The sequence below is a fragment of the Paenibacillus eucommiae genome (assembly GCF_017874215.1).
GTDB classification, from domain to species: domain Bacteria; phylum Bacillota; class Bacilli; order Paenibacillales; family NBRC-103111; genus Paenibacillus_AI; species Paenibacillus_AI eucommiae.
This window is the reverse complement of sequence record NZ_JAGGLB010000010.1, coordinates 230,685-274,532: the sequence shown is the minus strand read 5'-3', so window position 1 is coordinate 274,532 and position 43,848 is coordinate 230,685. Positions and strand designations below refer to the sequence as shown.

40 protein-coding genes and 1 pseudogene (1 of these 41 cut by a window edge) are annotated in these 43,848 nt (G+C 44.9%); 30 read left to right on the top strand and 11 right to left on the bottom strand.

The features are described 5' to 3' along the window. Nucleotides 1–174 precede the first annotated feature (174 nt). Entirely contained in the window at nt 175–1,659 is a 1,485-nt protein-coding gene (locus tag J2Z66_RS16775; protein WP_209972584.1) for a HAMP domain-containing sensor histidine kinase, read from the bottom strand. Further along, complete coding sequence (locus J2Z66_RS16770) at nt 1,640–2,329, bottom strand: response regulator transcription factor (protein ID WP_209972583.1); 690 nt, start codon at nt 2,327–2,329, stop codon at nt 1,640–1,642. Before J2Z66_RS16770 ends, J2Z66_RS16775 begins: the two co-directional genes overlap by 20 nt. Nucleotides 2,330–2,578: 249 nt before the next feature. Between J2Z66_RS16770 and J2Z66_RS16765 the strand changes: the two genes are divergently transcribed. The 5 genes from J2Z66_RS16765 (at nt 2,579) to J2Z66_RS16745 (ending at nt 10,826) form a co-directional block, all read left to right on the top strand. Further along, nucleotides 2,579–3,919, top strand: coding sequence for a DEAD/DEAH box helicase (locus J2Z66_RS16765; RefSeq protein WP_209972582.1), 1,341 nt, complete (start codon nt 2,579–2,581; stop codon nt 3,917–3,919). Between the two features lie 718 nt (nt 3,920–4,637). Then, nucleotides 4,638–5,441 (top strand): nucleotidyltransferase domain-containing protein, encoded by an 804-nt coding sequence (locus tag J2Z66_RS16760; RefSeq protein WP_209972581.1) that lies wholly within the window; start codon nt 4,638–4,640, stop codon nt 5,439–5,441. Continuing rightward, on the top strand, nt 5,432–6,958 hold the full coding sequence (locus J2Z66_RS16755) for a methyltransferase domain-containing protein (RefSeq protein WP_209972580.1): 1,527 nt from the start codon (nt 5,432–5,434) through the stop codon (nt 6,956–6,958). The genes J2Z66_RS16760 and J2Z66_RS16755 overlap by 10 nt, the downstream gene beginning before the upstream one ends. Next, nucleotides 6,955–9,570, top strand: a complete 2,616-nt coding sequence (locus J2Z66_RS16750) for a polynucleotide kinase-phosphatase (RefSeq protein WP_376774422.1) — start codon at nt 6,955–6,957, stop codon at nt 9,568–9,570. Before J2Z66_RS16755 ends, J2Z66_RS16750 begins: the two co-directional genes overlap by 4 nt. A 29-nt stretch (nt 9,571–9,599) precedes the next feature. Further along, entirely contained in the window at nt 9,600–10,826 is a 1,227-nt protein-coding gene (locus J2Z66_RS16745) for an RtcB family protein (RefSeq protein WP_209972579.1), read from the top strand. Nucleotides 10,827–10,897: 71 nt separating this feature from the next. Here J2Z66_RS16745 and J2Z66_RS16740 read toward each other — a convergent pair whose 3' ends face one another. Both J2Z66_RS16740 and J2Z66_RS16735 read right to left on the bottom strand, forming a co-directional pair. Then, the gene (locus tag J2Z66_RS16740; RefSeq protein ID WP_209972578.1) at nt 10,898–12,235 is read right to left on the bottom strand and encodes an ABC transporter substrate-binding protein; all 1,338 of its coding nucleotides are present in this window, start codon (nt 12,233–12,235) and stop codon (nt 10,898–10,900) included. Nucleotides 12,236–12,280: 45 nt separating this feature from the next. Beyond that, nucleotides 12,281–13,639: an ABC transporter substrate-binding protein gene (locus J2Z66_RS16735; protein WP_209972577.1), complete on the bottom strand. Its 1,359-nt coding sequence runs from the start codon at nt 13,637–13,639 to the stop codon at nt 12,281–12,283. A gap of 417 nt (nt 13,640–14,056) precedes the next feature. Between J2Z66_RS16735 and J2Z66_RS16730 the strand changes: the two genes are divergently transcribed. Both J2Z66_RS16730 and J2Z66_RS16725 read left to right on the top strand, forming a co-directional pair. Next, nucleotides 14,057–14,455: a hypothetical protein gene (locus tag J2Z66_RS16730; protein ID WP_209972576.1), complete on the top strand. Its 399-nt coding sequence runs from the start codon at nt 14,057–14,059 to the stop codon at nt 14,453–14,455. Between the two features lie 122 nt (nt 14,456–14,577). After that, entirely contained in the window at nt 14,578–15,090 is a 513-nt protein-coding gene (locus J2Z66_RS16725; RefSeq protein ID WP_209972604.1) for a hypothetical protein, read from the top strand. Between the two features lie 296 nt (nt 15,091–15,386). On the opposite strand, the gene J2Z66_RS16720 is transcribed toward J2Z66_RS16725, so the two are convergent. After that, nucleotides 15,387–16,595 (bottom strand): Gfo/Idh/MocA family protein, encoded by a 1,209-nt coding sequence (locus J2Z66_RS16720; RefSeq protein WP_209972575.1) that lies wholly within the window; start codon nt 16,593–16,595, stop codon nt 15,387–15,389. Nucleotides 16,596–16,778: 183 nt separating this feature from the next. Between J2Z66_RS16720 and J2Z66_RS16715 the strand changes: the two genes are divergently transcribed. Beyond that, on the top strand, nt 16,779–17,672 hold the full coding sequence (locus tag J2Z66_RS16715) for an AraC family transcriptional regulator (RefSeq protein WP_209972574.1): 894 nt from the start codon (nt 16,779–16,781) through the stop codon (nt 17,670–17,672). Between the two features lie 118 nt (nt 17,673–17,790). Here J2Z66_RS16715 and J2Z66_RS16710 read toward each other — a convergent pair whose 3' ends face one another. Continuing rightward, complete coding sequence (locus J2Z66_RS16710; RefSeq protein WP_209972573.1) at nt 17,791–18,441, bottom strand: TetR/AcrR family transcriptional regulator; 651 nt, start codon at nt 18,439–18,441, stop codon at nt 17,791–17,793. A 183-nt stretch (nt 18,442–18,624) separates the two neighbouring features. On the opposite strand from J2Z66_RS16710, the gene J2Z66_RS16705 reads away from it, so the two are divergent. Both J2Z66_RS16705 and J2Z66_RS16700 read left to right on the top strand, forming a co-directional pair. Next, complete coding sequence (locus tag J2Z66_RS16705; RefSeq protein WP_209972572.1) at nt 18,625–20,190, top strand: MDR family MFS transporter; 1,566 nt, start codon at nt 18,625–18,627, stop codon at nt 20,188–20,190. 125 nt (nt 20,191–20,315) lie between these two features. Next, a complete protein-coding gene (locus J2Z66_RS16700) occupies nt 20,316–20,627 on the top strand; it encodes a hypothetical protein (RefSeq protein ID WP_312894607.1) in 312 nt (103 codons plus the stop codon). 777 nt (nt 20,628–21,404) lie between these two features. On the opposite strand, the gene J2Z66_RS16695 is transcribed toward J2Z66_RS16700, so the two are convergent. The 3 genes from J2Z66_RS16695 to J2Z66_RS16685 are packed head-to-tail and all read right to left on the bottom strand — an operon-like array spanning nt 21,405 to nt 24,764. Further along, nucleotides 21,405–22,484 carry a mannose-1-phosphate guanylyltransferase gene (locus J2Z66_RS16695; RefSeq protein ID WP_209972571.1) on the bottom strand — a complete coding sequence of 360 codons (1,080 nt, stop codon included), beginning with the start codon at nt 22,482–22,484 and terminating at the stop codon, nt 21,405–21,407. Then, nucleotides 22,477–23,583, bottom strand: a complete 1,107-nt coding sequence (locus tag J2Z66_RS16690) for a glycosyltransferase (RefSeq protein WP_209972570.1) — start codon at nt 23,581–23,583, stop codon at nt 22,477–22,479. Before J2Z66_RS16690 ends, J2Z66_RS16695 begins: the two co-directional genes overlap by 8 nt. Continuing rightward, nucleotides 23,583–24,764 (bottom strand): glycosyltransferase family 4 protein, encoded by a 1,182-nt coding sequence (locus tag J2Z66_RS16685; protein ID WP_209972569.1) that lies wholly within the window; start codon nt 24,762–24,764, stop codon nt 23,583–23,585. Before J2Z66_RS16685 ends, J2Z66_RS16690 begins: the two co-directional genes overlap by 1 nt. 205 nt (nt 24,765–24,969) lie before the next feature. Here J2Z66_RS16685 and J2Z66_RS16680 point away from each other — a divergent pair, with 205 nt between their 5' ends. The 14 genes and pseudogenes from J2Z66_RS16680 to J2Z66_RS16625 all read left to right on the top strand — a co-directional run bounded on the left by J2Z66_RS16680 (nt 24,970) and on the right by J2Z66_RS16625 (nt 35,643). Then, entirely contained in the window at nt 24,970–25,320 is a 351-nt protein-coding gene (locus tag J2Z66_RS16680) for a helix-turn-helix domain-containing protein (RefSeq protein WP_209972568.1), read from the top strand. Further along, a complete protein-coding gene (locus tag J2Z66_RS16675; protein WP_209972567.1) occupies nt 25,286–26,239 on the top strand; it encodes a DUF1861 family protein in 954 nt (317 codons plus the stop codon). Before J2Z66_RS16680 ends, J2Z66_RS16675 begins: the two co-directional genes overlap by 35 nt. A 66-nt stretch (nt 26,240–26,305) precedes the next feature. Next, on the top strand, nt 26,306–26,881 hold the full coding sequence (locus J2Z66_RS16670; protein WP_209972566.1) for a 50S ribosomal protein L25: 576 nt from the start codon (nt 26,306–26,308) through the stop codon (nt 26,879–26,881). 876 nt (nt 26,882–27,757) lie between these two features. After that, nucleotides 27,758–27,946, top strand: a pseudogene (locus tag J2Z66_RS16665) (transposase); the annotation flags it as partial. A 5-nt stretch (nt 27,947–27,951) separates the two neighbouring features. Then, the gene (locus J2Z66_RS16660) at nt 27,952–29,007 is read left to right on the top strand and encodes an RNA-guided endonuclease InsQ/TnpB family protein (protein ID WP_209972565.1); all 1,056 of its coding nucleotides are present in this window, start codon (nt 27,952–27,954) and stop codon (nt 29,005–29,007) included. 150 nt (nt 29,008–29,157) lie between these two features. Continuing rightward, nucleotides 29,158–29,940, top strand: coding sequence for an ABC transporter substrate-binding protein (locus tag J2Z66_RS16655; RefSeq protein WP_312894606.1), 783 nt, complete (start codon nt 29,158–29,160; stop codon nt 29,938–29,940). Between the two features lie 84 nt (nt 29,941–30,024). After that, a complete protein-coding gene (locus J2Z66_RS44095) occupies nt 30,025–30,360 on the top strand; it encodes an iron chelate uptake ABC transporter family permease subunit (RefSeq protein WP_376774418.1) in 336 nt (111 codons plus the stop codon). Further along, nucleotides 30,357–30,923 (top strand): FecCD family ABC transporter permease, encoded by a 567-nt coding sequence (locus J2Z66_RS44090; protein WP_376774416.1) that lies wholly within the window; start codon nt 30,357–30,359, stop codon nt 30,921–30,923. The genes J2Z66_RS44095 and J2Z66_RS44090 overlap by 4 nt, the downstream gene beginning before the upstream one ends. 8 nt (nt 30,924–30,931) lie before the next feature. Beyond that, on the top strand, nt 30,932–31,135 hold the full coding sequence (locus J2Z66_RS44085) for an iron chelate uptake ABC transporter family permease subunit (protein WP_376774415.1): 204 nt from the start codon (nt 30,932–30,934) through the stop codon (nt 31,133–31,135). Between the two features lie 87 nt (nt 31,136–31,222). Then, nucleotides 31,223–31,585 (top strand): DUF1304 domain-containing protein, encoded by a 363-nt coding sequence (locus J2Z66_RS16645; RefSeq protein WP_209972564.1) that lies wholly within the window; start codon nt 31,223–31,225, stop codon nt 31,583–31,585. Between the two features lie 213 nt (nt 31,586–31,798). Continuing rightward, nucleotides 31,799–32,980 (top strand): MGDG synthase family glycosyltransferase, encoded by a 1,182-nt coding sequence (locus J2Z66_RS16640; protein WP_209972563.1) that lies wholly within the window; start codon nt 31,799–31,801, stop codon nt 32,978–32,980. A gap of 659 nt (nt 32,981–33,639) precedes the next feature. Beyond that, the gene (locus tag J2Z66_RS16635) at nt 33,640–33,915 is read left to right on the top strand and encodes a hypothetical protein (RefSeq protein WP_209972562.1); all 276 of its coding nucleotides are present in this window, start codon (nt 33,640–33,642) and stop codon (nt 33,913–33,915) included. A gap of 202 nt (nt 33,916–34,117) precedes the next feature. Next, entirely contained in the window at nt 34,118–34,309 is a 192-nt protein-coding gene (locus J2Z66_RS16630) for a transcription initiation factor TFIIIB (RefSeq protein WP_209972561.1), read from the top strand. A gap of 272 nt (nt 34,310–34,581) precedes the next feature. Beyond that, on the top strand, nt 34,582–35,643 hold the full coding sequence (locus J2Z66_RS16625; RefSeq protein ID WP_209972560.1) for a rod shape-determining protein: 1,062 nt from the start codon (nt 34,582–34,584) through the stop codon (nt 35,641–35,643). Nucleotides 35,644–35,709: 66 nt separating this feature from the next. On the opposite strand, the gene J2Z66_RS16620 is transcribed toward J2Z66_RS16625, so the two are convergent. Beyond that, entirely contained in the window at nt 35,710–35,961 is a 252-nt protein-coding gene (locus tag J2Z66_RS16620; protein ID WP_209972559.1) for a hypothetical protein, read from the bottom strand. Nucleotides 35,962–35,993: 32 nt separating this feature from the next. Further along, nucleotides 35,994–36,245: a hypothetical protein gene (locus tag J2Z66_RS16615; RefSeq protein WP_209972558.1), complete on the bottom strand. Its 252-nt coding sequence runs from the start codon at nt 36,243–36,245 to the stop codon at nt 35,994–35,996. 395 nt (nt 36,246–36,640) lie between these two features. On the opposite strand from J2Z66_RS16615, the gene hisD reads away from it, so the two are divergent. From hisD to J2Z66_RS16585, 6 genes are all read left to right on the top strand, one after another. After that, nucleotides 36,641–37,984 carry a histidinol dehydrogenase gene (gene hisD / locus J2Z66_RS16610; protein ID WP_209972557.1) on the top strand — a complete coding sequence of 448 codons (1,344 nt, stop codon included), beginning with the start codon at nt 36,641–36,643 and terminating at the stop codon, nt 37,982–37,984. A 79-nt stretch (nt 37,985–38,063) separates the two neighbouring features. Next, nucleotides 38,064–38,294 (top strand): helix-turn-helix domain-containing protein, encoded by a 231-nt coding sequence (locus tag J2Z66_RS16605; RefSeq protein WP_209972556.1) that lies wholly within the window; start codon nt 38,064–38,066, stop codon nt 38,292–38,294. Between the two features lie 425 nt (nt 38,295–38,719). Then, nucleotides 38,720–40,069, top strand: coding sequence for a neutral/alkaline non-lysosomal ceramidase N-terminal domain-containing protein (locus J2Z66_RS16600; RefSeq protein ID WP_209972555.1), 1,350 nt, complete (start codon nt 38,720–38,722; stop codon nt 40,067–40,069). A 244-nt stretch (nt 40,070–40,313) separates the two neighbouring features. Then, a complete protein-coding gene (locus tag J2Z66_RS16595; RefSeq protein WP_209972554.1) occupies nt 40,314–41,303 on the top strand; it encodes a helix-turn-helix transcriptional regulator in 990 nt (329 codons plus the stop codon). Further along, the gene (locus J2Z66_RS16590; protein WP_312894604.1) at nt 41,300–41,704 is read left to right on the top strand and encodes a DUF6157 family protein; all 405 of its coding nucleotides are present in this window, start codon (nt 41,300–41,302) and stop codon (nt 41,702–41,704) included. Before J2Z66_RS16595 ends, J2Z66_RS16590 begins: the two co-directional genes overlap by 4 nt. 1,924 nt (nt 41,705–43,628) lie before the next feature. Beyond that, nucleotides 43,629–43,848, top strand: the start of a protein-coding gene (locus tag J2Z66_RS16585) for a hypothetical protein (RefSeq protein WP_245375600.1). The gene runs 854 nt beyond the window's last position; only the first 220 of its 1,074 coding nucleotides appear in the window; the start codon lies at nt 43,629–43,631; its stop codon lies beyond the right edge, outside the window.

The window sequence follows — 43,848 nt, the reverse complement described above, 5'->3', positions numbered from 1 at the left end:
AGGTGCTGTGGAGGGGGCTCCAAGTGTTTCGCAACGTCTTGGATACGTATCGATTCTTACTGTAAATTTCCGGAAACGTTGTGGGGCAAGCTTAGGCAACCATGTCCGTTAGAAATCCGTCCGCTCTCCGCGTACCGTTGCTCGGGTTGCTCGGCGTATCGCCTGAGAAGTTGCTTAACCTGACAACGTTGTTCCTATCCCTTCCCTCCCCTTTTGCTGCGACGAAGCCTTGGGGAGCATAAGCTGGAATGTCGTTCCAGTGGCTGAGCTTTCCTTGAGGTTCAGCATACCGTTCATCATGTTCGCGAGCATCCGGCTGTACGTTAGTCCTAGTCCCAGACCGCGTACTGAATGTTTTTTGTTCGTACCCCGGTAATATCTTTCGAAGATGTTGATTTGCTCATCAGGGGGTATGCCTGAGCCATTATCCTTGACTTGAACCTCGTAAAGCGTACTCGAATACTCCGTTAAAGTGACTGTAATGATGCCGTGCCCACTGATGGCTTGCCAGCTGTTATTCAAAAGATTGACGATAATTTGTTGAATCCGGCTGGCATCTCCAATGGCAATTAGTTGATGATCCGGTATAACCGTCGCCATTTCCAGATCGTCGTCCTGGTAGATCAGGTTCCATTGGTACACGATTTCGGCTAACAGCTTGCCGAGGTCGACCGCTTCTGATTGAAAGCTTATTTTGCCGGACGCAAAAGCATTGAAATCTAGCAGATCCGATACCATCTGTTCCAATCTTTGAGTTTCTTTGAGTGAAATATCGAGGAATTCATCGGCTTCATTTGAGGTCACGACTTTGTCTCTGACTGTGCGAATAAGACCACGTATCGAAGTGACCGGTGTCTTTAACTCATGTGTCACTCCGGCAAGCAGCTCTGTGCGCAATTGTTCCAGCTGCTCCAGCCTTGCTGCCATTGCGTTGAAATAAACCAGGAGGTCGTAAATCTCCTGTTCTTTGACGTTATCCTGCAGCAGCAGTCCGTAATTTCCTGACTCGACTCGTTTAAGAGCGTGCACAACGTCATCAATTGGCTTCGACAGTTTGCGCAGCAGTAAATAAAGGATAAGCCAACCAAGCAGTCCAGATAAAAGAAGCAGTACGGAGATCAATCCGTATTGCTGACCAATGTCCGTCAGCTCTTTTTTGGCATAAGAAATGGCGATCGTTCCGATGAGCGAGTTTTGGCCGCGGATTGGGGAGATGATCGTATAATAGCTGCCGATCTTGTTCACGATGACATCGGGTACAAGCGGCGGTGGTGCCGGAAATGCCTGGTCGGATCCGAAAGTTACGTCTGATGCAATTGGTGAATTTGATGAAGGTGGGGCTTTATAGAACATGGGTCTGTCCGATTGATTGAATACCGTTAAACCAAACTGTCCGGGAAGCTTGTATGTTCTTTGGTTAAGATCAATCCACTCGTAGAATTGATTGGGTATCACAATTTGCCCAGTGTCGCTTGTGACGTAGTCTGCTGCTTCCAACGAGAAGCTTTTGATATTGTCTAATCGCTCGTTTAAAGCAGTATGCTTAAGCCATAGCACTGATGCGGCCCCGATTATGAGCAAGCCAACACTTAAAGTAAGCACATACCGCAAGGTCCAGTATCGGAGAAGTGTGCTTCGCTTAGGCGTTTGATTTGGCATAGAACTGATACCCCGTTCCCCGCAAAGTGCGAATTTCGGCCTCTTCAGGCGGCAAATGAAGCAGCGTTTTGCGCAGACGTTTGATGGCCAAATCCACTGCGCGGTCACTTCCATCGTAGTCCATGCCCCAAACCCGCTCGATCAACTGCTCGCGATCAAAGATCTGGTTCGGATTTTCCGCCAGAAAAAGCAGCAGAGCCAAGTCCCTTGGCGTAATAGACAAGCTTGCTCCATTCAAGTAAACGGTTCTGGACTTGAAGTCGATCCGCATGCTGCCGAAATGTTTCTGATTTTCTGTGACCAACGCCTGTGAAGGCCTGCGCAGCACGGCATGGATTCTGGCAACGACCTCTTCCGGCTCAAACGGCTTCGTAATGTAATCGTCAGCGCCATCGTTCAGGCCCATAAGGCGATCACTAATGTCACCTCTAGCTGTGAGCATAATTACTGGACAAGTATTTCTACTGCGAATCTCACGCAGCACCTCCCATCCATTCATCCCCGGCAGCATCACATCAAGCAAAACAAGGGAGGGCTGAAGCGTTCCGAACTGTTCCATGGCCTCATTGCCGGATGTACAAACTACGCTTTCATAGCCTGCTTTTTTTATATAGGCTGTCAGAACGCGGGATATGGCCGGCTCATCTTCCACAATCATAATGGTTTTCATGTCCATGTCTCCTAACGGAATGGATTAATAATGAAGCAGCGCACACCTTGCATTAATATTATCATAGCAGGGCTAAGTGTCAGCAAGAAGTCTAACTTTATACTCGGATAAAAATATCGCTTCTTTTTTGCACTCATTTGTGGTATCCTTATGCGTTATGACATAAAGGGACGGTTTATGGAAACGCTACATGAGAAGTGAAAGTTACGTGATTAAGAATACATGAATAGTTGAAGCTAAGGAGACAAAATGACATTTAATGATTTGAACATTATACCCGCGATTTTAAAAGCTTTAAGCAAAGAGAACTATACGGCCCCAACACCCATACAGGAGCAGGCGATCCCGGCTGTACTGGCAGGTAGAGATTTACTTGGCTGCGCTCAAACTGGAACAGGGAAGACGGCCGCATTTGCAGTGCCAATTATCCAGCTTTTAAGCGAAAAACAAGGTAAACCTAGTACGCAGCGCCGTATTCGCTCATTGATTTTAACACCTACAAGAGAACTGGCTCTTCAAATTTCTGAAAACATTCAAGCGTATAGTCAATATACTCATTTGCGTTGCTCTGCTATCGTTGGCGGCGTTTCACAAAAAGCCCAAGAGCGGGCGCTGAATCAAGGTGCCGATATTATTATAGCGACTCCGGGCAGACTCATTGATTTAATGAATCAAAAGCATGTTGATTTGCAGCATGTCCAAATATTAGTGCTGGATGAAGCCGACAGAATGCTGGATATGGGCTTTATTCATGATGTGAAGAAAATTATCACCAAAATGCCTAGCAAAAGACAAACGCTATTCTTCTCAGCAACAATGCCGCCAGAAATATCCCAAATGGTCAAAGCCATATTGGTTAACCCGGTAAAGGTTGAAATCACGCCGGTTTCTTCCACAGTGGACAGGATACAGCAATCGATCTATTTGGTAGATAAGGTCAATAAGCAAAAACAGTTGAATCTACTTTTACAGGATAAATCGATTATTTCTGCGCTGGTGTTTACCCGTACCAAGCATGGAGCTGACCGCGTTGTGAAAGAACTGACTAAAGTAGGCATTTCCGCACAGGCCATTCATGGGAACAAGTCTCAAAATGCCCGCCAGAATGCGCTAAGCAATTTCAGGAGCGGGGTAACGCGTGTACTGGTAGCGACGGACATTGCAGCAAGAGGCATCGATATTGAGGAGCTTTCCCATGTCATTAACTTCGACCTGCCTAACATTCCGGAAACCTACGTTCATCGCATAGGCCGCACCGGTAGAGCGGGAATGAGCGGAATCGCGATCTCATTTTGTGACATAGAAGAGCTGCCGTATCGCAAGGATATTGAGAAATTGATCAAAAAAACTATTCCCGAAGTGAAAGACCATCCCTATCCGATGGTGGGTACAGCCCAGCCTTTACTAGCTGAGAAATCTACGGCAACAGTAGTCTCAAAGCCTGCTAAATCGAAAGCTAACCCTGCGCTCAAGCCAAAGTCGGAGTGGTTTAAAAAAAGAAATACAACAAACAGTAAATCAAATTTTAATCCAAATGGTAAAACGAATGGTAAAACAAATGTTAAAACAAACAGTAAAATAAGTCATTAAGCGTTTAAATAGGACTGAAAGCATAGCTGCTTTTGGTGCTATTTTTTTTTATTTTTTCCTTATCGCCACTATCCCTTTCACTCAGGAAAGCAGCGACTGTAGGCAGTCCGATTGTCGTGGTGTTGAACGGTGTGCTTCACTTAACGATGTTTTTCATCGTTAAAGTAAGTGTTCCAGGTGAAACTGTCACGTTAATGATGATTTTCATCGCTAAAAGAGGTCGAACGGCACATTTAGGTGGTAAAATGGGATTTTAACGATGTTTTTCATTGTTAAAGTAGGGTTGTGAAGACGAGCAAGTGCTTTTAGTGATGAAAAACATCGTTAAAGAGGGAGGAGAGTATCGGGGAGGAGAGTATCCCCTCATAGCAGCTCTTCAACTCCAGCGCCTTTGCGCGCAGGATATAGCACCCTAAATGTTGTCAGGTTAAGCCGGTCCAATGTGTGCGTTTTTCCGCCTACATGTTCGGTATGATGTTAGCCTGACAATATTAGGCGAAATCCTTCCCCTCCCCCTAGAACCCTCATCGTAATGAGCACGCACTTCAAAAGACGCAACAAGGTTTTTCTCAAGTGGACTATCCCGTAGGCTCAAGTCCTGTTCGACTGCTTGTTTTGGATTTTTTTTCCTAGTCGTAATACTTTGACCATGTTCATATCCCTGAAAATAGGCGATGATAATAGCAGAAGACCGAACGAAGTAGAAAGGAAGAGCGACATGTCCGATTATCCGTATCAAATTGTTGAAGAGTTGAAAAAAATCGAACAAGAAGAACAGGTTCGGATTTTGTATGCTTGTGAATCAGGCAGTCGTGCATGGGGGTTTCCTTCAAAGGATAGCGATTATGACGTGCGATTTATTTACATCAGGCCTGTGGAGTGGTATTTGTCGATTTTCAATAAGCGGGATGTGATTGAGCGTCCGATCAGTAATATGCTGGATATTAATGGGTGGGATTTGAAGAAGGCCTTGAATTTGTTTCGCAAATCGAATCCGCCGTTGCTGGAATGGCTGCAGTCTCCGATTGTTTATATGGAGAATTGTGCAACTGCTGAGCAAATCCGCCGCATCTCACCGTTATCTTTCTCGCCAAAATCATGCATACATCACTATCTACATATGGCGAAAGGGAATTACCGGGAGTATCTGCAGGGTGATCAAGTCAAAATCAAAAAGTATTTCTATGTACTGCGCCCCATCTTGGCGTGTGAATGGATTGAAAGGCATAATGAGATGCCGCCTATAGAGTTTCATGAATTGGTGGACGCGTTGGTACCAGAGGGAAGCGAGCTAAAGGTGGTTATTAAGAATCTGCTGGTGCGGAAATTAGCCGGCGACGAAATGGATTACGAACCGAGAATTAACCGGATCAATGAGTTTCTAGGGGAGAGAATCTCCTATTATGAACAGACCGCTTGCGATATGCGTGCTGCTGAAGGCGGCCATGATGAGGCGCTTGACCAGTTATTTCGTTCGGCAATAATGGAAGTATGGGGGAAGGGTGTGGCGACATGTTTTTGACCATTAAAGCTACTGGCGAAGGAGCAGGGATGATCTCTCACCTCCTCGCTAAAAATCCCAACAATCTTTACGATAGGCATGAGAAGGAAGCTCGCGTACGATTGGTGTATACGATCTTCACGCCGAGTGAGGTTGAAGTTGTGTTATTTGCAACCCCAGATCCGGTGGAGCTTGTTAAAGGGAGTCCGAGCAGCTACGATATTACGCAGTATATTAATGACCGGGAGTTTGTCGCAAGCAGTCTATTTTGCTCCTATATCCGCTCAGCGCTTGGCACAGCATTGAATGGGAAGCCGAAGGAGGATTACAAGCCTTGGGTGAGTCATCTTTTTGAGCTGGACATTTCATTCGGACCGATTGCCTCAAGGCTTTCCGATCACGTAGTTGAAGAGCTTTTTACAACGCTTGGTTATGAAGTAGCATTAGAGCGCGGCGAGATCTCGTACAACTTCGATTTGAAAAGTAAGAGTACAGCCAGAACGATACGCCTTCGTGGTCAGAAGACGCTACAACAAGCGTTGAGACAGCTTTTTGTCATGATTCCGATACTGGACGATTACAAGCATTACTTCATGGGAGAAGATGAATTAGATAAAATCAAGCGGTACGGTGAAGGTTGGCTGGAAAGTCACCCGATGCGCGGGCTCATTGTGAAAAGAGCGCTGCGCTTCAGTCACTTAATTGAGCAATTTGAAAGAAGCATGACCACCCCGAAAAATTTCCCGGATGCCGCACCCTCTTTTGTGGTGGAAGCGGTGGAGGTAGCAGAAGTGGTAGAGGCATTAGAGGCAGTAGAGGCAGTAGAGGCAATAGATGCAATAGATGCAATAGATGCAATAGATGGAGTAAAGGCAGTAAAGGCGGTTGATGGTAATGAGACTGAGCGGAAGCAGCCCAAGGTCAGCTTAAATGAGCTTCGGTATCAGGCGATTTTGCGAGAAATTGGAGCTTTGCAGGATAAGAGAACGATCGTTGATTTTGGTTCAGGTGAAGGAAAGCTTGCTGCCCGCCTAGGCTGGATTCCAGGGGTTGAGGAGATTCTGGCGGTTGAACCTTCGTCTGTAGCTCAAATCAGAGGGATGGCAAGGTTCAAAAAATTAGAGGGCCATCAAGGTGTGGTGATCCCTAAGTCGCTGATCGGGTCACTGTTCTATTTTGACGAGTCGCTGCGCGGGAAAAATGTGATGATCCTCTGCGAAGTCATCGAGCATATAGATGCGCATCGACTGGAGCGGGTGATGGAAACTATTTTCGCTGAGTATCGTCCAGGGACTTTGCTGATAACAACACCTAACCGGGAATATAACCAAGTGTATGAAATGGACCCGGCAGACATGCGGCACAGCGATCACAGATTCGAATGGGCACGTGAGCAGTTCCAGTATTGGTGCGGAAAATGGGCAGAGCTTTATCCTTACAGCCTTGAGCTGAAAGGCATCGGCGAAGCGATAGAGGGCTTTGGGCATCCGACACAAATGGCGGTTTTTGCCCGGAGAGAGGAGCTAAAGAAAGCATGATGCAAGAACAAAAACGCATAATCCGGCTGCCCCACGCTGGTATTGTTGTGTTAGTAGGGCCTTCCAATAGTGGAAAAACGACCTTGCTGCAGAGGATGATTGATCAAGGGACCCTGATGCAAACAGAAGTCGTCTCGTCAGACCAATTTCGGATTCTTGTTGGAGACGAGGTATTCATGGACTGGCGCAATCGACCGAAGCAAGAAGCCGATGTTGTATACAACGAATATCAGTTGATTTCGGATAAGGCCTTTGCTGCTATGGATATGATTGTTGGCATGAGATGCCGAGTTGGTAAGCTTACGGTCGTTGATGCTACACACCTCCATGCTGAGGATCGTAAAAAGTACGTGGATATGGCAGCAAAGTATCATGTTTCAGTCATGGCTATTGCCCTGGATGTAGCGGAAGATGAACTGTTGCGAAGGGACGAGAGTCGCGATAATCCGCGGGGACGCCAAAGAGTGAAGCAGCAGGTACAGATATTTAAGCGGTCCGTACGCGGCTTGAAGGAGGAAGGCTTCGCCTCCAGTTATATGATTAAAGGCGAGCAAGTGGATCAGCTTGCATTCATCCGCAAAGAAAATCCTGTGCTGTTCGAGGTGGAAGCCGGAATAGATATTATCGGGGACATTCACGGCTGTTATCAGGAAATGCTGGAGCTTGTAAACAAGCTGGGATATCAATCGGATGAAGATGGTTACTATAAGCATCCTAACGGCAGGAAGCTGGTATCGGTTGGTGATGTTATGAGCCGGGGGCCGCAGTCCATTCTCGCTATTGAGTTTTGGAGAAGCCATGTCGAGGCGGGCTTGGCCTATATGGTTGACAGCAATCACGGCTGGAAAATTGCCCGTTACTTGGACGGAAAGAACGTCTCGCTCGGTCATGGCGACGAGAGGATGGCAGCGGAGCTGGCTCAATATGAGCGGGATCATGGCAAGGACTCCGCTGAGAAACTGAAGGCTGGAATGAGACAATTCCTGCTTGCCGCGCCTTCACATCTGGTGTTTTGCCGCAATGGCGTTCGCCAGGTTGTTGTCGCTCATGCGGGTATTCGGGATAGTTTTATCGGCAAGCAATCCAAGAGCATTCAAGATTACTGCCGCTATGGCGATACCGCTGGGATGGACGATCAGGGAAAGCCGATCCGGAAAGATTGGTTTATCGAGCACGAATCCGGGGAACTCATTGTCTGGGGGCATGACCCGAGACCACAGCCGACTATCATCAAGCATACGGTCAATATCGATCAAGGGGTTGTGTTTGGCGGACAGCTCACTGCATATCGTTATCCCGAAAAAGAGTTCGTAAGCGTCAGCGCGGTCATGAACTATTCTGGAGACCCCGATAATCCTCTTCTTAAATGGGAGAGAAAGCGTTTCTCACCGCCGAATTTACGGAAATTTATAGAAGGCTACACAGTGCTGACCGAGCCGTATGGGGAGATTTCTGTACGTGGGGAATTTGTAAAAGCTGCTGTTGATTCAGTTTCCCATTATACAGTGCCAATTGAAGAGCTTGTTTACATTCCTCCAACAATGAGCCCGCCTCCTCGTGTATCGGATAAGGATGATTATTTGGAGCACCCGGGAGAAGCCTTCTCTTATTACCGCTCCAAGGGAGTTATGACTATGGTTGCGGAGAAGAAACATATGGGAAGCAGGGCGATCTTATTATTGTTCAGAGATCGTGAAGCGGCTGTCAAATATGTAGGACGTGAAATGTTGGGGGCCATATATACCCGCACAGGCCGACACTTCTTCGACTCTTCGCTGGAGGAAGAAATTTTGCAGCGGCTGAATAACGATCTGCAGCGAGCGCAATATTTTAATAAGCACCAGACTGATTTCATACTATTAGATGCTGAAATTGTACCGTGGAACCTAAAGGCTCGTGAGTTGATTGCTTCACAATATGCTCATGTGGCTGAAGCTGCGATTATGGATAGAAAGTACATTATGGAAAAGCTGCAGATGGCTCACGCGGCAGGAAGGGACGTTCAGGACTGGATAGGAGAATTTGGTCAAAAGCTGGATAACGCAGAGCTATTTGAGCAGGCTTTTCAGAAATACTGTTGGGACACGAATGGACTGCAGGGAATCCAGATTGCCCCCTTCCATACACTTGCTCACAGCACGGAGGCCTTTTTTGATAAATCTCATGTCTGGCATATGCAGAAGAACAGTGAGTTCGCCGCTTGTTCAGAAATGTTCATAGAGACCGAATACCGAGTAATTACTGATGAGACTAGTGAACAAGAGGTGATTCGTTGGTGGGAAGAAATGACGGAGGACGGACACGAGGGGATTGTAGTGAAGCCCGAAACCTTTGTGATGAAGCATCAGAACCGTCTTATTCAACCGGGCATAAAAGTCAGGGGCAGAAAATATCTGCATATCATATACGGTATCGATTATTTGATGCCAGAGAACTTGAAACGCCTTAAGCAGCGCAAGACTGGTAAGAAAGAACGTCATGCTCTAATGGAGTTCGCGCTAAGCGTAGAGTCTGTAGAACGTTTTGTGTGGAATGAGCCCGTAGAACGAATTCATGAGTGCGTGCTCGCCGTGCTATCATTGGAATCGGACCCGGTGGACCCGAGGTTGTAATTTTTCATGTAGAAGGGAACTTATAGCAAATGGCTTATCAAAATATAGCGGGAGTACGTGTTTGGGGAAAGCCCGATGAAGGTGCGCTTGTTCAGGCGAAAATGTGTGCAGAGACAGGGAAGGTCGTTCAGACTTTGCTGATGGCCGACCATCATAAGGGGTACAGCCAGCCAATCGGCGGGGTAGTTGTGTATGATGGGCAAATCTCTCCGTCCGGTGTTGGTTACGATATTGCTTGCGGCAATAAAGCGGTTAGAACGAATTTGAAGGTGGAGCATGTAAAGCCGCGCATAGCCCAAATCATGGATGAAATTGCCCGGAACATTTCTTTCGGTATTGGCAGGGTTAATAATGAAAAGGTAGATCATGATCTGTTCGACGACCCGGATTGGGCCGTTTATAGGGAAGTAGGCCAACAAGAGCACGACAAGCTGAAAACATTGGCCCGGGACCAATTAGGTACTGTCGGCAGCGGCAATCATTTTGTCGATTTGTTTGAAGAAGTGGGGACCGGTCAGGTATGGATCAGCAATCATTTTGGAAGTAGGGGATTCGGTCATAAAACAGCCAGCGGCTTCCTAAATTTGGCGGCAGGCAGAGAATTTCTGGGCAGCGCACCTGGGGAAAAGATGGATCAGCCTCCAGTTTTGTTCGATCTAAGCAGTGAATTTGGCGACATGTACTATCGGGCCATGAAGCTTGCTGGTCGTTATGCTTATGCCGGACGCGATTATGTGATCAGGGAGGTACTTTCTATTATTGGTGCGGAAGCAGATATGGAAGTGCATAACCATCATAACTACGCCTGGAAGGAGCAGCATGAGGGCAAAGATACTATCGTTGTCCGTAAGGGGGCAACCCCGTCTGCTCCAGGTCAGCTTGGGTTTATCGGCGGCAGCATGGGTGATATTTCTGTAATTGTAAGAGGCAAAGACTCAGTGGAAAATCGCGAGGCTTTCTACAGCACAGTACATGGAGCAGGACGCACGATGAGCCGGACACAGGCAGCAGGCAAAATGAACTGGAAGAAACGCACCCGCAGCGGCGGGCAAATTTCTCAAAAGCAGATGCTGGATGCGATTCGAGACTTTGGCGTCGAGCTTCGAGGCGCAGGAACGGACGAGAGTCCGTTCGTTTACCGGAAGCTTCAAGAGGTGCTGGATGCTCATGCGGAGACAATAGAAGTGCTGCATGTGCTGAAGCCAATAGGAGTGTGCATGGCTGGAGCGGATGAATTTGATCCCTATAAGGATTGATGAACAAAATCAAAATTTCAACGACTGACTTCAGAATGAACTCAAATGAACTCAAATGAACTCAAATGAATTCAATCTAAAGATTCCTGTGCTTGCAGCTGTAAATGATCTAATGCCTGTTCCAGCGTCTTTTCGCCTTTCAGCATAGCTTTCACTTCATTTTCCAGCAGTTGCGAAAGCTGCATGCGCGTAGAGAGCTTGACTGCTGGCAGATTCATCTTTGCTGGCTTTAGCAAGTAGAATGGCTCCATATTTCTTGCAGTCATTTCCTTGTTATGCTCGGTCCGACTCATCAAATTGTTGGTGTCTAATGTTGCGTTAATTTGGGAAGCTTCAGCGCTGTTCGCATATTTAATCAATTCCCATGCGGCGCGTATGTTTGGAGAATCCGCAGCAATTGCAAATATTTCGTTGGTTGTAAATTCTGTCGTTTCTTCAGGCGCTGTCGTTAAAGCAGGGAGGCTGACAATGTCCCAGTTCGGTAAGGTGATTTTACTGACTTGCTCAGCGAGGTTCATTTCACTAATATAACTGGCGTCATTGATTGTCATTGCAGCCCTGCCAACTGTAAACAAGTTTTTCTTATAGAAGTCATTTATTTCCTGGTTAGACTCAGAGGTGGCAGATTGTCCATCCACCCGGTACACGTACCCTTGGCTATACCCAGTAAGCACGTTTTCAAATACATGTTTCCATCCAGGCTGATTGAATGTGAGGGTACCTCCCTCTTCATCGAGATAAGTTAATTGAAGGCTGCGGCCAATCAACTCGATCCAATCGAAGGCAAAAGTTGCATTTGGGTAGTAGCCATAAACCTTAGTATCTGCATCTTGATCAGTCGGAAAACGTGCTGCAATATTTAAGACTTCGTCCCAACTCATGCCGTTGTGAGGATAATCGATTTGATATTTGTCAAATAAATCCTTATTGTAGTACAGTACTTTGTTGTTGAATGTCGGGGATAGACCGTACAAATTTCCGGCGCCTTTGAATTTTAAATAGTCGACCACGTTGGAATTAATGTTTTCAATATCAAACTTGTCTGATTTAATCAGAGAATCCAAGTTGTAAAGGTTTCCTTCATTAGCCCACCATTCGAACATATCAGCATTCGGAAATACGATAATATCGGGCTTTTCATTAGCGACTAATGCTTCGAAATTTTTATGTAAATCCTCTGTATTTCTTAATACATTAGTGTTAATCACCTGGACGTCGATCTTCGGATATTTTATTGAAAACAGACTGGCGTATTGCTGATTAAACTCACGCTCGTTCCAAACAACTGCTTTGATAGATGCCTCTTCCTGTTGGAACTCAGATTCTTTAGTCGAACCAAATTCACAACCAGCGGCCATGATCGCAAATAGAGAAATTATCAGGAAAAGAAGAAGTCTACGGACGGGCATACACCAAACCTCCATTAAAAATTTTTTGTAGTAGAGCCTGACTAGTTATGGATTTGTTAAAGATATATTAATCGTATCAAGTAAAACTTGGCCTCTTGTTTCAATGGCTTCCAACGCTTGATCCAGCGATTTCTCTTTCTTGATAACGGAATTGATTTCTTCGGAAGCCATATCAGTAAAATCATCTGAAAATCCCCGCGGGGGAGGAGGGAAGTAGCTGGTAGAAGGGCCAAGCTTATAAAAAGCTTGCAAATCATGTCCATCCCGTTCCATACCATAGTCAAGGCGGGTATAAAGAGCGGAATCCTGAAATGCCTTGCTGTGTACTCTTGCCACTTCTTCGCTGTTCGCTAACTTGAGAAACTCCCAAGCAGGCCGTAGATTCGATGATGCTGCCCGGATCCCCCAAAAGTCCTTAATATGTAAATAACGTGATTCATTAGGATAAGAAGGATCAACTGGAGTTGTAGCTAAATCCCAGTTGAAGACTGCAGTTTCAGGCTGGCTTAATGCATAAATAAAAATCGCATCCTGTACAGTCATGGCTGCTCTTCCTGCCAGAAAACTATGCTCAAGCACATATTCTTGCATTTTTGTGTATCGGGTGCGGTTCACTTTTCCTTGCAAATTAGCATAAATATACCCTTGCTTGTACCCATCCAGGACCAACTCCGAGACCCTTTTCCATGCCGGTGTATTCATCTGTATTTTTGAACTGTCTTCATTGAGATAATCGATCTTATAATCCTTGGCTATCATATCGATTAAAGTAATTGTGGGACCTATATCCTGTATATAACCGTAAATCTGTTCTCCATCGTCTCCCTGAGTTGGGAATTTCGAGGCCAATAGCAGTACTTCTTCCCAGCTCATTTGATCATGGGGGTAGTCGATTCCATATCTGTCAAACAAATCTTTGTTATAAAGCAAGGCGGAGTTATAGAAGGTCGGAGATAATGCATACATTTTCCCTTTCCCCTTCATTCGTATGTAATCAATAATTTTGCGATTCATTTGGTCCAAATCAATATTGTCTACTTCAATCATCGTATCCAATTCGAATAATTTTCCGTCGTCTATCCATTTCAAGAAAGTATGTTCATCATTAAACCAAAATACATCAGGCTGGTTGTCATCTACCCATTGGTCGAATGTTTCCTCATCCGTAACAATTGGATAGGTTACAAGCTCTACTTCCAGCTTCGGAAATTTTGCTGACAGCATACTTGCATAATTTTTTACGGCCATAATTTCTGCGGGGATGGCTACTTTTAACACAGCTTCTTCATTTTTGCCGAACGGTTTAAGAGTGTGCTCCTTGTCTGAAGAACCGAATGTACAACCGGAAGTAATCAGTAAAGCGATAAGAAGGGAAAGCCGGATTGTAAAAGTGAGGAGTTTCATGCCTCAGTCCCCCTGTTTAATCTATGTTAAATAGCTTATACTGCTTCCATCATGCCTGGTAGGGGCTTACTCCTATGCCTACAACCAGACCAACTCATGATTCACCTTCCTATCACCAATCCATATGTGATATAATTAACCCATATATTACCTTTAGTAGATTAAATATATCATAGTAATAGGGGTAGTGAAACGTTTTCTTTTACATTTATTTGGAAGTTTTATAAAAGTGAAAGATAGTCTAATTTAGAATAAAAAAAGTAAACGAGGACCTTCGCTGGTGTACAAGAGTTGGAGATGTGACGAAGCTAATAGTAATCGCATATCAAAAAATTTTACATAAAATATACATCTTTTTACTCTTTTTGTCGATATAATCCTTATATATTGATTTTAGAAAAGAAAGGTTGTATCGATATGCTTGATGAAGCTGCTAAAATTTTGAATGAAGGCCTAACTTATCCCTTTATATTCATTGCTGCATGCGAGGCTGTGTATTTTTTCGTTGTTGCAATTATTTATTATCGCTTTCTCTACCGCACTATACCTGTAACCATCGCTAAAATTGTATTGATTGTAGGCGAATGCGCAATTCTTTTAATATGCATAGACGGATATGATTGGATTAAATCTTTTGTGGCCGATTGGACTACAGAGGGAATAATGATTGGGTTTGTTGTTTTAGTGGCATTTATCGTAATCCTAGGGGCTATTGTAGGCAGTAGGCAGCAGATGAAAAATACCGGTAAATCAGGCATAGAGGATCAAATGAAAAATGCGGCAAGGCCAAGTCACCCGCGAACTGGTTGGCGCTAAAAGAAACCGTGATGTAATCTTATCCTTGCTAGAAGCATGGGGGAAGCGGCGGCCGCTAAAGTGATCTTCTAAGCTGCGCTTGGCGAAAATGTGATGGACCAAAACGGGAGATGTGGTGTGTGATGATTGAATTTCTAAGGAATAAAGGGTCCAAAGCATACAATGAGATTTCAGAAATAGCCACAACTCCCAATTTACTTTTCTCTAATGACAGGGGGCAGTGCCAGGCAGAAGCTAATTATAATCTTTACACTATTCAAAAGATAAACAAATTAATTAAGAAAAGCAATGTTTCAATAGCTGAGCTAGAACAAACATTTAGCTTTGTTGAAGTATCATGGACAGCATATTTAAGAAAACATTTTAGAGACAAGGCTTTTGTTTTTTATATTTGGGGAGATTACCAGATCCCTGCTGTTCGATTGTCTGTGGTTTCTTATTATGAAGGCATGGAACTGCCCTTTGGCTGCATTCTGAAAAAGGTGAATCTTATGGATTTATTTAGAGAATATATAGAGAAAGCCCAGTTTGACGGTATACCTATTAGTGAAGGTTCAGAGTGCGGTGGGGAAGACGTGGATGAGAAAGCTAGCAGTTACGTACTTAATGTCTACTCAAATATCATTAAATGTTAGATGACTCTCATCATGAATATTTTTCCGGGTAAATTGCCAAATCCATTATCTATGTTCCTGTTGTGTATGTATGTGGTAGTTATCGGATTATTTCTTTATGGTGTGTATCGGCTAGTGTCCATCAATCGAAAGTTGAATGAGAAACGGGACAGTTTTAAATAGTTTTCTAAAATAATGACTACCAAGCAGCATGGAAACCAGTCTTGCGTTACGGCTTAAAAGCCCTCTTGAGGATTATGTTTCCGTGCAAGAGGGCTTTGCTATTCACTTTTTGGCAGGCAGCAAGCAACCTTCATTTAGGAATTAATATTTCCTGCTTTCTTATTTTGTTGAATCGACACAGGCAATCCGGTTTCAGATGACTCGTTGGCAGCTATAGCTATAGCCGCGCTGTCGCGCGCCCCCTTGATACCTTTAAAAATCGGTTCCCCTCTCTTTACCAAATCGACGAACTCATTCACAATGCCCGTATCACCGCCTCCATGCCCGCCGGACTTTTTCTCGGGGAAGTAGATAAGTTCTTCTTCGGTATGCCGCTTCAACACTCTGATTTTGAAATCCTGTTCGTTGTTATAGAAGCCCCATATCTTTCCCTTAGTACCAACAAACATAAATTCACGTGTATATTCGGGTGTGAAATGACATTCCATATAAGAAATACGAGAGCCATTATCATAATCAATAAGTACCAGGGCATTATCATGAACATCGCATTCTTCAGCGTATACACATAAATCATTGTTCAGCCTCACATCACCGTAATCCATCCGGTAACCCGTAACATTATCCACGTAATATTCGCAGGTATCGGAGTCGCTGCAGTCCCGGCATCGCTTGTCATTGGGTGCGCTGCCCCCAAACACATTCAGCCCGCCACTGCAATAGACTTTTACGGGAGAAGCATCGAGCAGCCAGTTCGTCAAGTCAAGGGAATGCGTGCCTTTTTCGAGAATCAAGCTTTTTACGTAGTCCTTGCGCCGTCTCGCTCCATGGTAATAATATTGGCCGCCTACAGATACATTGTCGGTTACAGTTCCGATCTTGATCTCCCCGATTTCACCCGAGGCGATGATTCGCTTCATATCCACCATGAGTGAACAGTAGCGCAGCTCCAGTCCTACCATAACGACACAACCCGATTGCGCTGCCGCTTCAATGATCCGGTCGCAATCCTCAATCGTCTGCGCCATCGGTTTCTCCAGATATACGTGTTTGCCAGCGGCCAGAGCAGCGATGGCATTCTCTGCGTGGGCATGATCGTTGCTGCAAATGACCACCGCATCCATATTCGGGTATTGCCAAAATTCATCGATCGAGGTTGTAGCCGGAATATCTCCAAGTTGACTGCGGGCAAATTCCAGGCTTTCTTGACGTACGTCACAGAGTCCTACCAGCTCACAGTCCGGATGCTTGCTGAAGTAGTGGCCTCCGAAATAAACGCCGCGACTCCCGGTCCCCAATATCCCGATTCCTACTTTTCTTTTATGGTCAATAGCTCCAGACACTTTGTGTATCAATCCCTTCCGATTCGGTTCTTTGTATTTGACACTACCTCTTTATACTAGTATCCTTGCCCAGTTGGTTCTATGTAGGTTATTGCTTTATATGGATAGAATATTGCTATTCTTAAGCCATCTATATAATCTGTGGTATAATTTGTGCAATGAACAAGGTCGGGAGGGTGGAGCATGGCAGATCCACAGCAGCGAATCAATCCCTCGGTTGGAGAACGCTTTCCATTCCGTACAGCGAATGTCTCCAACGTTATAAATGGATATTTGGTATATCCTCATTGGCATGATCAATTGGAATTTATCAAAGTCATGGACGGTAACGTCCTCGTTACGCTGGACAATCAGACATTTACAGCTGAGCAGGATGATATTATTTATGTGAATAGTGAACAAATTCATTCTGTTAAACCCAAGACGGCAAATGCAAGAATTATGGGCATCATTTTTGATAAATTTTTCATCACAAACTTTATGGAAGGCTTTGAAACGAAGCAAATCTATAAATTATTTATCAACATCAAACAGCGCCAAAGCTTATTTGCGCCTTCGCATCCCTTGTGGGGGGAGTTGAATGCTGCTATTCAGGCTTCTTATGAGGAGAACGAACGTCGGGATATTTATTATGAAATGGCCATCAAATCCTGTATTTATAGGATGATGACCGCGATTCTTCGTTATTTCGATAAACAGGGCTCTACGGAGAAGAGCGGCAATACCTCTTTAGCTATTAATCACTTCGTCGCGATCAGACCCGTTCTGGATCATATTGAAGAGCATTACGCCGAATCTATTTACCTGGTGGATTTGTGCCGGTTGGTGAGTATGAGTCCCTATCATTTCAGCCGTACCTTTAAAAAACTGATCGGCATGACCATACCGGATTACATCAACCTGACGCGAATCAACATGGCTAAAAAAATGCTGATGGACAGCGATCTATCGATTACCGAAATAGCTGAAAAGGTAGGCTTCTGCAATATGCATTACTTCGGAAAGGTGTTTAAGAATACTACGGGGGTTAGCGCATTGCATTTTCGGAATGAAATTAACAAGCAAGTCTTGTCCTGAAAAAAAAGAGACCCACAAGCTAAAAAGCTGTGGGTCTCAATCATTTCTATATATAAAAAAGGGGGGGGCGCAAATGGATATATGTATACTTAACCAGAAAATAAGTCGGTGAAACAAGTTACACACCAGCGTCATCATTTTTGCCAGCTTGACTATGGATGACTCCATTAACGTTAGTTGGGCCAAGCAGATGTAGTCGTTTTAGCTGAGTAGCCATGTAAACGGGCGTGTAAGGCATATCCTTTTCCAGCCAATACATAATGAGGCCCAGATGGGCGGATGTTGAGTAACGGATAATCATATCTCTGGGTATCGTCAGATGACGGTCATGCGGCTGAGCTATGGTTGACCTTTGATATAAGGAGTCTCGAATGATGTTCTCCATACGCATGGCAAAGCCAGGTAAACCATTGGGGCCCAGCATCACTTTATAAAAAGGGGCATATTGGGCAATATGCTCAAACTGGCGAATAAAGGACGGGGGCGGTTCATCCGCATCCATATAAAAATCACCAACCTCAAAACCTGAAGGCAGCTGGAAAGCATTCATAAATTCATGCATCAATTCATTGACGATTTTCTCAAGCAGATCATGCTTATCCTGAAAGTGAAGGTAGAACGTGGCGCGGTTGATTTCGGCCCGCTCTGTAATATCTCGAACCGTTACATGATCAAAGCCCTTTTCATTCATTAGAAAAATAAGGGCATCTCTGATTACATGAAGCGTTCGTCTAATACGCGGATCGAGCTGTGTTGGTTTTTTTGACATGACTGTTCTCCTTTGTTTAACATGTATCCCTTGTGCGATACCTGGCAAGTTGATGTTGATAATGCGACATGTTCCGGTAATTTGTTGGTTGCTGAAAATCCTTACTATCATTATTATAATCAACGTATAGTTGGTAATGCAACACTATGTTGCTTATAATTAATATTTAAGGAGCGTGCAGGAATGTTAGATGCTAAACCGAAGGCAGGAATCATTACGACTGGCTTGTTAATGGGACTGGTATTATCTTCATTGGATCAGACTATTGTATCAACCGCCATGCCTACTGTAGTAAAAGGATTAGGAGGACTCCCGCTGTACAGCTGGGTTTTTGCCATTTACATGCTGGTCTCGACGATCACGATGCCGATTTATGGCAAGCTGGCCGATTTGTTTGGACGCAAAAGGATGTATTTAATGGGTTTGTTTTTATTTCTTTTAGGCTCTGTTTTATGTGGTCTTGCAGGAACGATGAGGGAGCTTATTGTTTTTAGAGGGATACAAGGTCTTGGTGCTGGGGCATTAATGCCCATTGCGATGACGATTGTTGGGGATATATATCCCCCTGAAAAACGTGGCAGGTTTATGGGCTTGTTCGGAGCGGTATTCGCGATATGCAGTATCCTCGGACCGATGCTTGGCGGGTTGATTGTGGAACACATAAGCTGGGGGTGGATTTTTTATGTGAACCTTCCGATTGGTATGGCTGCTTTCTATCTCATAGCGGTGTCCTTAAAAGAAAGCAAAAGCGATGAGAAAAGATCGATTGACTGGCTAGGTGCAATTACGCTAAGTGGTGCAATAGGATCCATTCTACTGGCGCTGGTGCTGGGTGGGAATGAACAAGGACAAGGGGCCGGGGCAAAGCTTGCTTGGGATTCTCCGGAAATTGTCGTCCTGTTCTGTATGGGTGCTATATTGCTCGCTTTGTTCATCTGGATTGAAACTCAAGCGAAAGAGCCGATCATTCCGCTTCAATTATTTGGTATCCGTGCTATTGCTTTCGGGAATATGGCTGGATTTTTTATGAGTGCAGGGATGTTTGGGGCGATTGTGTATATTCCGCTGTTTGTACAGGGTGTTATTGGGGGAAGTTCTTCTATTACTGGCTACATATTAACTCCGCTGATGTTATCCACGATCATCACCTCGACTGCAGGTGGACGCTTGATGAGCAGGCTGACGTTCCGTATGATCCTCATTCCCAGCCTTGCGTTAATGGCAGTAGGGTTTTTCTTTCTAAGCCAACTGACCGTGGATACGAGTAGATTTCAAATCGTGATGATCATGATCATCACCGGGCTTGGCATGGGGGCAGTTTATCCTGCTCTAGGTACGGCTGCGCAAAGTGCTGTGGACAGCAGGTCCCGCGGGGTCGCAACGTCCTCTTCTCAATTTTTCCGCTCTATGGGTGGGACCATCGGGGTCAGTGTGTTAGGAAGCCTGTTATCGCAGCGTATGGCAGCGGGATTAACTGAGCTTAATAGTAAGCTGGGTGCCTCTTTTTCGCCGGAGCAATTACAGCACTATACCAATCCTCAGGTGCTCCTTGATTCCAATGCAAGCTCATTGCTGCCGCAAGAAGTGATTCTGGGGCTTCGCCATGTGTACAGTGAGGCTTTAGCTTATGTATTTTTAGCCGGATTGGTTTTTGTTGGCCTTGGTCTTGTAGCTAGTTTCTTTCTGGGAAATGCCCGATTAATACCCAAACCTGCGAGCACCTTTGCAAAAAAGACTTCCAACGTTTAATTTGAAATTCCCGAGGGTACGATGATACGATACAGGAGGAAGCTGCAAGTGATGAGCCGAATTAGGTAGTGATGGATTGTTCAAATGAATAAAGGAATCAAATTGTTGCTAAAGGAGATAGGATCATGGATGCCAAAGAACTGGAAGAACAGCTTGCCAAAAAGCTGACAGCAGGTGAAATCGAAAACCAGGATGCAGAAGAGGCGGCAGTCAAGCGGCTGCCAATAAAGACGGAAATCCGCATACAAGCACAAATTGACCCAGTCGTAGAGGAGACCAAGCAGTATCGGAAAATGGCTGAAGAAGTAGACAAACGTTACTCGCGATACGATAAATTCGTTGATGGGGACTCTTCTGAAGGCGCTTCGAAAAGTGGGACGGAAAGCGGATTGGAAAGCGAATCAGAAAGCGCGTCGGAAAGAAAGACGGAATCGTAGCAGGCAATAAAGTCATGGGGCAACTGGCAGAGGCAAAAAAAGAAACCGGATCTTCGCAGCGCGAGCGTAGCTGCAAGGATCCGGTTTCTTAACTGATGAAGCAGCGTTTCTATCGCGCCTTCATCTATACTGTGTTCACTATCCCTAAGCCTCAGGAGAAAAAAACTTGCTGGTTGTCCGCTGTCCGTTTGAGGTTAGTGTTCTTGCTATTTGTTGCTGAGAGAGGAAAGGTTGTCGGTGGAAGAGCGATAGTAGCGGCCCGACTCCCGGAATGGAGCGTGTGTGCTCCACTTTAACGATGTTTTTCATCGTTAAAGTGAGTGTTTGCAGATCATCAGCTACTTTAATGATGATTTTCATCGTTAAAAGAGGACAAATGACCTCTTTGGACGGTAAAAAGGGATTTTAACGATGTTTTTCATCGTTAAAGCAAGGATGTCGAGCGAACCTGGTACTTTAGCGATGAAAAACATCGCTAAAGTACTAGGCGGGCTACGATTGGAGACTCCAGCGCCTTGCCCTCCAGGAAATCTCCTCCCACCAAGAGAAAAAAACTTGCTGGCTTTCCGTTTGAGGTTGGGGTTCTTGCTATTTGTAGCTGAAAGAGGGAGCTTGCTATGGGGTGGAGAGCGTAGCGTCCGCCTTTAAAGATGTGTTCCTACCGCCAGATCCATTCAAGGGAACACATCTTTAACAGCGGTGGAACCCATAGCAAGCTCCCTCCCCACGCACCAACGCCATGAACACGCGCCTCAAAGGAAGCTACAAGGCATATTTCTAAATATATTCGGTCATTCCCTTCTCCTTCAGCAGCTCAACGATTTCTTTGACAGCTTGCGCGTCGTCCTTGGGACAGATTAATAGGGCATCGTCGGTGTCCGCTATGATGAAGCCGTCTACTCCTATTGTCGTGATGAGTCTGCCATTTCCATATATGATTGAATTGCGGGTGTCTATGCCCATATGATTTGCTTTTATAATGTTGCCTGATTGATCTGGAGGGAAGATCGCACCTAACGCATCCCAGCTTCCGATATCATTCCAGCCAAATTGACCAGACAGAACAACGACTTCATCAGAGCGCTCCAGTATGCCGTAATCAATTGAAATGTTTTGCAGCGTCGGATAAATCTGATTAATGATTTCCTCTTCCTGTTCTGTACCCAAATAAACGCTGATGGGCAGCATGGTCTTATACAGCCGTGGCAGATAACGTTTGAAGTTGTCGATAATCACGGATGTTTTCCAGATGAAGATACCGCTGTTCCATAAGTAATTGCCTGACGACAGATAGCCTTGGGCTTTCTGGAAGTTTGGTTTTTCTACGAATTCCGCTACTTCGTATACGGCCACAGGACGGGAGGCGATAGGCTCTTTGTCAAAAGCAATATAGCCGTAGCCGGTAGAAGCGAATGTAGGCTTAATGCCGATGGTTACGATTTTGTCCGACTCCATGGCTACCGTGCAGGCTTCGTCCAGCGTGAGCCGGAATTGTTCTTCATCCGTTATATGATGATCGGAAGGCAGCACGACCATTAAAGAATCGCCGTGGGATTTTTCTATGGATAACGCCGCAAAAAGTATGCTTGCAGCCGTGTTGCGAGCAACGGGCTCAATCAAAATATTGTGCTTGGACACGCTGCTATGCATAATGCTTTCCAGCAATACGGCTTGAGAGCGATTCGTCACGATGACTGTATTTTCCTGAGGAATAATGCCTTTGAATCTTTCGATGGTATCGTTTAACATAATATCGTTTCCGCTAATATTTAGAAGCTGTTTAGGAGTTTCTTGTCTGGACAGCGGCCAGAAGCGGGTTCCGCCCCCGCCTGCAAGGATAGTAGCAAATTTATTCATGATGCATCACCAAATGAGCGATAGAGAAAGAAATAATGCTTTCTGAGCCTTGATTCAGGTTTAACCCCGTACTATGAATGCCGTCATAGCACGCCCCGGTTTGCGGATCAATCAGGGGAGTGTTTATTGAATTACGTCCTGCGTACCATTCATAGCATAAGGCTGCCTGCTTCAGATAAGCAGAATCTTGGAGTACCATAGCCGCCTCTTTACATGCAAGAAGCATCTCACATGCTTCAATCGGCTGTTCGTCGTAAGGAGCGGCCGTGCCGTCTCGCAGCAGCCAGCCGTGGCTGCCAATCGGCTTATAATAGCCTTCTTTAGAGAAGGTTTTGGATGCCAGGAAATCCAAGCTTTCCTTGGCTGTTTCTTTTAAGCTGGCTTTATTTGAAATACGAAATGCTTTTAATAGTGCCCATGGCAGCATGGAATTTCCGTAGGTAAGGCTGTTTTCAAACCAATTCCAACCGTTCCCCTTGTTGCGGGTATATTGATTGTGCAGCCGGACGGCAATCTGTTCGATCAGCTCGATGATGATGGCTCTGGGCAGAAAAGCTTTCTCTTCCGCGGTGCTTGGCGTATGGAGATAAGGAAAGGAGTAAGTTAAAGCATCAGGGGTGTCTATCAAGTAGCTTAGACCGATGATGGCATAGGCTCCGGCACGAGGAGAACCGAGCGCATGAATGTGTGGTAATGCCTGATTCATTAAATAACGGCAGGTGTTAAGCAAATTATCGGGTAGGATTGAGGAGTGGGAGAGCGCGAATCCAAGTGCCCATAACGTGCGTCCCTGACAATCTTCGGAGCCGCTATCCTCAATAAATGAACGATTATAATCCATGAAATTTCTAAAGTTGCCGTCTGTATTTTGTGCGTGATGAATGAAGGAAATATAAGTATGGATAAGGTCCAATGTGACTGAATCTTTGCTGTTTTTGTACAATAAGACGGCTGCGATTAATGCCCGTGCGTTGTCATCTGTCGTGTAGCCTTTTGAGCGGTCGGGAACTCCAAACTTGGTATGCTGAAAAATTCCTGTATCGTCAGTAAGCCTGCGTAAATAATCGGATTTGTACTTTAGTATCGTTTCTACTTCCATTAAATCACACTCCTGTTAGCTAATTCTGAACTCTTTATTTTCTCCTGGAACAAGGCTGCATAGGTTTTGGCGATTTCCTTCCACAGCATCGTTTTTCCGAGCTCTAATGTGCGATCTTCCATTTCTTTTACTTTTGCAGGATTATCCAGCAGTTGGAGGATGCGAGCTTCCAGAGAGGCGGAATCGCGGAAATTGGCCAATAAGCCCCTGCCCTTTGCCAGCATCTCCTCAGCATACCGGTAAGGCGTGGAAATAATGACCCTGCCGTAACCGACTCCGTACGCCAAAGTACCGCTAACAGCTTGATCCTTGCCTAAGTAAGGAGTCATATAGATGTCTGACATAACAAGCGATTCAATAACTTCCACCTGTGTCAACAGCTTGTCGACGAAAAGAACGTTATGATTTAAATCAAATTCTTTCACAAGCCCCATTAGCTTTTGTCTGTATACTTCGCCTGCTTCTTGTTTGACTACCGGATGGGTTTTTCCGAAAATGATATAAAGAGCCTCCGGATGCTGTTTGACCACTCCGCGCATGGCCTCTATGCTATATTCAATTCCCTTGCCAGGACTTAGGAAGCCAAAGGTTGATAAAATTTTCCGGTCAGCAAAGCCATATTGTTCTTTAAGCTTCGATCTTGATTCGGTTTTGACATAAGGCACTCCGTGATGAATGAAAGCGACTTTTGTGGCATCAATGCCATAAATAGAGATCAAATCCTTGACGGTAGACTGCGCCATCGTGACAACTTTGACACTTAGCTCCGCAACCCGATTCATGATGTACCGCTGCTTGGCAGAAGGCGTTGTTAATACGGTATGAAAAATAACGATATATGGAATACTTAATCTCTCAACGAATGGAATCAAATATTCCCCGCTCTCCCCGCCATAAATACCGAATTCGTGCTGAATAACGAGAAGATCAACTTCTGACAAGTTCAGATAATCAGCCGTAGCTATGTAATCCGACAGCTTGTGCTGGTCAATTTCCCTCATCACTTGCTCCTGATAGTTGTAGGTTTCGTTGTTGTTGATAGCGATGATACGAGGCTTATTGAAGCCTTGAATATGCTCAAACTGGTCTAATAAATCTTGTGTAAATGTAGCGATACCGCATTCTCTCGGCAGGCTGGTTCCAAGGAAAACGACGTTCCGATTGCTGCTTGTATGTTTCATTTAAATAGCCTCCATCTTGGTTCAGGATTTTTAGCAAAAAAAAAAGAAAATAAAGAGGGCTTTATTTCTTTTGGACGTGTACATATTTTATTTTCTGAAAATTCAAAATTCATTCCCTGCTCCAACTATAACATGACCATTTTTTCTTGTCAATTTTATTGACTCTCCGCCATTCTCCATATATATTATTGTAGGAGGTGTATGTATGCCAGTCATACGGAGTAAATTAAAAGAAGTTATGGAAAATCATGATCCTAAACTATCGATACGCAAGCTTGCCAAAGATGTTAATTACCACTTCGATTCCATTCGCCGCATGTATAAAGATGAGATGGTACAGTATCCGAGGGATTTGCTGCTGAAGCTATGCCTGTACTTTAATGTCCAGCCGGGACAGCTCATTGGAATCGAAGAAATAGCTAAGGACAATGGTTCGGAAAATGTTGGAGAAAATACTGGACAAAATGATGCAGAAAATGATGGAAAGATAGATGAATCGATTGAACATCAGGAGGACGGTAATGACAAAAGAACAGAGGAAAACGGAAACCTGTAAACAGCTTCTGGATACATTTTATGCCAGCCCCCGCACAACGAAAGTGGAGAAGCTAAGCTTCTCTGGGGTTGGCCATAGGGATGTATATAATATAACGGCCCCGTTCCGGTACGACGGGGAGGAAGTGATCTTGGGAAGAGTTGAGGAACGGGATAGCGAGTTCTCTCAAGTCTTCTTTTTTACATACGACAACAATCATATTTGGACTCCCCGTGAACATACTCATACTTATAATTTGCAGGATCCATGCTGGACTATCATCAAGGGTGAATTAATTATTGGCGGAGTTGAAGTCATCACTGCAGCCGATAATCCGGAAAAAATTGTGTCATGGGTCACTCAGTTTTATCGCGGTTTTCAAATTGATTCGTTATGTCACTTTTCGTCAGGTCCGGGTACGATGAAGGATATTCGTCTCATCGAGCTTGCGGATGGCAGGGTAGGCGTATTTACAAGGCCGCAAGGAGCAAGAGGCGGAAGAGGGCAGATCGGATTTACGATTATCGATTCACTGGATGAGCTGAGCGAGCAAACCTTCAATGATGCTGAAATGCTTCGCGACCAATTTGTCCCTGAAGAGTGGGGCGGTGCGAACGAAGCGCATCTACTGAGTAATGGCCACGTCGGCGTACTAGGACATATAGCCTGTTTTGATATATTAGGTAACAAGCATTATTATGCGATGACTTTCGCTATCAACCCCGAAACCTGTGAGAAAACGCCGATGAAAATTATTGCTGCAAGAACTGACTTTCCAATAGGCCCAGGCAAGCGACCGGAGTTGGAGGATGTTATTTTCAGCGGTGGACTTATACGGTCAGCCAATGGCCGAGCCGTGCTATCCGTTGGTGTTAGTGATGCCGAGGCTTATCAGATTGACATTCCCGATCCTTTTATCGAATATGAACAATTTGACTAGATTTTATGGTCGTGTTATAATTGAGATGACAAGAATTTATGGTCAAAGAGAGCGGGAATTAAATAAATGAATAAGTCCATTCAACTAAACAAGCGCACTGGCGAGACAAAAGCCCAAATCAATCAAGCAAGAAAACAGGGACGTATTCCGGCGGTGTTGTACGGAGTTGGTAAAGAGACTTTGTCCGTAGAAGTTAATGAGAAAGAAATATTGGACATTTTGAAAAAAAATCCGCGGGCTATTCTTCAAGGCAAAACCTCTGATGAAAAAGTGGTTCCAGTTCTTGTTCAGAACATCCAAAGGGAAACCTTGTCGGGCAAATTGCTGCATATCGACTTTCATCATGTGAACATGACGCAAAGCATGGATAGCAAAGTGACCATCCATTTCTCAGGAGATGCACTTGGTGTGAAAGCCGGTGGGGTGCTGCAGATTGAGATGTATGAAGTAGAAGTCCGCTGCATGCCTGGAGATCTGCCAACTTCCATGGAAGTGGACATTAGCGGCCTGGACGCTGGCGACCAGCTTCTCGTTTCCGACCTGATTTTCCAGGATGGAATTGAAGTGCTGACGGATTCGAATGCTGTCATGATTCAGATCAAAGTTGTTCATGAGGAAGTTGAAGAAGAGACGGCCTCATAGATTTCTTTTGGATATGATATAGATATAGAAGATACGGGTACAAGTATAGATACAGTCATAGGCATAGGCATAGGCATAGGCATAGGTAAAAGTATAGAAATAAGGTAAAATGCTATTAACATAAATCTTAAATAATAGGTAGATGTTGTGTTGAGATCCCCTTTAGGCGGAGCGTGTGCAAATTCATGGGTTTCATGAATCCTGGACACTTTTGCTTGAAAGGGGATTTTTTTGTGCAAAAAAGTACAGGTCGATAAGGCTCCAACCTGCCATGGGGGCAAAAAAAGATGCAATTGCGATTGTACATCTTTTTGTTGCCTAAAAGAACCTTTTAAAGGAAATTCCTGCAAATCTCAGGCTGTTGAGAAAGTATTTGAACATTGCCTTCAGATCAAATAAGATGTGGGGGAACTCATCTTTTAAAAGAAAAATCGATTTAAAACGATCTTAGAGCCCTGTTTTCGGACGGATTTTTCTTTTTTTTCAGCGTTGATTAAAAACAGGGGGTTTCTCAACAGCCTGAAATCTGCAGGTTTTACTATGGTTAGAGTCAACTGACCTACAAAGGGAGGGGAATCTTTCCGAGACTGCTGAGAGGTGAGTTTTGATCGATTTCAGTTAAGATTTGATTTGCTAATAGTGAATCGAAATCGACAGGCTCATTAGATCCGTTTTTTGCTCTGAATAGGGCTGACTGAAACTGGGGAAAACGGCGCCAGTGGCAACCGATTTACCTTCTGCTGAAGCACCACGAGTGATTAAACACGCTATGGACGAGGGATATTTTAAGACTGGTGAAAAGTCATATATGTTTTCATGTTATCGTTGCATTTGTAAATGTGAATGGATACAATTGGAATGTGGGGAGAGAGTATGCCGACAGATGCTCCAGAGGACATTATGGCCAAGTTGAAAGAATCAACTTCGCGGCACTTGCGTCAACAAAACCAACATTTGAAGCACTTGCCAAGCCTTTGGACTCGTTCCTATTTGGCCAGTACGGCAGGGCACATATCCAGTGAAACGATCAAACGCTATGTTGAAGAACAAAAGATAAGGGGGTGAACTCTATGCAAACGATAACCGTTCAAATACGTATATTCCCAAGCGATCCTTCTTTATTGAAGGAGGCGGGAAATGAATATATCCAAACGGTCAATCTGCTAACCGAACAAGCTGAAGCATCGGGCGTCTTTCCAAAGCTGACATCCAAAGATATCAAGGCCAATCTGCCTTCCGCAGTTAGGAACCAAGCTATTCGAGATGCGCGAAGCATCCATAAAAAGATGAAGAAGCAAGGCAAACGTCCGATTCTCAAGCGCAGAGCCTACTACGTGAACAATCAAAACTATTCGTTTGGAGAGGATGCCGTTTCCATCCCCTTCATGATAGACGGAAATGTGCGGAGGATAACCATTTCGGCACATATAACGCAGCGAGAGCAAGGCTTGCTGTCAAGCGGAAAGCTGGGACTCTTAAAAATCGTCGAGAAGTCGGGCAAGTGGTACGTTCAAATTTCGGTTGAAAAAAGGACGGAATCAACAATGGGCGACGTCACGATGGGCATTGACCTGGGATTAAAAGTCCCTGCCGTCATTGTCACATCCACAGGAAAGACACAGTTTGCCGGCAACGGCAGGCAGAACAAGTTCATGCGCCGCAAATATCAAGTGCGCCGAAGAAAGATGGGCAAGCAGAAAAAAATATCTGCGATCCGCAAGCAGCAGAATAAGGAACATCGCTACATGATGGACCAAAACCACAAAATCAGCAGGAAGATCGTGAACACGGCGATAGAACAACAAGTATCAGTCATCAAGATCGAAAAGCTAACGAACATTCGCCAGGCGACAAGAACAAGTCGTAAAAACGCAAAGCATCTGCATAACTGGACGTTTCATCAATTGCTCCTGTTTATCGCCTACAAAGCGGCCTTAGCGGGCATCCGAGTTGTCGAAGTGAACCCAGCCTACACTTCGCAAACCTGCCCCGCATGCGCAAAGCGAAATAAGGCAAGGGATCGAATGTATCAGTGTTCATGCGGATTCCACGCACATCGCGACAGAGTTGGGGCAATCAATATCATGCGCCAACCTGGGATAGATGGTAACAGTCTATCAGCCTAGATAGCTATAAGCTCTGATCTAGGACGAGCTAATGAGCTAGCTCTTCACTTAGCAGTCTGCACAAAACAGAAATGGCCTGCGTGCGTTAACTAGCTAAGAATCCCGCAAATTTAACCGTGTTGGAAGCTCAAAGGAACTCCTGAACGTGTTGTGATTTTGACTAACGAAGGCACTGTGGCCCTTCTTGCAGTCGGGATTAAACCAGTTGGTGCCGTCCAATCGTGGATTGGAGATCCCTGGTATGATCACATTAAAGCAGATATGCAGGATGTTACTACTGTGGGGGATGAATTACAACCGAATATTGAACTGATCGCCAGTCTTAAACCGGATCTCATTATTGGGAATAAAGTCAGACAGGAGAAAATATACGAGCAATTAAAGCAGATCGCTCCTACTGTATTCGCGGAAGATTTAGCAGGTGACTGGAAAATCAACTTCAAGCTGTATATGGAAGCAGTGAACAAGAAAGAAGAGGGAGAGAAGGCTATGGCCGACTTCGACAAGCGTGTTGCTGATGTGAAGGCCAAACTGGGCAGCATAGCTGAGACCAAAGTATCGGTTGCACGGTTCTCCGCCTCGCAGGTGCGTATTTATCAGAAGCAAACCTTTTCGGGAGTGCTTTTAAACCAACTGGGCTTTGCGCGTCCCGCCTCCCAAGACAAGGACTCCTTTATCGAGGTCATGTCCAAAGAAACGATACCCCAAATGGACGGAGACGTTTTATTCTACTTCGTGACAGAAGCTGCCGGGAAGACGGATGCTTCCAAAGTGGTAGAGGACTGGATGAAGGATTTTTTGTTCAAAAACTTGAACGTATCCAAAAACAACAAAGTTGTACAAGTAGATGAAGCCATTTGGAATTCGGCAGGAGGCTACAAAGCGGCTAATTTACTTTTGGATGAAATTGTTGCCTATTTTGATGTAAAGTAAGTAACTTGGTAAGGTTCATCAAGCTAAAAGCTAACGTCATTATTACTGGTGTTAGCTTATTTATGATTTGGAGGAGGAACGAAGGTGACTATATGGATGCAAAGCCGCCAAGGAAAGCTATGGGGTCTGGGGGCAGGTTTTATTGTGCTGCTTATCTGTATGCTTGCTAGTGTTTTATTTGGTATTCATCAATTCGGCCTGAGAGATTTGTGGCTGGCTTACAATCAATTCGATGGCTCTAATGAACACCTGATTATTACGAATACACGCGTACCACGTGCGTTGATAGCCGCGGCTGTAGGGGCAAGCCTGGCTATTGCAGGTACTCTTATGCAAGTATTAACGAGAAATCCACTAGCTTCTCCGTCCATATTCGGGATCAATTCGGGATCAATTCGGGAGCAGTCTTATTCATTGTGATTGGCCTCGCTGTCTTTGGTTCATCGCTAACGATGAGCAGAATGGTCTGGCTTGCTTTTGCCGGGGCGGCTGTCACTTCATTCTTGGTTTATGCTTTGGGCATGCAGGGAAGAGGAGGGTTTGAACCCATTAAACTCACGTTAGCGGGGGCATCTGTAGCAGCCTTTGCTTCTTCAATCACTTCGGGGATGATGTTGATTAATAAACACTCGCTGGAGTCTGCTTTGTTCTGGATGGTCGGTTCTGTGTCAGGGAGAGAGCTGAATCATCTGCTTATCGTGCTCCCCTATATGTCAGTAGGATTGCTTCTGGCTCTATGGTTATCGGGATCGTTGAACGTGATGGCATTAGGAGACGAGAGTGCGAAGGGCCTTGGCCAACGAATGATGCTTATACGTGTTGTGTCGGCAATCGCTATTGTGCTTCTGGCAGGAAGCGCTGTTGCCGCAGCAGGTCCCATTGCTTTCATAGGGTTGATCGTCCCCCATTTGTGCAGATACTTGGTAGGGAATGACCATCGCTGGCTGCTTCCCCGGGTACAATCTCGTTTATCGGATTATTAGCTCCCCATATGGCCAGAAAGCTTGCAGGCAACGCTTATCAAATCCTCATACCGCTGTCTGCGCTCATAGGTGCGATTATTCTCCTCTTGGCGGATCTGGCCGGGCGGATGCTTTTCCAACCGCTTGATATACCTGCGGGGGTTTTTACAGCAGGAGTAGGCGCTCCTTTCTTCATGTATTTATTGTTTAAGCGTAAGGCTTCTGCGGGATGATTTTTTTGAAAACTATGTAGTTATATATGTGGTATAATTTTACTATTCCGAAAAAAGTTGATAATTTGATCTGGGAGGAAGAAGTAAATGATGATGATCAGCGCGATTCTCGTTGGCATTGTTGCTTTGGAGCATTTGTATATTTTGTATTTGGAAATGTTTTTGTGGACGACTCCCAGGGGATTGAAAGCGTTCGGAACTACGAAGGAGGTAGCAGAAGCCTCGAAATCACTGGCAGCTAACCAAGGATTATATAATGGCTTTCTTGCCGCGGGATTAATTTGGAGCTTGTTATACCCTAATGAAGAGGTAGCTCGTCAGCTTCAATTATTTTTTCTGGTTTGCATTCTTATCGCGGCCATTTTTGGAGGTATGACGGCTAAAAAATCGATTCTCTTAGTTCAAGGACTTCCTGCGCTGGCGGCTCTTGTATTTGTTTGGTTGTCTTAAAATCAATTATGCTGATATTCCGACTATATATATTTGAGACCAGGTACTAGAAAAAGTTAGTACTGTTGCTTATGATTAAATTCCCTTACAATAAAGCTATACAATAATACACCAAATAAATACATCTTCAAAAAGATTCACTCTAAATGCTATGTCCAGATGAGTAAGGCTTGTATCGATAAAACGAACGAATGATAATGAGGTGCTGATTCTATGAATATAACCAAAAAACATAAAGTACTCATACTTTCGGGAGATTTAGGCGATGGGCACAAGCAGGCTGCCCGGGCGATTCTCGAATCGTCGCAGCTGAACGGCTCTGACGTGGAAGCAACAGTCGTTGATTTTATGGAGTGGACGCACCCGCATTTGCATACACTAGGCCGCAGCCTTTACATTCAGTGGATCAAAATGTTTCCCTCCGTTTATGGATATTTGTTCGAAAAGACGCGTACAGACAATTCTTTTTCCCGATTGTCCAAGCGTATAAGAATGTTTGCGTTCAAGCGGATGCTTCAGCTCCTTGAGGATGTACAGCCGACTGTCGTGGTCTGCACGTTTCCAGGCGCGGCTGCAGCTATGTCGCTGCTAAAGGCGCACGGCCATACAGATCTTCCCACTGTTACAGTAATTACGGATTATACCGACCATAGCTATTGGATTCATCCTTATACCGATAAATATCTAGTCGGCTCGGACCATGTCCGTGAAGCCCTTATTGCCCAGCGCGTTCCGGCTTCCCGAATTACGGTAACCGGCATTCCAATCTGTCTGGAATTTGCCCGGTCGATGGATCGCAGCCAGCTGCGCGACAAGCATGGCTTGGAGCCATCTCTTCCGACCGTGCTCATCATGGGCGGCGGGCTCGGGATGATCAGCCGCGCATTTATTCAGCAGTTGCAGTCAGACTCCAGACTTAAGCCGGTGCAATTCGTCATTGTATGCGGCCGCAACGAGAAATTGCAGGCTAAGCTGTCCGCGGAGCTGAAGCATGACAGCCACCGATTCAGAGTGACAGGCTTTGTAGATTATGTGCACGAGCTCATGGCGTTGTCCGACTTGATCATAACGAAGCCAGGGGGATTGACGACTTCCGAAGCGCTTGCCACTGAGCTGCCTATGCTGTTGTATAAGCCTCTTCCTGGACAGGAGCAGGATAATGCAGCATTCCTGGTATCAGCAGGCGCTGCCGTGCAGGCAAACGATGAAGCAGACTTATTGGGCCTATTAGCGGAGCTGACCGCAAGTCCTGAGGTCCTTCATGCAATAAGCGCAAAAGCGAAGCTGCATCAGAACAAGACGGCGTCATTCCAGGCAATGCGGACGATCCTGAACACAACCAATGTGGTTCCGGCTCCGCGCCGCATCGGGCGGGTTGTGTACGCTGAGGTGTGATAGTAATCCAAGCTCAAGCAGAGACCGTGCTTGAGCTTGTTTTTTTTGAGACTGGTTGGGTTGGATTAGACCGACCTGGCTAGACCTGCCTGGACCTGACTAGAGCGGCCTAGATTAGATGCGCTTATAAAAATCAGCGGCTAAAAGATGCAAAAGTGCAGGTTTTTTCACTCGAATCTGCTTATTAGTAGTGAAATCCTGCGAAAGCTTATGCATCTTTTTGTCCCCCATGGTTGGTTCTTATTGGAATGTATTCTATAGGTGGGAAAGAGAGTACACTAAGAGAAAAACCCTTGCTGGCTGTTCGTTTGAGCTTGGTGTTTATGTGATTCGTGCGATTGTAGCTAAAGAGAGGGAATGGCTGTGGGCGGAAGAGCGGAAGCGTCCGCCTTTGAAGATTTGTTCCAACCCCCTTATCCATTCCATTCAAGGGAACAAATCTTTAACAGCGGCTGGAGCACACAGCCATTCCCTCCGTCATGCACCAACGCCATGAACACGCTCATCAAAGGACGCCACTAGGTCTTTTTCTCATAGTGCCACCATAGACGCATTTTAGATGCAGCCATTTCAATGATTCCCATAGAGTTGATATACTAATGCAAATAATTCTAGTATGATATTAGTAGTGATTTTATAAGTAGAGGAGCATATCGGAAATGGTAAGAAGAAATAACAAGCAAGAAACAGCAGTGGAAAAGCTCGATCATAGGGTAAAAGTGCTGTTGAAGGAATGGGCTGGACTAAGTGGCTTTTATGGATATAAGTCATTGGAGCTGGATGAGATTTTTAAATTGGTAAATACGGAAGGCTGGAAAACGAATGTCGATAAATCAGATCCAGCTGCAAGAATAGTGGAAATGGTTAAGGAAGGCACAGTGAGAAAAGCGAAATTCAGTCTTGACGAAAAAGGCAGGGCTTTAAGAGATTATTAGAATTATCATTTAAATTGATCATTAAAATTTAAGCTGTCATTTTTTTCGTATTGAAGAAATTAGGGCAGTTTTGCGGGCTTCAGTGAGGTGCCATGGTGCAAGGTGCATGTTTCATGTTACATATTTGCATGTTTGCATCTCATTGGAAAACCAGCATATTGTTGAGTTCATGGGACAACATCCTATTAGGGAGGTAAACTATATGAATGAATGTCCAAAATGTAAACGAAGTGATTTTTCAAAAGCAATCCAAGCAGGATATGCTAATGTAAGACCAGAAAATGCAGGTGTTTTTCATACAGGTTCTGAGTTGGTGCATGTGTTTTGTTTGAATTGCGGCTTCATTACAGAAAGTTATGTGAAAAAACCAGAGAAGTTCAGACCCGATAAATAATATCCATCCTACATGACAATATAAGCCTACAAGAGCCAACATAATAGACGATGAGTATAGCGCATCTCTTTCTTGCAGTTCTTTCTTAAAGCTGCTTTTTTTAGTCGCATTTACATACATTATTTACCATATCCAATAGTTACCCCCAGAGAAGTTCAGTTGTGTGCGAATAGTGTGAAGGATAACAGTTCAATTTGAACATAATCACCTACATACATATACATCCGCTACTATGAGCATAGTCAATTTGAACAGCGAGAAGGAGCGTACCTATGTTAAAAAGATTTGAAAAACTGTTCGGCGTAGATTTGGGTACTTGCAATACTTTGATCTATCAAGAAGGAAATGGCATCGTTCTGCAGGAGCCTACTGTCGTTGCAATCCGAAAGGACACTGGGGAAGTCGAAGCCTTTGGGGCGGAAGCCTATGCGATGATCGGAAGAACTCCGGCTAATTTGGAGGTTATCTACCCGTTGAAGGATGGAGTTATTGCCAACTTTGACATGACTACAGCTATGTTGAAACATTTTATAAGCAAAATACAAGGAAAATACAACTGGTTTCGCAGTTCTCAAGTGTATATTTCCGTGCCATGCGGGATTACCAATGTGCAGAAGCGTGCTGTAGAAGAAGTGATTGCACATAAGGGAGCAAGAAGATCGATAGCGATTGAAGAGCCACTTGCCGCGGCTATTGGAGCGGGACTTCCCGTAGGTGAGCCTATCGGCAGCATGGTGGTGGATATCGGTGGCGGGACGAGTCAAGTAGCCTTGATCTCGCTGGGTGGAATTGTGGTATGCCACTGCGTGCGCCGTGGAGGCATGTCGATCGACCAGGACATTATCGAATATGTGAAAAAAAAGTACAATTTAGTTATTGGTGATCGTACCGCAGAGGAAATCAAGAAAAATATTGCTTCCGCGGTAATGCCGGAAGATGATAAGCAGATGGATATCAGAGGCCGTGATCTGGTCGAAGGCTTGCCGAAAAACATCTCTATCACCTCCAGAGAGATTTATGAGATTTTGGATGATTTTTTTGTATCGATTGTAGAAAGCATCCGGCTGACTATGGAGCAAAGTCCGCCTGAATTGGCGGGAGATGTGATGGAACGCGGAATCCTCTTATGCGGAGGCGGGGCACTGCTCCATGGATTGGATCGGAGACTGCAGCAAGAGATTGGCGTTCCCGTTCATTTAGCAGAAAATCCGATGGACTGTATCGCTCACGGGGCAGGGAAAATGATGAGCTATAAAGCGGAAGTATTAGGCAAATACAGCTCTACAGAGACTAAGCCCGTCAATGTCTCTGAAGCTGATGCGATGTCTTCTTAAACGAGCTTCAATAAATAATTTTTTTTAATTTTGGGGAGCAGGCAGGGATGAATGATTTAGAATGATTTAGTACAGATAGAAATTTTCTGTTTTTCTTGTGCTATCGTTTGGGTATAGAGTCACTTCCCACCCATCGGGTGAGGGCTCCAGCTCGATCATTTGCAGTTCATCCCATCCTGCAGCAGTCCCCATATTCTGAACAGCCATCAATTTATGTTTAAGCTTATCTGTCAAGTCTTCAAGGAATGATTCCGTATACGCCTTGAAGGGCAAATTGACGGGTATCCACCTCTCATCGAAAAAAATGCGAACCAGCATGGTAATAATCCTTTCTTTGATCAGGGTACTAGTTATTTTTCAAAAGGCAGTTGGAGCGGCAGACTGTTGTCGTACAAGATGTTTGCGCTGATGAACTGGCCATCTGGAAGTAGAACCGTATTGGTATCCGGGCACAGCCGAACCTGCACGGACTCTAAATCCCCCTGATTGAGCGATGAGGCTTGTACAAAGAGCAGCAGGTCCACCACGCGAAACTCACGGTTTTCAAATTCAATAATCAGATGGAACTCATGGACTGGATATATGCTATGTATTCGTGGCAATGAGCGACTCTCCTCCCCCACAGGTAAAGTATTCTTCGAACCGACAAGATTCGTCAATTTCCAACAAAACCTTTAGAAATAGTGTAACAAGTGCAACTATACAAATTCTATACAAGTCATTCTTTAGCAGAAATTATAGGAATGGTATGTCTTTACAAATCGCAGGGTGCAATTTATAATTAGCCCATGTAGTTAAGGGGGCTGTTCTCATGCTTAATAAATCCAATCACCATCATCATAGTTAGGCGTTTGTACGACGGAATTTTTCTCCGTGGGTACAGGCGCTTATTGGCGTTCTACCTACGGACTTGAAACTTAAGGGTCATGTGGGTATTTTTTTATCCTGCATGACTCTTTTTTTGTTATGAACATGAAGATTTAGGGAGGTAATGAAGATGAAAAGTGTTATTTATCGGTTTCCGGAAGAAAATGAGCGTCTTGCAGAACGGTTTAAGGCACATAAAGTGCTTTTTAACAGAGAAGTCCTTAGTGGGGTTTTATCTATATTTGATGAAGTTGCACACAAGGGTGATGAAGGGATTAAAAGCTTGACTCAGAAATTCGATGATGTTGTCTTGGACAGTCTTGTTCTTACTGACAGCTATGTGGATGAAAGTATCTCATCCTTGTCACCTCCATTACTTGCGGCCATAGAACAAGCCATTCAAAATGTACGGGAGGTAAACCTGGCCTTGCTGCCGAAATCATGGGAAAAACAAATCAGACCCGGGACCGTAATCGGTGAACGCGTAAACCCGTTAGATGCTGTCGGTATTTGGATTCCGGCAAGAAAAGGTCCGTTAATTTCTACATCGATCATGTTAGTAGCAGCGGCTAAAGTGGCAGGTGTCAAAAAAATCGTGGTCGGAATGCCCCCATCAAAGGATGGGTTAGGAGATCAGGGAACCGTTGCGGCAGCAAAGCTGGCCGGCGCTGATACGTTTGTTGTAGGAAATGGCGTTTCCATTATCGCAGGTTTTTCCCAGGGAACGGCTGAGTCCATTCCGGAAGTAGATGGGATTTTTGGTCCTGGACCAGGAGGAATTGCGGCCGCTATGAGTGTTGCTATGACCTATGGCAAAAAGAGTGTTTTAGGAATCGGTCCCACTGAAAGCATCATCCTGGCTGATGAAAGCGCCGATCCGTTGAGACTGGCTTACGATTTGATGAACGAAGGTGAGCATGGTCCGGATTCCTCTTCGATACTCGTGACAACTTCCACTAATCTTGCTCAAAAAGTAGAAGCCCTGCTTGGGAAGTGTATAGGCGAGGTCGATGAGAAGAGACAGGCTTACTTAAAAAGTGTTTTTGGTCCTGACGGGAAGGGAGCCATTATTATTGCTCCGGATATCGATCAGGCTTGCCAATTTGTGAATGAGTTTGCTCCTGAGCATTTAATGGTTGTTTGTGAAGAGAAGCTTGAGCGGCTTGTTCTAGATCAGATTAAGCATGCGGGAGAAATTCTTATCGGTGAATATACCCCTTTTTCCGCAGCGAACTATGGGATTGGCATTACAGCAGTGCTGCCCACAAATCATTTTGCCAAGGCGTTCTCAGGCATAACCTCCAAAGACATGGTGAAATATTCGACCATCGGCAAGCTAAGTAAAGAAGCCTTACAAGACATCTACCCTATAATCAAAGAAATGGGATTGTATGAGCAGCTGCCCTGCCACGTAAACGCGGCTGATATTCGATTCATGGATCACATTCATAGATCTGGCATGGATCTGGAGTGAAATAGGATCTGGAGCGAAGCCATGGGCGGGTTTATAATGAAGTAGCTAAGAGGAGAAAGTTAGGAGTGAACATGCAAACATGCAAATAACATTTGGACAAAAAATCACGGAGCTTAGGCTGGAGAAAAACTGGACGCTCCGTAAGCTTGCTGAAAAATCAGGAGTAAGCTATTCATTGATTGGCTCTATAGAATCAGGCAGCTATAAGGTTTCAAGGGAAACCGTTATTTCCTTAGGAAACGCATTTCATTACGGGCAAATGGATGAGCTCTTAAAGTTGGCTGGCTACGCTGCCGGGGATAGTATTTAACCAAAGCGGCGGAATGTATGCAGCAAACCTCCCACATTTGGCCTGCTTAACCTGACAACATTACCTAGCAGCCCTAGTAGCCGAGCTCTCCCGAATGGAGCGTGTGCTTCACTTAACGATGTTTTTCATCGTTAAAGTAAGATTATGAGTCGATCTGGTGCTTTTAACGATGAAAAACATCGCTAAAGTAGCAGATCCTTTCAGGTCTACTTTCATCATCATCCCCACAGCCATTCCCTCCGCAACGCACCCAAGCCAGAATACGCTTATCAAAGGACGCAGCAATGTATCTTTCTTATGCTGTTTGAGAGCAAGTGAAAGATAAGCTGTAGTTAAAAAATGACTACTTAACAATCGATTTTGACATGCTTTGTGATGGTTATTTTATTAAAATAGAAGTTGGAGTCAATGAAGGAGTGGTCGTTATGGAAAATAATTTGCACAGCTTGCAATTTGGTTTGGCAGGGCAGGTGATTACGCCAGAGAAGCCTGTTTTTATGCATGGCTATGGGGATAGAACGCATAAGAGCGAAGGCGCATACGCTGATATTTGGGCCAAAGCAGTATTGCTGGTGGCTAACACACGACTGCTGCTTGTGACAATAGATGCTTTAGGTTCAGACCGCAGTTTTGTAGTTGGTATCAAGGACGCTCTTCAGGAGAAGTTCGGTCTGCAGCATGAGCAGGTATTGATCAATTTCTCGCATACTCATGGCGCTGTTTATTTGACTGGAACCAACACAGAGTTGAGAAAAGGCGGCTACAGTATTGGACAGCATGCATGGGCTGGCAGGGAAGAGGAGCTTGATTATACCGAGGATGAGCATTTCTATACGTATGTGAAAGAATCGATTCTCAGTTTGGTGGACACCTGTTCCAGACAGCTTGAGGAGGGTGAACTGCTGATCGGCCGTGCATCCTCGGATTTCGGTGTCAGCCGCCGCAAACCTAAGGGTGATGGTGTGGAGTGGGCTCCTTATTATGAGGGGGAAATCGATAAGGATCTGTTCGTCCTGCAGCTGGCGGACAGCAAGGGCGAGGTTAAAGGAATTCTGTATAATTACGGCTGCCATACGACTGCGAGAGGCTCCACCTATCTCATTTCTGGCGACTTCTCCGGCAAGACGTCCGAATACCTGGAATCTGCGTATCCCGGTGTGATGGCAATGTTCCTGCAAGGCTGCGGCGGAGAAATCAAGCCCAGGAAGAGTGCTGCCGGAGATGGCTTCAAGAACTGCAACTTTGAGGAAATGGATGAAGTTGGGACTGATCTGGCCAAAGAAGTCATGGCTATCCTTGAGAACAGCCCGTTTACACCCGTAAACTGCAATTTCGAGGCGAAGCTTCAGGATGCAATGCTGCTTCTGGAGCATACGCCTATTGAGCAATTTATGCAGATGAAAGATGATCCGGATCTTTCGGATTTTGAGAGAAAAGCTGCTGAACGCACGATTCAGGCCATCGAGAACGGTACGATCAAGGAGAGCTTGCCGCTCTACATATTAGGCTGGAAATTGGATGAAGCGACCCGGATTATCGCAATTGAAGGCGAAGTATCTACGCAGTATGCGTTAATGATCAAAAAGCTATATGGTAACGACAGAACGTTGGTGCTTGGTTATTCTAATGGTGTATTCTGCTATATTCCTACACGTCAAATGATCCGGGAGGGGGGCTACGAAGCAGAATGCAATTATTTCTTCGGGCTTAGCGGACCATTTGTACCGGAAATCGAGGATGTTATCATGGCCGAGGTTGTAAAAGCAGGTTTATGAGCAGAGCCTTTGGCTATGCCAAATCATTTATCTTCATTAACGCATCTTGACTAACTTATCATGACTAACGTAACTTCACTAACTTATTCTCACTAACGTATCTTCACTGACCGTAGATGTCAGTGAAGATTTTTTATACTTAATCTTGTTAAGCAATGTTTTTAGGAATTGAAAATGAAAGGGATTAACCCTACAATGGAGTTGAATTCATTCTTTTCAAAGAAGGAAGGTACTGGTAAGCCTTATGTCAAAAGCGGATAATATGCTGTCCATTCTGTGGCTGCTGAAATCGGGTAAGCGAATGACGGCTCAGCAGCTTGCAGATGAGCTTGAAATTCATGTGCGGACCGTCTATCGATGCATTGATTCTCTATGCGCCAGCGGGGTGCCGATTATTGCTGATTCTGGACATTATGGCGGCTATAGTATATTGAAGCATTTCTCCGAAGCTCCATTACTGTTTGATATGGACGAGCAAAAAGCGCTTATCCACGCTTCTATTTTCGCTCAGGAGGCAGGCTATCCTTTCGCTGATGCGTTAAGCAGAGCCATTGATAAATTGAAGCAATACACAAATGAAGAGCAGTTGAGTTCCATTGAACGGCATTCAGGCGGACTGGCTGTCATTCATCCGCCAGCCGATGTCAGCCAGCAATCTGTGCTCCAGGAGCTAGAGCTTGCTGCGGCAGAGTGTCGCACTTTGGAAATGGAATATAATAAGGGGAAGGAAGCTCCTCCACAAACGCGCAGCATTGATCCTTACGGCATCGTTTTTTGGAAGGGGCACTGGTATGTTGTTGGGTATTGTCGTTTACGACAAGGATTGCGGAGCTTCCGGGTAGACCGTATCCAGACTTTAGTACGAACAGCAGGCCGCTTTGAGAGGCCTTCCGAATTTTCCGCCCGGGATTTTCTGATGAGCAATCTGCTTCCCAATGCATTAGAAGCGGACTTGCTTGTACCCGTAAAGATTTGGGGGCATGAGCAAGCGCTTAATGATTTGTGCCAGCATTGGTTATTCGGGCATGCGCTTGTGGAACGAACTGCAGAACAAGCGCTTTTCAAGCTTGGCGTGGAATCCTTACTGACTTACGTACCTTATTTTCTGCTTCCGTATGGAAGAGCGATTACCATCCTGGAGCCAGATGTGCTGATTGAGAAGATGGAGGCTGTTACTTCAGGCTTGGCGATATATTATCAGGAAATGAACAAGGCCAGGAGGGATCCATCATGATGATGATTAAGAACACATTTATTGAAGTCTCGACGGATTGTCCTGTTGAAACGGGCGTAGTTCCTGTGACTAAAAAAGACAGTAAGCCCATTCACCTGATTCAGTACGAGCTGCTGACCCAAGCTCCATATACGTACACTCTTGAGGATTTAATCTTTGAGGTCCATATCAAACGCAGCGATAGTCCCAAAGACAATCTGGAGCAAATACGCGAACAATTATTTCAGAAGTCGCACCCTTGCATGAGAGCCTCATTGCTTCCCAAAAAATACGGTTGGGGCGTCCACCATAATAACGAGGGGAAAATAGCGATATACGCCATGGAATCTCCTGAATATCAAGGGTTCTTGGAGGATGATAAAGTGAAGCGGGAATATGCGATGAGAAGCAAGCGTATCTAAGATGCTCTTTTTTAATGAACTTATTAGAAAGTGTAAGTTTTCTGGGTTAAGGAGTGAAAAAAAATTCCCGAATACACAGTGTAGCTTTACAGAGGGAAAGTAGACAGTGTAACTATTCATCCTCCGATGGAGTCAGTAAGGAAGCTCAGATTATCCTATCGCCACTATCCCTCTCCCTCAGGGAATTAACTTCTATTAGCAGTCCGTTATCCATTTGATCGTGGCAGGTTCGGCACTTTTTAGCTGAGAGGGAAGGGATCAGGGGCAATGTTGTCAGGTTAAGCAACTTCTCAGGCGATACGCCGAGCAGCCCGAGCAACGGCAAGCGGAGAGCGGGGAGCGGACGGATTTCTAACGGACATGGTTGCCTAAGCTTGCCCCACAACGCTTCCAGAAAAATGGGATTTCATATTAGCTCCATATGAGCGTTGTTCAAGAGCGGAAAATATACTATTTTACCTATATATGATGAAATTTGATCTCTCCTCGTAGAGCCCCAGCTCTATTTTCTGTAAAAGAGCCGCTTTCATGTCGGGGGTCCGCGGCAAGCCATAGCTGTTTTTAGTAATTTTGTTCGTTCCCAGTGCTTTTAAAAGGGGAAAATTATTATTATTGGGCTCATTTGGATATTTATTATTTATATAAAATCAACTTAATTTCCAATATTTGATGTTTCCATAAAATTGGAAGCATAGTGGGGCAAGTTTAGACATGGTTGCACCTTAGACGCGTTTTTTTCATCCGTCTCCCATCCTAACGGACATTAGCGACTCTTAACCCGCTCAACAAGGGAAAAATACGCTCCGTTAGGGCTGTAAGAGGCGCTAATGTCCGTTACAATTCCAGCTGGGCTTTTGGGGGGCGCTAAGGAGCGCTGGTGTCCGTTACAGTTACTGGCTTCCCATTCGCGACCGCCGCCTCTCGTTAACCTGACAACATTGGGGATCAGGGGAGGACGCGCGTTAGTTGCAGCCCGCCCTCCGCTGAAATGAGCGTACGCCACTTAACGATGTTTTTCATCGTTAAAATAAGAATTCCAGGTCAATCCGTCACGTTAATGATGATTTTCATCGTTAAAAGAGGGCGGATGGTCTCTCAGGGTGGTATCGTTAAAGTATGGATGTGGGGGGGACTTTATGCTTTTAACGATGAAAAACATCGTTAAAGTTGGATAAAGCAGTAGATCCTCTCGGTTGCGCCTGTTGGCGGGGCCGATCTTCAGTCCCAGCGGCTTGGCCTGCGGGGAAATCTCCTTCCATCCAGAGAAAAGCCCTTGCAGGTTGTCCGTTTGAGCTTGGTGTTCGTGTGATTCGTGCGATTATAGCTAAAGAGAGGTAAGGGGTGTGGGAGGAAGAGCGATAGCGTCCGCCTTTAAAGATTTGTTCCTACCACCTCATCCATTCCATTCAAGGGAGCAAATCTTTAACAGCGGCTGGAGCCCACAGCCATTCCCTCCGCAACGCTCCCACGTCACAAACATACTCATCAAAAGCCACAAGGCGCCTTTCTTATTTCCAATTTATATCATTTAACTGATTTAATTTACAATTGTATAAAGGGTCTGCTGCTCATTTTTATGAGGAACGGCGGGCTTATTTGGCGTTTTCGAGGCCGTTTTTTTTGGGAATAATGAGGCTTTAGACCTTTGCTGCAGGCCAGCACTTCTTTGCAAAAACGCGAAATTTGTCATATCATATCGAATAGTGATCTATTATATCGTATAATAAAGGGTTATTGAATAGGAATAGAGAATCTGGAATCAATGTGAATTTTTTGAATGAAAACTGAACTGCAAAATAAATCATGATGTTTAATTTTTTACATATCCGATTAAAAGGAGGGAGCTAGCAATTTGCCTGGAAGTCGAACTGTGAAAAAGCTGGGCTTATTAGCGGTTTGTGTCTTGTTAGGAGTCGTCATATTCATGGCATATAAGCAGACAGAGCGGCCAAATGTTGCTTCCAGTGTAGATGTGCTGCCGAGCCATTCATTTGGAAGCAAGGTTAACCTGACAAGGGAACAGGATAGGCTCTACGAGTTTATCCAGGCCCGGCTGTTGGGGCCGAACGGTGTGTATACGAACTACGAAGACACAGATCAGTCCTCTGAAGTAGCGACTGGACATGAGGTGTTGAGTGAATCAG

Bases quoted from the DNA above. Each gene is read 5' to 3' on its own strand.
- J2Z66_RS16775 (WP_209972584.1), bottom strand. From the start codon at position 1,659: ATGCCAAATCAAACGCCTAAGCGAAGCACACTTCTCCGATACTGGACC.
- J2Z66_RS16770 (WP_209972583.1), bottom strand. From the start codon at position 2,329: ATGAAAACCATTATGATTGTGGAAGATGAGCCGGCCATATCCCGCGTT.
- J2Z66_RS16765 (WP_209972582.1), top strand. From the start codon at position 2,579: ATGACATTTAATGATTTGAACATTATACCCGCGATTTTAAAAGCTTTA.
- J2Z66_RS16760 (WP_209972581.1), top strand. From the start codon at position 4,638: ATGTCCGATTATCCGTATCAAATTGTTGAAGAGTTGAAAAAAATCGAA.
- J2Z66_RS16755 (WP_209972580.1), top strand. From the start codon at position 5,432: ATGTTTTTGACCATTAAAGCTACTGGCGAAGGAGCAGGGATGATCTCT.
- J2Z66_RS16750 (WP_376774422.1), top strand. From the start codon at position 6,955: ATGATGCAAGAACAAAAACGCATAATCCGGCTGCCCCACGCTGGTATT.
- J2Z66_RS16745 (WP_209972579.1), top strand. From the start codon at position 9,600: ATGGCTTATCAAAATATAGCGGGAGTACGTGTTTGGGGAAAGCCCGAT.
- J2Z66_RS16740 (WP_209972578.1), bottom strand. From the start codon at position 12,235: ATGCCCGTCCGTAGACTTCTTCTTTTCCTGATAATTTCTCTATTTGCG.
- J2Z66_RS16735 (WP_209972577.1), bottom strand. From the start codon at position 13,639: ATGAAACTCCTCACTTTTACAATCCGGCTTTCCCTTCTTATCGCTTTA.
- J2Z66_RS16730 (WP_209972576.1), top strand. From the start codon at position 14,057: ATGCTTGATGAAGCTGCTAAAATTTTGAATGAAGGCCTAACTTATCCC.
- J2Z66_RS16725 (WP_209972604.1), top strand. From the start codon at position 14,578: ATGATTGAATTTCTAAGGAATAAAGGGTCCAAAGCATACAATGAGATT.
- J2Z66_RS16715 (WP_209972574.1), top strand. From the start codon at position 16,779: ATGGCAGATCCACAGCAGCGAATCAATCCCTCGGTTGGAGAACGCTTT.
- J2Z66_RS16710 (WP_209972573.1), bottom strand. From the start codon at position 18,441: ATGTCAAAAAAACCAACACAGCTCGATCCGCGTATTAGACGAACGCTT.
- J2Z66_RS16705 (WP_209972572.1), top strand. From the start codon at position 18,625: ATGTTAGATGCTAAACCGAAGGCAGGAATCATTACGACTGGCTTGTTA.
- J2Z66_RS16700 (WP_312894607.1), top strand. From the start codon at position 20,316: ATGGATGCCAAAGAACTGGAAGAACAGCTTGCCAAAAAGCTGACAGCA.
- J2Z66_RS16695 (WP_209972571.1), bottom strand. From the start codon at position 22,484: ATGAATAAATTTGCTACTATCCTTGCAGGCGGGGGCGGAACCCGCTTC.
- J2Z66_RS16690 (WP_209972570.1), bottom strand. From the start codon at position 23,583: ATGGAAGTAGAAACGATACTAAAGTACAAATCCGATTATTTACGCAGG.
- J2Z66_RS16685 (WP_209972569.1), bottom strand. From the start codon at position 24,764: ATGAAACATACAAGCAGCAATCGGAACGTCGTTTTCCTTGGAACCAGC.
- J2Z66_RS16680 (WP_209972568.1), top strand. From the start codon at position 24,970: ATGCCAGTCATACGGAGTAAATTAAAAGAAGTTATGGAAAATCATGAT.
- J2Z66_RS16675 (WP_209972567.1), top strand. From the start codon at position 25,286: ATGACAAAAGAACAGAGGAAAACGGAAACCTGTAAACAGCTTCTGGAT.
- J2Z66_RS16670 (WP_209972566.1), top strand. From the start codon at position 26,306: ATGAATAAGTCCATTCAACTAAACAAGCGCACTGGCGAGACAAAAGCC.
- J2Z66_RS16660 (WP_209972565.1), top strand. From the start codon at position 27,952: ATGCAAACGATAACCGTTCAAATACGTATATTCCCAAGCGATCCTTCT.
- J2Z66_RS44085 (WP_376774415.1), top strand. From the start codon at position 30,932: ATGGCCAGAAAGCTTGCAGGCAACGCTTATCAAATCCTCATACCGCTG.
- J2Z66_RS16645 (WP_209972564.1), top strand. From the start codon at position 31,223: ATGATGATGATCAGCGCGATTCTCGTTGGCATTGTTGCTTTGGAGCAT.
- J2Z66_RS16640 (WP_209972563.1), top strand. From the start codon at position 31,799: ATGAATATAACCAAAAAACATAAAGTACTCATACTTTCGGGAGATTTA.
- J2Z66_RS16635 (WP_209972562.1), top strand. From the start codon at position 33,640: ATGGTAAGAAGAAATAACAAGCAAGAAACAGCAGTGGAAAAGCTCGAT.
- J2Z66_RS16630 (WP_209972561.1), top strand. From the start codon at position 34,118: ATGAATGAATGTCCAAAATGTAAACGAAGTGATTTTTCAAAAGCAATC.
- J2Z66_RS16625 (WP_209972560.1), top strand. From the start codon at position 34,582: ATGTTAAAAAGATTTGAAAAACTGTTCGGCGTAGATTTGGGTACTTGC.
- J2Z66_RS16620 (WP_209972559.1), bottom strand. From the start codon at position 35,961: ATGCTGGTTCGCATTTTTTTCGATGAGAGGTGGATACCCGTCAATTTG.
- hisD (WP_209972557.1), top strand. From the start codon at position 36,641: ATGAAAAGTGTTATTTATCGGTTTCCGGAAGAAAATGAGCGTCTTGCA.
- J2Z66_RS16605 (WP_209972556.1), top strand. From the start codon at position 38,064: ATGCAAATAACATTTGGACAAAAAATCACGGAGCTTAGGCTGGAGAAA.
- J2Z66_RS16600 (WP_209972555.1), top strand. From the start codon at position 38,720: ATGGAAAATAATTTGCACAGCTTGCAATTTGGTTTGGCAGGGCAGGTG.
- J2Z66_RS16595 (WP_209972554.1), top strand. From the start codon at position 40,314: ATGTCAAAAGCGGATAATATGCTGTCCATTCTGTGGCTGCTGAAATCG.
- J2Z66_RS16590 (WP_312894604.1), top strand. From the start codon at position 41,300: ATGATGATGATTAAGAACACATTTATTGAAGTCTCGACGGATTGTCCT.